Annotated in this window: 45 protein-coding genes and 1 riboswitch (2 of these 46 running past the window's edge); of the genes, 40 read left to right on the top strand and 5 right to left on the bottom strand. The window is 38.1% G+C overall.

Annotated elements, in window-relative coordinates; all coding sequences use genetic code 11:
- The 24 genes from BM000_RS03345 to BM000_RS03230 all read left to right on the top strand — a co-directional run.
- Positions 1-19, top strand: partial view of a glycoside hydrolase family 88 protein gene (locus BM000_RS03345; protein ID WP_091494801.1) — the 3' end only. 1109 nt of this gene lie to the left of the window's left edge; 19 of the gene's 1128 nt are visible here — the last part of the coding sequence; the start codon falls outside the window, past its left edge; its stop codon occupies positions 17-19.
- A gap of 260 nt (positions 20-279) precedes the next feature.
- Positions 280-2787 carry a preprotein translocase subunit SecA gene (gene secA / locus BM000_RS03340; protein WP_091494799.1) on the top strand — a complete coding sequence of 836 codons (2508 nt, stop codon included), beginning with the start codon at positions 280-282 and terminating at the stop codon, positions 2785-2787.
- A 72-nt stretch (positions 2788-2859) separates the two neighbouring features.
- A protein-coding gene (gene prfB / locus BM000_RS03335) for a peptide chain release factor 2 (RefSeq protein WP_143063882.1) occupies positions 2860-3961 on the top strand; the annotation gives its coding sequence in 2 pieces (ribosomal slippage) (positions 2860-2931 and positions 2933-3961; 1101 coding nt in all).
- Positions 3962-4490: 529 nt separating this feature from the next.
- Positions 4491-5330 (top strand): YitT family protein, encoded by an 840-nt coding sequence (locus BM000_RS03330; RefSeq protein WP_091495043.1) that lies wholly within the window; start codon positions 4491-4493, stop codon positions 5328-5330.
- Between the two features lie 474 nt (positions 5331-5804).
- Complete coding sequence (gene ftsE / locus BM000_RS03325) at positions 5805-6491, top strand: cell division ATP-binding protein FtsE (protein WP_091494797.1); 687 nt, start codon at positions 5805-5807, stop codon at positions 6489-6491.
- Positions 6481-7371, top strand: a complete 891-nt coding sequence (gene ftsX, locus BM000_RS03320) for a permease-like cell division protein FtsX (protein WP_091494795.1) — start codon at positions 6481-6483, stop codon at positions 7369-7371. The genes ftsE and ftsX overlap by 11 nt, the downstream gene beginning before the upstream one ends.
- A gap of 82 nt (positions 7372-7453) precedes the next feature.
- Positions 7454-8926 carry a murein hydrolase activator EnvC family protein gene (locus tag BM000_RS03315; RefSeq protein ID WP_177178186.1) on the top strand — a complete coding sequence of 491 codons (1473 nt, stop codon included), beginning with the start codon at positions 7454-7456 and terminating at the stop codon, positions 8924-8926.
- A 107-nt stretch (positions 8927-9033) separates the two neighbouring features.
- Positions 9034-10506: a S41 family peptidase gene (locus tag BM000_RS03310; RefSeq protein ID WP_091494791.1), complete on the top strand. Its 1473-nt coding sequence runs from the start codon at positions 9034-9036 to the stop codon at positions 10504-10506.
- A 510-nt stretch (positions 10507-11016) separates the two neighbouring features.
- Complete coding sequence (locus tag BM000_RS03305; RefSeq protein WP_245751555.1) at positions 11017-14592, top strand: endo-1,4-beta-xylanase; 3576 nt, start codon at positions 11017-11019, stop codon at positions 14590-14592.
- 177 nt (positions 14593-14769) lie between these two features.
- A riboswitch (TPP riboswitch) is annotated at positions 14770-14879 on the top strand.
- A gap of 109 nt (positions 14880-14988) precedes the next feature.
- Entirely contained in the window at positions 14989-15963 is a 975-nt protein-coding gene (locus tag BM000_RS03300; protein WP_091494787.1) for an ABC transporter substrate-binding protein, read from the top strand.
- Positions 15964-15982: 19 nt separating this feature from the next.
- Positions 15983-16747: an ABC transporter permease gene (locus BM000_RS03295; RefSeq protein WP_091494785.1), complete on the top strand. Its 765-nt coding sequence runs from the start codon at positions 15983-15985 to the stop codon at positions 16745-16747.
- On the top strand, positions 16747-17481 hold the full coding sequence (locus BM000_RS03290) for an ABC transporter ATP-binding protein (protein WP_091494783.1): 735 nt from the start codon (positions 16747-16749) through the stop codon (positions 17479-17481). The genes BM000_RS03295 and BM000_RS03290 overlap by 1 nt, the downstream gene beginning before the upstream one ends.
- A 483-nt stretch (positions 17482-17964) precedes the next feature.
- A complete protein-coding gene (locus BM000_RS03285; RefSeq protein ID WP_091494781.1) occupies positions 17965-18453 on the top strand; it encodes a sigma-70 family RNA polymerase sigma factor in 489 nt (162 codons plus the stop codon).
- 90 nt (positions 18454-18543) lie between these two features.
- Entirely contained in the window at positions 18544-18810 is a 267-nt protein-coding gene (locus BM000_RS03280; protein WP_091494779.1) for a hypothetical protein, read from the top strand.
- Positions 18797-18997, top strand: a complete 201-nt coding sequence (locus BM000_RS03275) for a hypothetical protein (protein ID WP_091494777.1) — start codon at positions 18797-18799, stop codon at positions 18995-18997. The genes BM000_RS03280 and BM000_RS03275 overlap by 14 nt, the downstream gene beginning before the upstream one ends.
- Positions 18998-19009: 12 nt before the next feature.
- Entirely contained in the window at positions 19010-19465 is a 456-nt protein-coding gene (locus BM000_RS03270) for a hypothetical protein (RefSeq protein ID WP_091494775.1), read from the top strand.
- A gap of 689 nt (positions 19466-20154) precedes the next feature.
- Positions 20155-20361, top strand: a complete 207-nt coding sequence (locus tag BM000_RS03265) for a helix-turn-helix transcriptional regulator (RefSeq protein WP_091494773.1) — start codon at positions 20155-20157, stop codon at positions 20359-20361.
- Position 20362: 1 nt separating this feature from the next.
- Positions 20363-21115 (top strand): DUF3169 family protein, encoded by a 753-nt coding sequence (locus tag BM000_RS03260; protein WP_177178185.1) that lies wholly within the window; start codon positions 20363-20365, stop codon positions 21113-21115.
- Between the two features lie 41 nt (positions 21116-21156).
- Positions 21157-22770, top strand: coding sequence for a gamma-glutamyltransferase (ggt, locus tag BM000_RS03255; RefSeq protein ID WP_091494769.1), 1614 nt, complete (start codon positions 21157-21159; stop codon positions 22768-22770).
- Positions 22771-23085: 315 nt separating this feature from the next.
- Positions 23086-24309: an aminotransferase-like domain-containing protein gene (locus tag BM000_RS03250; protein WP_091494767.1), complete on the top strand. Its 1224-nt coding sequence runs from the start codon at positions 23086-23088 to the stop codon at positions 24307-24309.
- Positions 24310-24504: 195 nt separating this feature from the next.
- Positions 24505-25674 (top strand): cation:proton antiporter domain-containing protein, encoded by a 1170-nt coding sequence (locus tag BM000_RS03245; protein ID WP_091494765.1) that lies wholly within the window; start codon positions 24505-24507, stop codon positions 25672-25674.
- 87 nt (positions 25675-25761) lie between these two features.
- Entirely contained in the window at positions 25762-26322 is a 561-nt protein-coding gene (locus BM000_RS03240; RefSeq protein WP_091494763.1) for a GNAT family N-acetyltransferase, read from the top strand.
- A 20-nt stretch (positions 26323-26342) separates the two neighbouring features.
- Positions 26343-27209, top strand: a complete 867-nt coding sequence (locus BM000_RS03235; RefSeq protein ID WP_091494761.1) for an RluA family pseudouridine synthase — start codon at positions 26343-26345, stop codon at positions 27207-27209.
- 32 nt (positions 27210-27241) lie between these two features.
- Complete coding sequence (locus BM000_RS03230) at positions 27242-27472, top strand: helix-turn-helix domain-containing protein (RefSeq protein WP_091494759.1); 231 nt, start codon at positions 27242-27244, stop codon at positions 27470-27472.
- A 107-nt stretch (positions 27473-27579) separates the two neighbouring features.
- Here BM000_RS03230 and BM000_RS03225 read toward each other — a convergent pair whose 3' ends face one another.
- Positions 27580-29634 carry a cation:proton antiporter gene (locus tag BM000_RS03225; RefSeq protein ID WP_091494757.1) on the bottom strand — a complete coding sequence of 685 codons (2055 nt, stop codon included), beginning with the start codon at positions 29632-29634 and terminating at the stop codon, positions 27580-27582.
- A 345-nt stretch (positions 29635-29979) separates the two neighbouring features.
- On the opposite strand from BM000_RS03225, the gene BM000_RS03220 reads away from it, so the two are divergent.
- Both BM000_RS03220 and BM000_RS03215 read left to right on the top strand, forming a co-directional pair.
- On the top strand, positions 29980-30975 hold the full coding sequence (locus BM000_RS03220) for an ABC transporter ATP-binding protein (protein WP_091494755.1): 996 nt from the start codon (positions 29980-29982) through the stop codon (positions 30973-30975).
- Complete coding sequence (locus BM000_RS03215) at positions 30938-31711, top strand: ABC transporter (protein ID WP_091494753.1); 774 nt, start codon at positions 30938-30940, stop codon at positions 31709-31711. Before BM000_RS03220 ends, BM000_RS03215 begins: the two co-directional genes overlap by 38 nt.
- On the opposite strand, the gene BM000_RS03210 is transcribed toward BM000_RS03215, so the two are convergent.
- On the bottom strand, positions 31708-32097 hold the full coding sequence (locus BM000_RS03210) for an SLAP domain-containing protein (protein WP_091494751.1): 390 nt from the start codon (positions 32095-32097) through the stop codon (positions 31708-31710). The genes BM000_RS03215 and BM000_RS03210 overlap by 4 nt on opposite strands.
- A 96-nt stretch (positions 32098-32193) precedes the next feature.
- Here BM000_RS03210 and BM000_RS03205 point away from each other — a divergent pair, with 96 nt between their 5' ends.
- The 11 genes from BM000_RS03205 (at position 32194) to BM000_RS03150 (ending at position 43730) form a co-directional block, all read left to right on the top strand.
- Positions 32194-33234 carry a M42 family metallopeptidase gene (locus BM000_RS03205; protein ID WP_091494749.1) on the top strand — a complete coding sequence of 347 codons (1041 nt, stop codon included), beginning with the start codon at positions 32194-32196 and terminating at the stop codon, positions 33232-33234.
- 1618 nt (positions 33235-34852) lie between these two features.
- Positions 34853-35437: a hypothetical protein gene (locus tag BM000_RS03195; protein ID WP_091494745.1), complete on the top strand. Its 585-nt coding sequence runs from the start codon at positions 34853-34855 to the stop codon at positions 35435-35437.
- 76 nt (positions 35438-35513) lie between these two features.
- Complete coding sequence (locus tag BM000_RS03190; protein ID WP_177178184.1) at positions 35514-35840, top strand: PadR family transcriptional regulator; 327 nt, start codon at positions 35514-35516, stop codon at positions 35838-35840.
- 24 nt (positions 35841-35864) lie between these two features.
- Entirely contained in the window at positions 35865-36836 is a 972-nt protein-coding gene (locus BM000_RS03185) for a permease prefix domain 1-containing protein (protein ID WP_143063880.1), read from the top strand.
- 328 nt (positions 36837-37164) lie between these two features.
- Positions 37165-37968, top strand: coding sequence for a metallophosphoesterase (locus BM000_RS03180; protein WP_177178183.1), 804 nt, complete (start codon positions 37165-37167; stop codon positions 37966-37968).
- A 183-nt stretch (positions 37969-38151) separates the two neighbouring features.
- A complete protein-coding gene (locus BM000_RS03175; RefSeq protein WP_177178182.1) occupies positions 38152-39852 on the top strand; it encodes a methyl-accepting chemotaxis protein in 1701 nt (566 codons plus the stop codon).
- 297 nt (positions 39853-40149) lie between these two features.
- Positions 40150-40743 carry a flavin reductase family protein gene (locus BM000_RS03170; protein ID WP_091494737.1) on the top strand — a complete coding sequence of 198 codons (594 nt, stop codon included), beginning with the start codon at positions 40150-40152 and terminating at the stop codon, positions 40741-40743.
- A 144-nt stretch (positions 40744-40887) separates the two neighbouring features.
- The gene (locus BM000_RS03165; protein ID WP_245751554.1) at positions 40888-41607 is read left to right on the top strand and encodes a YkgJ family cysteine cluster protein; all 720 of its coding nucleotides are present in this window, start codon (positions 40888-40890) and stop codon (positions 41605-41607) included.
- A gap of 101 nt (positions 41608-41708) precedes the next feature.
- Positions 41709-42761, top strand: coding sequence for an MBL fold metallo-hydrolase (locus tag BM000_RS03160; RefSeq protein WP_091494735.1), 1053 nt, complete (start codon positions 41709-41711; stop codon positions 42759-42761).
- Positions 42762-42765: 4 nt separating this feature from the next.
- The gene (locus tag BM000_RS03155) at positions 42766-43038 is read left to right on the top strand and encodes a DUF3006 family protein (RefSeq protein WP_091494733.1); all 273 of its coding nucleotides are present in this window, start codon (positions 42766-42768) and stop codon (positions 43036-43038) included.
- Between the two features lie 20 nt (positions 43039-43058).
- Positions 43059-43730 (top strand): CPBP family intramembrane glutamic endopeptidase, encoded by a 672-nt coding sequence (locus BM000_RS03150; RefSeq protein ID WP_091494731.1) that lies wholly within the window; start codon positions 43059-43061, stop codon positions 43728-43730.
- Positions 43731-43782: 52 nt separating this feature from the next.
- Here the strand turns inward: BM000_RS03150 and guaC are convergent, their stop codons facing one another.
- From guaC to BM000_RS03135, 3 genes are all read right to left on the bottom strand, one after another.
- On the bottom strand, positions 43783-44766 hold the full coding sequence (gene guaC, locus BM000_RS03145) for a GMP reductase (RefSeq protein ID WP_091494729.1): 984 nt from the start codon (positions 44764-44766) through the stop codon (positions 43783-43785).
- Positions 44767-45536: 770 nt separating this feature from the next.
- A complete protein-coding gene (locus BM000_RS17065) occupies positions 45537-49343 on the bottom strand; it encodes a S8 family serine peptidase (protein WP_091494727.1) in 3807 nt (1268 codons plus the stop codon).
- Between the two features lie 744 nt (positions 49344-50087).
- Positions 50088-50909, bottom strand: coding sequence for a Cof-type HAD-IIB family hydrolase (locus tag BM000_RS03135; protein ID WP_091494725.1), 822 nt, complete (start codon positions 50907-50909; stop codon positions 50088-50090).
- Between the two features lie 285 nt (positions 50910-51194).
- Between BM000_RS03135 and BM000_RS03130 the strand changes: the two genes are divergently transcribed.
- The 3 genes from BM000_RS03130 to BM000_RS03120 all read left to right on the top strand — a co-directional run.
- Positions 51195-52457 (top strand): metallophosphoesterase family protein, encoded by a 1263-nt coding sequence (locus BM000_RS03130; RefSeq protein WP_091494723.1) that lies wholly within the window; start codon positions 51195-51197, stop codon positions 52455-52457.
- 4 nt (positions 52458-52461) lie between these two features.
- Entirely contained in the window at positions 52462-56001 is a 3540-nt protein-coding gene (locus BM000_RS03125) for a YhaN family protein (RefSeq protein ID WP_177178181.1), read from the top strand.
- Positions 56002-56298: 297 nt separating this feature from the next.
- A protein-coding gene (locus tag BM000_RS03120; protein WP_091494718.1) for a hypothetical protein crosses the window boundary here: on the top strand, positions 56299-57671 show its 5' portion. The gene runs 166 nt beyond the window's last position; 1373 of the gene's 1539 nt are visible here — the first part of the coding sequence; its start codon is at positions 56299-56301; its stop codon lies off the right edge, out of view.

Raw genomic sequence — 57671 nt, 5'->3', positions numbered from 1 at the left:
CTTTTGGTATGAGAAGTGATTGGTAATGAGGAATAAGAGAGTGACGAAAGCATTGACTAGAGATGCAGCGCATCCTATAAACGTTTTCGTTGCTTTTTACTTTAAATAGATGTAATAGCTACAAGTATATGGTATTTTTGTCCGTTTTTTGTTATTTTACTAATAGCTACTAGGATAACTGGATATGTTTCTTGTATTTGAAAATGGCAAGTGTTATCATTATGGTTAGAGTTTTAGGCTTTTACAAGCTATTTTTTATGTAATAGAGGAGCGTATAATATGCGTGGATTATTAAAGAAAATCTTCGACGGAAATCATCGTCAATTAAAACAGATTCAAACAACAGTCGATCAAATTGAAGCTCTAGAGTCCGAATATGAGAAACTATCGGATGACGAACTACGAGCAAAGACAGAAGACTTCAAACAACGCTACCAAAATGGAACGTCTTTGGATGATCTTTTAGTTGAAGCCTATGCTGTTGTTAGAGAAGGCTCTAAGCGTGTGCTTAGTATGCGACCATTCCCTGTTCAACTAGTAGGAGCAGTTGTCTTACATGGTGGCGATATTGCCGAAATGAAAACGGGTGAAGGAAAGACCTTGGCCTCTACATTACCAGCATATTTAAATGCTTTATCTGGTAAAGGCGTGCATATCATTACTGTCAACGAGTATTTAGCGGATCGTGATGCACGTGAAATGGGTGAATTATTTAAGTTTCTTGGTTTAACAGTTGGATTGAACGCAAATAGTCTCTCTAAGGAAGAAAAGCGTGAAGCGTATCAAGCAGATATTACTTATGGAACAAATAATGAATTTGGGTTTGATTACTTACGTGATAATATGGTGCTTTACAAAGAGCAAATGGTTCAACGTCCACTTAACTTTGCCATTATTGATGAGGTTGATTCAATTTTAATTGATGAGGCACGAACGCCTTTAATCATTTCTGGCTCAGCACGTAAATCAGCAGCTTTGTACCAACAGGCTAATTCATTCGTCCGAACGTTAAATAAGGAAGCCGATTTCTCTTACGATGTCAAAACGAAAGGGGTCCAGCTTACTGAAGACGGGATTACCAAAGCTGAAAAGTTTTTTGGAGTTGATAACTTATTTGATTTATCCCACGTTACCTTGACTCACCATATTAATCAAGCATTAAAAGCTCACGCATCAATGCATCGTGATACGGATTATGTGGTAGAAGAAGGTGAAGTGGTTATTGTCGATCAATTCACTGGTCGTCTTATGAAGGGACGGCGCTACAGTGATGGCTTGCACCAAGCGATTGAAGCAAAAGAAGGTTTGCAAATTCAAAATGAAAGCATGACCCTAGCTTCCATCACATTCCAAAACCTGTTCCGCATGTATCAGAAGTTAGCTGGGATGACTGGTACCGCAAAGACTGAGGAAGAAGAGTTTAGAAATATTTACAACATGGATGTTCTTGCAATTCCAACAAATCAACCGATTACACGTGATGATAAGCCAGATCTTATTTTTAAAACGATGAAGGGTAAGTTTAGTGCTGTTGTAAATGAAATTAAGGAACGGCACCAAACAGGTCAGCCAGTGTTAGTTGGTACAGTTGCGGTGGAGACCTCAGAATTAATTTCCCAATTATTGAAAAAGGCTGGGGTACGCCACAATGTTCTAAATGCGAAAAATCACTACCGAGAAGCTGAGATCATTGAGGATGCTGGTCAACGGGGTTCAGTTACTATTGCTACCAATATGGCTGGTCGTGGTACAGATATTAAGCTAGGAGAAGGTGTTAAGGAACTTGGTGGACTAGCAGTTATTGGTACAGAGCGCCATGAATCACGCCGGATTGATAATCAGTTACGTGGTCGATCTGGTCGTCAAGGTGATCCAGGCGTGACCCAGTTTTATTTATCAATGGAAGACGAATTAATGCGACGTTTTGGCTCTGATAATATGAAAGCAATGATGGACCGCTTCAACATGGACGATGCTCAACCAATTGAAAGCAGAATGATTTCAAGAGCAGTCGAGTCAGCGCAAAAACGAGTAGAAGGCAATAACTTTGATGCACGTAAGAATGTTTTGTCATACGATGATGTTTTGCGTGAGCAACGCGAGATTATTTATCAGCAGCGCTATGATGTAATTGTTTCAGATAATTTAAAGGATATTGTCGTAAAAATGATTGAGACAGTTGTAAACGAGACAGTCAATGCCCATACTCAGGACGAAGATCAAGCTAGTTGGGACTTACATGCACTGACTGAGTATGTCCACGCCAATTTAGTTGAGGACAATTATTTAATTGAACAAGATTTAGCTAATAAAAAGCCAGATGAAATTAAAGCGTTGATCTTGGAAAAGGTGACTGAGAAATATAGCAAGAAAGAAGAAGAACTTGGCCACGATCAAATGCGTGAATTCGAAAAAGTTATTCTGCTTAGAACGGTTGATACCAAATGGATGGATCACATAGATCAAATGGACCAGCTTCGTCAAGGTATTCATTTACGGGCCTACGGTCAAAATGATCCGTTAGGTGAATACCAAATGGAAGGTTTTGCAATGTTTGAAGCAATGGTCGCTGCGATTAACGAAGATGTTTCACGTTATGTAATGAAGGCTCAAGTTAGAGAGAATCTTCAGCGCCAAGAAGTAGCTAAGAATGCTACTGCTGTTTCGGGTGATCAAGGTAAGAAGGAAAAGAAAAAACAGCCAATTATAAAGAAGGAAACGGTTGGCAGAAATGACGCTTGCCCATGTGGAAGTGGAAAAAAATATAAAAATTGTCATGGTCGCTAAGACAACTTTTTTGAATGGACATCTATCAATAGGTGTCCATTCGATTGATTATAAATCTTAGAGGTGAAGTAAATGGAACTAGTAGAGGTAAAGCAAGAGCTTGAAAAAATGACTAACCGTATTGCGGATTTTAGGGGGTCTCTTTGACTTAGATGAGAGACGCACACGAATAGCAGAGCTTGAAGCAGAGATGACCGATCCAGAGTTTTGGAATAATCAACAAGCTGCACAAAAGGTAATTAATGAAGCGAATGGCTTAAAAGATCTTGTCCAAACCTTTGATCAACATGTCGAATCACTAGATGATTTAGAGGTAAGCTATGAGCTGGTTAAAGAAGAAGCTGATGACGACTTGCAAGCAGAGCTTGAAGATCAGCTAATTGAACTTGGGAAAAAGCTAAATGAGTTTGAATTATTTATTTTGTTAAGTGAACCTTATGATAAAAGTAATGCTATTTTAGAGCTTCATCCCGGTGCGGGTGGAACAGAATCACAGGATTGGGCAAGTATGCTGTTAAGAATGTATACCCGTTGGGCAGATAAAAAGAATTTCAAGGTTGAGACACTTGATTACCTACCAGGAGATGAAGCCGGTGTAAAAAGTGTAACCTTACTTATAAAAGGTCATAATGCTTATGGCTATTTAAAGGCTGAAAAAGGCGTTCATCGCCTTGTGCGCATTTCGCCATTTGACTCATCAGGCCGACGTCATACTTCTTTTGTTTCATGTGATGTTATGCCTGAAATGGATGATGATATTGACATTGCTATTAGTACTGAGGATCTCAAAATTGATACTTACCGAGCCAGTGGTGCCGGTGGGCAGCACGTGAATACAACCGATTCAGCAGTTCGTATTACCCACGTGCCAACAAATACGGTTGTTACTTGCCAATCAGAACGCTCGCAAATTAAAAATAGAGATCAAGCAATGAAGATGTTAAAGGCTAAGCTTTATCAATTAGAGATTGACAGACAACAAGCTGAAATCAATGAATTGCGTGGCGAGCAAAAGGAAATTGGCTGGGGCAGTCAGATTCGTTCTTACGTCTTTCATCCCTATTCAATGGTCAAGGATCATCGCACAACTGTAGAAGTCGGCAATACGCAAGCCGTTATGGACGGTGATCTTGATAGCTTTATTGATGCATATTTAAGACAACAAATGCAATAGTAGAAATGAAATAGCAGGTGCAGGAGAAGGGTAAATTGCCTTTCCTGCATTTTTTCGTATACTCGAAGATCTTCTCGCTCTCTAATATTTTACAAAAAATTCTAGTTATCAAAAAAAATATGAAGGTCACAGCGATAAGTGTTGCGTTAATGTGGAGATAGGGAAGTGTGCTTAGCTTAACACAAAGTGAGTTTTCGTTAATGTGGAGATCGGAAAGTGAGCTCAGGTTAACGCAAGCGCACATTCCGTTAATATGGAGATTGAAATGGATGTTCAGGTTAATGCAAATCGCAATTTTATGTTTGCACCATTAGAAAAACTCACCACTTGTGTTTAGTGATAGTCTTATGTCAATCGTTCTTAATTAACACGGCCTATAATCACACCACTTCTTTGCTTATAAGCTAGTAACGATACAAGTACTAAAAAGACATTGTCCCCTTCGCCCTAACGTGGTATACTCCTTAAAGTTAGCTTTATGAAGAGGTAGAGGTGAGTAGTAGTGAAGCGAAGAACTCGCAGAGATACAATGGCAAGCCATTGGGTCCTTTTTTTTGAATATATGTCTGTCATATTAGGGACGTTTTTTATCGCAACTGGCTTTAATTTATTTTTGCTTCCAAATCAAATTGCCCCAGGTGGTGTAGCTGGGATTAGTACTATTTTATTACACCTATTTGGTTGGGAACCATACATTGTGCAATGGGCAATTAATATTCCATTATTTATGCTAGGCACGCTTATACTTGGACGGAAATTCGGTTTAAAGACACTAGTAGGTACGATCTTTGTTCCGCTATTTGTTTCGTTAACAAATGGTATTAGCCCTGCAACATCTGAACCATTACTTGGTGCCATATTTGGTTGTATGGCATGTGGATTAGGAATAGGGATTGTATTTCGTGGCAAAGGTTCTACTGGTGGAATGGATTTAGCTGCCCAGATTCTGCACAAGTTTACACATATTCCTTTTAATCTTTGTATACCTTTATTAGATGGAGTAATCGTGTTAACCGCAATGCTGGTCTTTTCAATTGAGCAAGGACTGTATGCCTTGATTGGTCTTTTCGTAACAAGTCGGACCATTGATCTTGTTCAGGTGGGTTTTAATAGCTCAAAGAACATTATGGTAATTACGGAGTATGTTGAAGAGGTTAGGACTGCGTTACTTAGTGAAGTTGATCGAGGTGTAACGGTATGGCATGCAGAAGGCGGCTATACGAAGCAAGTAAAGAAAATGGTTATGTGTGTCGTTAACCAAAGAGAGTTTGCCCGAGCACGGCAATTAATTAAGCGAATTGATCCAAATGCCTTTATTGTTGTTATGAATGCTAGTGAAGTAATAGGCGAAGGATTTAAACGCGCATGATTTTTATTCACTTATGCTAAAATTTTTTTAAAAACCTCTGTCAGGAGGTTTTTTTCTTGCCAAAAGTACTTTTTTTCTGCGTTACTAAATGCACTATACTGAATTATTTTTTTTCAAGGGAAAGCTAGTAAATACTTTTTCTGTTTGTAATTTATGGCACGTGATAATAGTCCTTCTATTTTCTTCGCAATAACAAATAAAGGTCTTTAGACCTAGTTTGAAACAAAAATGTAATAAAAAAAACAGTAAAAAAAGTCGATATTGATGTTATAATGTAGTAGATTGAATGCAACCTGCGTAGCAATGTGATTTTACAGCTAAATATACGTTGTTTAGGTGAAATAAATGATTGAAAATAGCACATTATTAAAGAAAAAGGTAATTTTATAGGTTATTAGTATAATAAAAAAGTCGATTTTTGTTAAAGTAGATTAAAGCATGGTTAATAATTTTGATATAAAGGTGAATGATTATATGATTGAAATGCAAAATGTAAAAAAAACTTATCCAAATGGTGTTACTGCATTAAATGGTATAGACATAAATATTGACGCAGGTGAATTTGTTTACCTCGTTGGACAAAGTGGTGCTGGGAAATCAACTTTTACTAAATTGATTTTTAGAGAAGAAGTGGCATCTAGCGGTGAGATCCGTGTTAATGGTGAGGATCTAATAAAGATGAAATGGCGACAAGTTCCGTTCTTACGCCGATCAATTGGCGTTGTTTATCAAGACTTTAAGCTCCTTCCTAAAATGACAGTATTTGAAAATGTTGCATTTGCCCTCGAGGTTGTAGAAGAGTCGCCAAAGCATATTAGAAAACGTGTTATGGATGTACTTGATCAAGTCGGCTTGAAAAATAAGGCGCGTTTTATTCCTGATGAATTGTCTGGCGGAGAGCAACAGCGTGTGGCGATTGCAAGGGCAATTGCCAATTATCCGAAACTCCTTATTGCTGATGAACCGACTGGAAACCTTGACCCAGATACATCGTGGGGTATTATGAAATTATTAGAAGAGATTAATGCAACAGGAACGACGATTATTATGGCGACTCACAGCAAAGAAATTGTTAACACCGTTAGACGACGCGTTATTGCAATAGAGGGTGGATTAGTCGTACGTGACCAGCAAAGAGGGGAGTATGGCTATGAGGCTTAGAACCGTTAAGCGACATTTTCGTGAAGGATTAAAAAACAGTTGGCGTAATAGTTGGATGACATTGGCTTCGATTGCAGCAGTTACGACCACACTTATTTTAGTTGGTACGTTTATCGCATTGTTAATGAATATTAATCATATTGCCCAATCAATTGAAGAGGATGTCGAAATTAAAGTCTATATCGACCTAACAGCTACAGAAGAAAGTATTGATGAATTAGGTGAGCGAATCTCTACAATTACTAATGTGCAAAATGTGACCTTCTCATCTCGGGATGATGAATTGCAGAACCTGATTTCAAGTATGGGAGAACAAGGCAGTGTTTGGGATACCTTCATGCAGGACAACCCATTGCTCGATGCATATGTTGTTGAAGCAATTAATCCTCAGGATACGATGGAAATTGCGGCTGAAATTGAAGATTTTAATGGTGTTGATTATGTTAACTATGGACAAGAGGTTGTTGAAGCACTGTTTGCATTTAACAATTTCGCCCGGAACATTGGTCTTATTTTAATAGCAGCATTGCTGTTTACGGCGATCTTCTTAATATCAAATACGATTAAGATTACTATTTTCGCCCGTCGTAAGGAAATTGAAATTATGAAATTAGTTGGTGCAACAAACTGGTTTATTCGGTGGCCATTCTTTGTCGAAGGTTTACTGTTAGGTGTGTTAGGGAGTATTATTCCAATTGCTCTTTTAGCAGCAATTTATAACTTCTTAATTGGTAGTGCAGCGATTAATCAATTTGATTTCATTCAGATTCTACCTTTCAATCCATTTATTTGGCAGTTAGGTGGCTTAATTCTTCTTATCGGGGCTGGAATTGGCGTATGGGGAAGTGTTATGAGCGTTCGGAAATTTCTTAAAGTGTAAGTCTCTTAAGCTAAGAGACTTCCACTTCTTTATACATAGAAGTATGACAACAATTAACAAAGCAGGGATGGAGGAATTAATTATGATGAAGAGAATGTTAGCATACATAATTATACTTGGTGCAGTCTTAGGAACCTTTGTATTTACTGCTGATTCTGTATCAGCCCAGAGCATTGAGGATTTGCAGGCTGAACTAGAAAAGTTAGAGCTTGAGCGAAAGAGTATTGACTCAGATGCAAGTGATGCTGAGGCGGAGATAGCAGCAAATGAGGAAAGACAAGCAGAAGTCAATCAAAAAATTACTGAAATTGATGGTGAATTAGCAACTACTGCAGCAAATTTAGAAACAAAACAAAATGAAATAAATCAAACAACGCAAGAGATTACCAGAATCGAAGGCTCAATTGCCGAAACAGAAGCAGAAATTGAGCAAACAGAGTTAGACATTGAGCAGTTAGGTGAAGAGATTGAAGATTTAACAGAGCGAATTGCAGAGCGTGATATTCTGTTGAAAAATCGCCTTCGTTCCATTCAACAAAATGGTGGCGATATTAACTATTTAGAGGTTCTTTTAGGCTCACAAAGCTTTGGTGATTTCCTTAATCGGATTACAGCTGTGAATAAGATCATGGATTCCGATAAAAGTATTATGGATGCTCAGCAAGCTGATAAGGAGCAATTAGAAGAAAACAAGGTTTTAGTAGAAGAAAAACAAGAGCAACTTATTGCAGATAAAGCAAAATTAGATCAAGAGCAAACAGAGCTAGAGAATCAACGTGGTGTCCTAGTTGCGCAACAACAAGAGTTGACAAATCTCCAAGCTCAGTTAAATGAGCAGCGTTCTGATCAAGCAAATTATATGGTTCAGCTTGAAGGTGAGCATGAGGAATTAGAGGAATATACAGTTACTTTGGCTGATCAGCAAGATATTAAACGTAAAGAAGCAGCAGCCCTTGAGCGTGCGATTCAAATTGCCGAGGAGGAAGCGGCAAAGAGAGCTGAAGAGGCACGATTAGCTCAATTGGCACAGGAACAAGAAGAGGGTAGCTCAGGCAACCAAGGTGGATCAAGCACGCCACCAGCTTCCGGAGGTAATAGTGGCGGTGGTGGTACCATACTCGGATGGCCAGCATCGACTAGAAGAACGACTTCATCATTTGGCTACCGTACTCACCCTATTACAGGACAGCAAATGTCCTTTCACCGTGGTTTAGATATTGCTGAGAGTGGTAACCAAGATATATATGCCGCTGAAGCTGGTGTTGTCGCAGCAGTTTATACTGAAAATGGTCCGGGCATGCGAGGATATGGGGACGCAATCTTGATTACCCATTATCTAAACATTAATGGAACAAATCGACAGGTTACGACACTCTATGCTCATTTACGGGCAGGTACAACGCAAGTTAGTGTTGGTGACACAGTGTCAAGAGGTCAGAAAATAGCGATGATGGGCAATACTGGGAATTCGACAGGGCAGCATCTTCATTTTGAAGTGCACTTAGGTGGCTGGAGCCCTTCAAATGCAGTCAACCCAGCCAACTATTTATACTAGGTCTGTACAATAAAAATATTAAGACATCACAAACCATCTTGTGATGTCTTTTTTTAATACTTTTATGGTACACTATATAAACAAGAATTTTTATTGAGGTGAAACATGTGCAGATAAAAAAAGGTATTCTAGCGCTCCTAATCATATTTTCCTTTGCAATTGGAGGCTTTGGAACATACGCTGTTATAAGTGGACTTACCAATGATTTAACCGAGGGTGGAGTAGAGCAAGGAAATCAACAATTAACTGAGGAAGAATATGAGGAATTGCTAGCAGGTTTATCAGAACAGGTGGACATGCCTAAAATTGCTCAAGCGTTTAGCTTAATACAGGAAAATTATATTAATGAAGTGACGGATACAGAACTAATTGAGGGTGCGGTCCGAGGGATGCTCGAGACGTTAAATGATCCATATAGTGAATACATGGATCAAGAAACGATGGCTCAATTTAATGAACAGCTTGAATCGTCATTTGAGGGCATTGGTGCTGAAGTAAGTATGATTGATGGTCGTGTTACCATTGTTGCACCAATCAAAGATTCTCCAGCAGAAAAAGCTGGGCTTAGACCAAATGATCAAGTACTAGCAGTTGATGATGAGACCTTAGATGGACTTGATTTATTGGAAGCAGTAGCAAAAATTAGGGGAGAGAAAGGCTCAGAAGTGACGCTTGAGATTCAACGCCCAGGTGTTAACAACACATTAGATTTCATTCTAACTCGTGATACCATTCCGCTTGAAACAGTTTACGCAGAGACAGCTGAGCATAATGGTCAGTTGGCCGGTATTATCAAGCTGACTTCTTTTTCTGAACAAACGGCAAATCGATTTATTGAGGAGCTTGATCAGTTGGAAGAAGAGGGGATTGATGGTCTCGTTATTGATGTTCGAGGGAATCCGGGCGGCTTATTGCCGGTAATTGAAGACATTCTTAAACACTTCGTAACGAGTGATCAGCCGTACATGCAAATTGCTGATGGAAATGATAATAAAGAACGTTATTTTTCCAATTTGGATCAACCTAAGCCTTACCCAGTTACCGTTTTAATTGATGAAGGTAGTGCATCTGCTTCAGAGATTCTAGCCATTTCTTTACAAGAAACAATTGGTGCGGAAATTGTTGGGCAAAACAGTTTTGGTAAAGGTACAGTTCAAAGTACATTAAATATGGGTGATGGTAGCTCAATAAAGCTAACTATTCTTAAATGGTTATCACCAGAAGGTAATTCTATTCATGAGGTCGGCGTTGCACCTACCATTGAAGTTGCCCAACCCGATTATTATTATACAGCCCCAATTCAGCTTGAAGAAACATTAGTTGTTGATAATAGCGATGATAATATTGCTTTTGCGCAAACGATGCTCAAAGGATTAGGGTATGAAATTGATCGAGAAGATGGCTATTTTAATGAAGTAACAGAGCAAGCAGTCGCTAGATTTCAAATAGATCAGGACCTACCTGAAACAGGAGAGCTTGATCAAAATACAGCCGACTTATTGCAACTGCAAATAGTTGAACGGATTCGAGCAAATGAAGATGATCTTCAAGAACAGGCTGCAATTGAAGCGTTATTTTAATATGACCTCCATTATCTAGCGATTTAGGGACTAACAGCTAATTAAGATATTCTTATTGACTACATCTTAGTTGACGTTGGTGAAGCAAATCCGCAATTTTTTCCTGATTATAAAAAATTGCGGATTGCTATTCACTGGCGTCTTTTCTATTTATATAGTCAATAAGTGTGCTTGTTAATTAAAATAAAGGTATCTGACAACCTTCTGACCATCGTTGTGTTACTTGCTTGCCTCTTCTTCAACTGATCTCAAGGTTTTTGGTGATATAATGCAAATTCACTTCACCACTAAATCTTAATGTCCACCTGATCTAAGGTAGAGGAAGGTTGCATATTAAAGAAAATCAAAACAGAGTTGGAAGCTTTTTTGTTATATTTTTTTAGATATTATCTAAGTAATTTAGGGTTAACTAAAATGAAAGCGTTTTATAAAATGAAGTTGTATATATTTTTTTGAAAGGAGTGTAACTTGATCGTACAGGAAAATTAAAAATCTATAGGAGGTCTTATCGTGCTAAGGAATAAGACAAAGCCCTCACTCATTTATTTGCTGATTGTCCTACTTGTACTACCTAACGGATTGAAGCCACTCTTAAAATTACAGGCACAGGATCAAACTTCGCAATTCACGACCATCTTTCAAGAGGATTTTGCAACTGAACTAGAAAGTGTTAGTCATTCAGGTGAAGCTAATTTGGAACGAGTCAAAAGAGAGGATAATAGCGGTTCGGAACAATATGCCCTCCATGTCTCTAATCGCTCAGCTAATTGGCATGGTGTTGATCTGCGCTTCTCATCAATTGGACTAGAGGATGGAGCAACGTATAAAATTACGGTTAACGGCTTTATTGATGCTGATGAGCATACCGATCCAGGTGCGTTAGTTTTGGTACAAAATATTGAAAGTTATCAGGGGCTTTATTTAAATGCACCCATGGAGCAAGGCAAGCCTTTTACGCTGACAGGTACGTATCAAGCTGACTTTAGTAAAGATGAAGCGATTCGTATTCAATCAAACGATGTTGGTCGGGAGGTCTCTTTTAATCTTACTGAAATTGTTATTGAGCAAGACAACTCAGTTGATAACGAGACTGAAAATCCAGTTGATCAACACCCTCCGGCTGAATCATTTAAAATAATTGATTTTGAAGATGGTGAATTACAGGGATTTGAGCCGCGTGGATCTTCTGAACATTTAACGGTAACAGATGAAGCCAATTATACTGAAGATGGCCAATATGCTTTAAAGGTTGAAGGCAGATCAAATACTTGGCATGGACCTTCGCTTAGGGTTGAGCCATTTATCAATCTAGGTAAAGAATATCAGATTTCTGCATGGATTAAGCTTATCTCACCAGAAAGTAGTCAATTGCAATTATCCACTCAGATAGGTAGTGGTGATGGTGCAAGCTATAACACGATTGATAGCAAAGTAATAACTTCTGAGGATGGCTGGGTTAAATTTGCAGGAACTTATCGCTATAATAGTATTGGTAATGAATATGTGACAATTTACATTGAAAGTGCAAACAATAGTCAAGCTTCTTTTTACATTGATGACATTGTTTTTACAGAGACAGATGCTGATGAAATTGAACTTGAAACAGATTTGCAGCCACTTAAAGAGGTGTATGCTGATTATTTTTTAATTGGTAATGCGGTGTCAATTTCTGATTTAGTTGGACAGCGCTTGGATTTATTAAACATGCATCATAATCTCGTGACCGCTGAAAATGCAATGAAGCCTAGCTATGCTTACAATACAGCTAGACAGTTTGATTTTCAGGCACAGGATGAGTTGGTCAACTTAATTCAGCAACAAGATTTAGCCTTGCACGGTCATGTGCTCATTTGGCATCAACAAACCGCTGAATGGCTTCATACAAGTGATGATGGGCTAGTACTATCGCGAGAAGAGGCACTAGCTAATTTGCGTAAGCATGTTAAAACAACAGTGGAGCATTTTGGGGAACAGGTTATTTCTTGGGATGTTGTTAACGAAGCAATGAACGATAATCCCGCTAATCCAGCAGATTGGCGCGCATCATTAAGACAATCGGGCTGGTATCAGGCGATTGGAGCAGACTACATTAAAGAAGCATTCATTGCTGCACAAGAAGTCATTAATGAAAATAATTGGGATATTTCTTTGTACTACAATGATTACAACGACGATAATCAAAATAAGGCGGAAGCCATCTATCAAATGGTAAAGGAAATTAATCAAGAATATGCTAAAGAACACAATGGTGAACAACTAATTGATGGTATTGGTATGCAAGGGCATTATAACTTAAATACTAATCCAGAAAATGTTAGACTTTCTTTGGAAAAGTTTATTTCATTAGGAGTTGAAGTGGGCGTCACTGAGCTCGATGTAACAGCTGGGGGGGAGCATGCACCAACGGAGCGAGAATTACAGGCTCAAGCCTATCTATACGCTAGGTTATTCCAACTTTATCGTGAACATGCTGCCCATATTTCGCGGGTGACATTTTGGGGCTTAAATGATGCAACTAGCTGGCGATCTGCACAAAATCCGTTATTATTTGATCGTAATTTACAGGCCAAGCCAGCATATTATGCTGTTATTGACCCAGATCGCTTTATTGAAGAGCACGAAGCAGATGAACAAGAAGCCAATTTGGACTATGCGCTGTATGGAACGCCGAAGTTTGGCGCTGAACTTGATTCTGTTTGGTTTGATGCACCTGTTTTACCAATAAATCGCTATCAAATGGCGTGGCAAGGCGCTAGTGGTACAGCAAGGGTATTATGGGATGAAGCCTATTTATATGTATTGTTCCAAGTCAGTGATTCTGAGCTTGATGCCTCAAGTGAGAATGCTTGGGAGCATGACTCAGTTGAGGTCTTTGTTGATGAGAATAATGAAAAAACCTCTTTTTATCAAGCTGATGACGGGCAATACCGTGTTAATTTCTTGAATGAAGCGACTTTTAATCCAGCTGAGCTTGAAGCTAGCTTTGAATCGTTAACACATGTTAACGAAGATGGTAATGGTTACACAGTACAAATGAAAATGCCGTTTCGGACAATTGAACCTGTTGCAGATCAAATTATTGGCTTTGATCTACAAATTAATGATGGACATAATGGCTCACGACAAAGTATTGCGACCTGGAATGATTTAAGTGGTCAAGGCTTCCAAGATACTTCTGTATTTGGTCATTTAAAATTACTACAGGATAGTGAAAATCAGGATTTATATGTAACAATTAATGAAAATGAGCAAACCCCAGTGTTTCCCAGTCAAACGATTACTGTTAGGGGCTATCATTTTACTCTGGCTCTGCCAGCAGATTTACCACCTCATACGACAATTACAATAAATGTGCTGGATCAACTTGATAATCCGATATCAGCACAGGGTCTTCCACTAATAAAACGAGGTGATGTTATTGACGTTAAGCTCGAGCTTCCTACAGGCTATGAAGCCTATCAAGGTGAATTTATCCTTACATTAGATATTGATTCACTAGCGAAAAGTCCAGTAATATATTACCTAAATGAACAAATGAACCAGTGGCAGTTCAAGGGTGGCGTGATCGATCCAACTTCTGATACTATTTCTTTAGAAGTACCTAGCTTCTCAAGCTATGGGGTATTTGAGCTTAATGTCGATCAAATAGTTGCCGATCTTGAAACACGTCTTGAACAATTAATTAAGCTAGTAGCTCAATTTGAACGCCATGGTGGCGCTATAACCGAGCTTAGTCAGCAAATCGAAGAATTCAAACAAGAAGTCAATCAATTAATTGAACAAGATGAACAGTTAAGTCATTTGTTAGCTACACTATTGAACCAAGTAGCGAACTTAGAGGAACGCCTAACTGAAGAGCTGAATAAAGTCACACCAGTAGATCCGAATGAAGCTCAACGTGATGAATTAGAAACGTCAACACCTAAGTCAACGGATAGCGTTGTTGCTGGGCAAGACGGTGAGAGGCTACCCGATACAGCTACGACATTGTACAATTGGCTCTTTCTCGGAAGTGCTATTATGCTATTAGGTATTGCAAGCTATCGCTATCAATCTAAAAAAAGTAAACGTGTAGAAATTGAGTAGCTTGAGGAGCTTTTTATTAAAAGCTAAATGGTTAGTACTGGTGAAAATCAGTGATAAAATGATGGCCAGCTAATTGTTGTATGCAGATTAAAAAGTCTAATGTCTTAACTCGTCATGATTAGAAAAGGGTTGAAAAAAATTCATTATTGATGCACAATAGAGAAGTAAAATAAAATAATGACAATGTAGGGGGACTGGTTTGGCCAGTTGAGATTGTATCCGCAAGATACTGACCCTTTGAACCTGATCTGGTTTGGACCAGCGTAGGGAACATATGTTAGCACAATGACGATGTGATAATTTATGCGCCTAGGCTTTGCTTAGGCGCATTTTTATATATCACCATTAGTGTTTTATCATGATGTTCCTCCCTACTCATTAAGGAGGATTTTTTTTATGAAGAAAATAGCTATGGCACTGCTAGGCGTAGTTCTTGTACTTTTAGGTTGTAACCAAACGACAACAAACTCTAGTGGCGACGAATTATCAATTATTTTAGATTGGACACCAAACACCAATCATACTGGTATTTATGTGGCACAAGAAAAAGGTTACTTTGAAGATGAAAATCTTAAAGTGGAAATTCTTTTACCCGGACAAACAAGTGCAGACCAAGTTGTTGCAGCAGGACAAGCGGATATTGGGATTGGCTCTCAGGAAATGGTCACCAGAGCACGTGTGCAAGATGTCCCAATTATTTCAATCGCGGCTATCATTCAACACAATACATCAGGGTTTGCCTCTCCCATTGATCGTAATATTATCTCTCCAAGTGATTTTTCAGGAATGACCTATGGTGGCTTTGGTGATCCAATTGAAGAAGCGCTTTTAGATGCACTTATGACAAGTGAGAACGCAAGCGTTGAAGACGTTGACATGATTAATATTGGTCATGCCGATTTTTTCACTTCGGTACAAAGGGATATTGACTTCTCTTGGATATATTATGGCTGGACAGGTATTGAGGCAGAAATACGTGATGTTGAGCTTAATGTTCAATATTTAACGGATTATGCTGATGAGCTGGATTACTATACGCCAGTTTTATTTACCAATGAAGATTTAATTGCAACGAAACCTGAGTTACTGAGGCGCTTTGTTGCTGCTGTGTCTAAAGGTTATCAGGATGCGATTAATAATCCAACAGATACTGCGAAAATTTTGCTAGAAGCTGTGCCTGATTTAAATGAAGAGCTTGTTTATGCAAGCCAAGCATGGTTAGCCGACTGGTATCAGGCAGATGCTGAGCAATGGGGCGTACAAGAATTACCAGTGTGGGAGCGTTATGCAACTTGGCTTCATCGTAATCATTTAATTGAAGCAGTTCCAAACTTTGAAGAGGCTTTTACTAATCAATTCTTACCAGAATAAGAAAGTGAGACGATTATTCATGTGGTTATGGAAAAAAAGCTGGTTAGCACCAACTCTTGTGATAATAGGTATGTTAATTGTTTGGGAAAGTGCTACTATGATTTTAGCAATGCCAACTTGGCTGTTACCTGCACCGACCATTATTGCCCGAGAAATAATTACAAGCTGGTCGGCCTTTCAACAACATTTTTGGGCAACAACAAGCCTTGCGGTAATAGGTTTTATTGTAGGAGTAAGCATAGGATTATTATTAGCATTGGTCTTACATCTATGTCCGCGAATTAGGCAATCTATTTATCCGATACTTATTATGTCACAGAATATACCAATTATTGTCTTAGCTCCCTTATTAGTAATTTGGTTTGGTTTTGGGCTTTTTCCAAAGATAATTGTGATAACTCTTGTTTGCTTCTTTCCAATTGTTATTGCGACTCTAGCTGGCTTAGGGCAAACAAATGATGATTTACTCCATTATCTACGCATGTCTGGTGCTTCAAAGAAGCAAATTTTTTTAAAGCTTGAACTGCCCCATTCAGTGCCCAGTATTCTTTCTGGTCTAAAAATCTCTGCCACCTATAGCGTGATGGGTGCTGTTATTTCAGAATGGCTTGGTGCAAACCGAGGAATAGGGCTCTATATGACTTTAGCGCAATCATCGTTTCGAACCGATCGTGTCTTTGTCGCCATCTTTTTTATTATGCTGGTGTGTATGTGTTTCTTTGGCACCATTTTATTTTTGGAACATCGTGTGCTGAAAGGTTTTCAGAAGAGAGGGCGGTCGTAATGGCAGAATTAGCTGTCAAGCAACTAACTAAAGGATTTGGTAATAAGTGTGTACTTGAAGACTTAACCTTTTCAATTGATAAGGGTGAGTTTGTTTCTATTCTTGGACCTTCGGGGAGTGGTAAAAGCACGCTTTTTCATCTCATTGGCGGGCTCCTTCAGCCTGATGCTGGCGAGATTAGCATAAATAAACAACAAATTAATGGTATGACTGGTCAAATAGGCTATATGCCGCAAAATCCATCATTATTTCCATGGCGAACGGTGCTGGATAATGTCGTGCTTGGACAAGAACTTCATGGAAAACCCAATCTTGCTTTAGCCATGGAGATGATTAATAAGGCTGGCTTGAGCGAAATGGAAACTACTTATCCTGATGAGTTATCTGGCGGGATGAAACAGCGGGTTGCTTTTATTCGAGCATTATTAAGTCCACAACAATTGTTGTGTTTGGATGAACCTTTTTCTGCCCTTGATGAATTTACCAGACAGGATATGCAGAATTGGTTGTTAACGGTGTGGCAAGCTTATCGTAAATCGATACTTTTTATTACACATAGTATTGATGAAGCCCTTTATTTGTCTGATCGAATTATTGTCTTGAGTACAAATCCAGCACGAATCAAGGCGATTTTTCAGCCTAGTTTCCCCCATCCAAGACAACAACGTTTACTGTTGTCAGATGAGTTTTTGAGTTGGAAACGTAAGGTAACAAAGGCGGTAAGACAAGCTTAATTTATGCACGACTAGACAAATCAAAAGAAGTAACAGAGATAACAAATGATTCTTGTAACATTTTAGAGAATCATTTGTTTTTTTAGGTATTCAACTTTCGTAGCCTGATAAAAAAACTGTTTGCCTCAATTCTTGCAACTAAGCACGCTTGATGACTCTTTAGTCAACTTAGCTGAAATTTACTATATCGATGTGATAGTTGAGTAAGCAATAATACTAACGAGTAGAGAAGATGTGCGCTGTTAGTTAAAATCGTTATTAGTCTGTTCTCTCCATCGTAGCATTATATTTAAAATATGCATAAAATTTAAAACCTGCTAAATATCTGACAAATTGGTAATAATTAGTCTGGATAATAAAAAAGAAATATACGGAAATTTCACCATTTTCGTATTTAACTGAATCGTGCATAAGCAAGTATTTTAGCTTAGGCTTAAGGGACCGCGGAATAATTGTGTGGGTACCCATTAATGGAGCCTAGTTATGGAGAACAAATTTAATCAAATTATTTCTCAATACGAACCAATGATTTACCATATGTTAAAAAAATATCAGGTGAGAGATCGAGGTGGCGATTATCATCAAGAATTACTAATCGTCTTATGGGAAGCAACGGTTAACTATCGACCGGGAAAGATGAAATTCTCAACCTATTTGTACACCCGAATTAGGTTTAAACTCATTGATTTAATTAGGAAGAACAGCAGAATAAGTGAGAAAGAGCACTTCAGCGATGTGGAACTCATGCACACGTATTGCTTAGAATCTGCATATGATTGGGATTTCATCCTAATCAATCAAATTGAGCAAGTTCTGACAAAGCGGGAGTGGCAATGGTTTGTCGAGCACATTTTTTATGGGAAAACCCTCGTAGAAATTGCTGATCTTTACCATGTTAGTACAAATGCAGTCCGCCATTGGAAACGCAAGGCAATTCCCAAAATTAGACCATTACTCCGAAACCTTGATTAAGAGTATAGATGTGAGGTATGGTAGAATAGTAAGAGGTTGTTAACTTAAACCAAATAAATGAAGCGAGCCAATTGAAAAGGATGAAGCTAAGTGTTTTTACTTAATAAAATTTGGCAGGGCGTTAAAACAAATGCCTATTATATTTACTTAGTAGTAGCGATTCTTTTAACCGGAGCTGCAGCCTATGTCTTGTTAGAACCGGAGTTACGTTTACACGAAGAAGGCTATGAATCAATTACACAGTTATTTTATATTTACATCACAGTTGCCTTAGTGAATTATGGCTACTTCTTTTTCTATAGCAGAAAAAGAGCGAAACGAGAACAGATGCAAGGAGGTCAAAATGAGCAAAACTAAGCAGAATTGGCGGCTAATGCATGGACTAATGATCAGCTTTTACTTGTTAGGGCTCTTAGCTTTTGTAGTTATTGGCGACTTGTCTGCTCCAGTGAATCGCGTTTTATTTACTGTTTTTCTAATCATTATTATCCAAGAAATTTTTAAATATGTGCAAAGATTGCGAAGGGATCTAAATAAGCTTTGAAAGGAGAGTAAGGTGAAGCAGCTTTCGAGATTATGGGTACTATTATTTGGGTGTCTTTTCCTAGTGCTTGGTTGTAACGAGCAAGCAGACGGCATTCAGTTTTATGGTGAAGGTGAGCATTGGAAAGCAACCTTAGCTTATTATGGAAATATCGCCAGTGGTGGGTCAGAACAGCATGTCGACTCCAACGAGGAGTATAATTTTCAATTAACAATTATTTACCAAGGTAAGCTTGCTGAAGCTGACTGGTTAACCGAAATGCGCTACCAATTAGACTTGGGGGCGCTAGGGACAATTGATCAAACTAAACGTTTCGATGAACCACACGAAATAAGTGCTTTTTATATTACTGGTTTTGTAGAGAGCGAAGAGCCTTTATTGCTTAACGAAAAAATTAATTTAGCTATTGAATGGGATGAACAAAGTGAGCAGATACCGCTTACTTTTGTAGAACAAGAACAAGAATGAGCTTGAGGCTGGGACATAACTAAATATTGAGACAGGGTATCCGAACATTATGATTAAGCGTAGGTAAAATACGTAGACTCCTGTGGGACCAGCACGAGCTGAGGATCCACTGTGTGAAGTGTTTTTCTTCACACAGTGGGGATGTTAGACTAAGTGCGCGACGTCGTGTCGCAACACCTAACTGACTCACATCCTGTGAGCCCGAAGATGTCACGTTTGTGCCCTTGGGTGCTAGCGTGACACTGAATATGGAATGTTAGGCTAAGTGCGCGACGTCGTGTCGCAACGCCTAACTGACCCACATCCTGTGAGCCCAAGCGCTATACGCTTTCAGACATAATGTTCGGATTTTCCTTATTTAATTACGCTTTTGTCCCAGTCACAAGTTTTAATTGGTCGTTGATCAGAATTGCTGTCATCTCTTAGATAAAGATTTTTTGACTTGATTTTAAAAGTGCTTAAGAAAAATGCCAACCTCAATGTCTTGGTGTCCGTATCACTCTGGCAAAACGCTTCACTTTCATCAACTTATAAAATGTGAATTTCCTTCATCCCAGCTAATTTAATAGAATTAGGTAAGTCAATTCATGCTGTATTGACAAATTTAGTTGTCAATAGATATAATATCTATGACAACTAAAATTGTCATTATGACTATAATTATTGTCGATAGATATAGGAGGAGTTTTATGCCATTATTTAATTCGTTAAAGGTTTATCGAGCAAAACTGGGCATAAATCAAGCAGAGCTGGGCAAGCGTGTTGGCGTATCAAGGCAGACCATTAGTTTAATTGAAAGAGGTGACTATTCGCCATCAGTAACACTTGCTTTAAAGCTTGCTGCTGTCTGTGCTGTTAATGTTGAAGATATATTTTATTATCAGGAGGATGATTAGTGTGAAAAGATTTATGATTAAATTACTATTAATGATGCTAGCGGGTTTTACAGTGGGCTTTGGCATGGGGTTATTCTCAGACCAGATTGCCAATCTTTCATTTAGCTTTGATCCCGTTACGATGTTCATATATGAACAGATTCTTTATATTCAGTTAACACTCTTTACCCTCATGCTCGTACCGCTATATATATCCTTATTTAAAGCCAATTCAACAATCAAGAAAATCAATACTAACCTAGACATTGAAAATGACCAGGCGGAAAAACGATTTCAGAAACTATATACAGCTGGTGCTGTGTTAAATCGGATTATGCTCGTCAGCAATTTCATCTTAATGGCATTTGCCAGCAATGATGGTAACCAGTATATTCTTATCACATCGATCATTTTTATTGTCATCTTCTTTTTAGCAAGTGTAAATGAAGTGCTAACCTTAAAGATGTATCAATTATATGATCCTAGTAAAAAAGGAGATCCTTATGCTACTAACTTCCCAAAGAAATTATTTGCTGGCTATGATGAGGCTGAAAAACTAGAGGTCTATCAAGCAGCCTACTCAACTTTTCGAGTAATGGAGCAATTGTTGCTTTGGCTACTGCTTGTTGGACTAATCGGGCGGGTGATGTTTGATTTAAGTACGAGTATAATAGTATTGATTGGTTTAATTTGGTTAGCGCACTCTTTAACTTATTATTATTTTGGGACTAAACAAACTAAAAACCAAATCATTTATAGCGATATACAAGATTGATAAAATTGATTAATAGATACCCCTATAAAGGAGCTGGAAAAATGTTAAAAACTGATTTTCTAAATCATCCCCATCAGGTTTCTAGAGTAACGACATTTGCAAAAAACGGCATGGTTGCGGCAAGTCAGCCACTGGCTGCACAGGTAGGTCTTGATATGCTAAAACGCGGTGGTAATGCAATTGATGCCGCTATTGCGACTGCCGCAGCATTAACGGTACTTGAGCCAACCTCAAATGGCATTGGTAGTGATGCCTTTGCTCTTGTCTGGGTTAAGGATCGCTTATATGGCTTAAATGCTAGTGGACGATCGCCAGCTACTATTTCTGTTGAAGCAGTTAAAGCGATGGGTTTTGACAACATGCCAACGTTTGGCTGGACACCGGTAACTGTACCAGGAGCTCCAGGAGCATGGGCAGCATTATCTAAGCGCTTTGGTCGTCTTGCCTTTAAGGATTTATTAGCACCTGCAATTAACTATGCAGCTGAGGGATACCCAATTAGTCCAGTACTTGGCGATATGTGGAACCGAAGTTTTCAGCGCTTCAAACAGGAGCTAACCGACCAGCAGTTTGAAAATTGGTTTACGACCTTTGCACCAAACGGGAAACCACCACAAATTGGTGAGCTTTGGCGTTCACCAGATCATGCGAAAACATTAAAAGAAATTGCCGAAACTGATGCAGAAAGCTTTTATCGTGGAAATATTGCCAATCAAATCGCCCAACAATCGGCAGCAAATGATGGCTTTTTAACAAAGGCAGATTTAGCCGCATTTACACCTGAATGGGTCGAGCCAATCTCAATTAATTATCATGGCTATGATGTTTGGGAGATGCCACCTAATGGTCAAGGTATTATTGCACTGATAGCACTTAACCTACTTAAAAATGAGGATGTTAAGCAACTTAGTGTTGTTGATCGCTATCATAAGCAGATTGAAGCAATTAAGCTAGGCTTTGCTGATGGACAAGCTTATGTAACAGATCCAGTGAAGATGCAAGTACAGTCGATGGACCTGCTTAGTGATCGTTATGCTGATCAACGTCGTCAGTTGATTCAAGACCAAGCTTCATTACCAGAACCAGGCACATTACCACGAGGTGGGACGGTTTACTTAGCAACAGCAGATAGTGAGGGTAATATGGTTTCATTTATTCAAAGTAATTATATGGGCTTTGGCTCGGGAATTGTCGTGAAGGACACTGGAATCGCTTTGCAAAATCGTGGTGCTGATTTTTCCCTTGATCCAAGCCATGATAATGTGTTAGAAGGTGGAAAGAGAACGTACCATACGATTATTCCGGGCTTCTTAACAAAAGATAATCAGCCAATTGGACCATTTGGGGTAATGGGAGGCTACATGCAGCCACAGGGTCATCTGCAAGTGATCATGAATGCGATTGATTTTGGCCTTCACCCACAAGCCGCATTAGATGCACCGAGGTGGCAGTGGCTTGAAGCGAAGCAGGTGCTGGTAGAACCGAGCTTTCCAACTGATGTTGCGCAAGCTTTGGCGCGGAAAGGTCACCAGATTCAAGTTGCGCTTGAATCTGTCAGTTTTGGTCGTGGCCAGATTATTTGGCGCGACCCGAAAACGGGTATTCTTCAGGGGGGAACTGAATCACGTACAGATGGAGCTATTGCTGCTTGGTAAAAAGGTAGAGTACGCACATGCCTTATTTATACACTTAATCTCGTTTATTATGGTACTTTTTTTAACACGCGTGCTTGTCAATTAGCATATAATGAAATAGATTGTTAGATAGTTTAACAGTCAGATTGCAACATTCTTAAAACAGTTTATAGTGGAATTGAGATCAATCTTTCTCATCCCAAAAAAAGATTTTTGTGTCTAGCCTCAAGCATGATGAACATGTTTGAGGCTTATTTTTAAAGATTTATCAATTGTAAGAGTAATGAACGGTGTTTATTTTAAAAAAAGTTTAATTATATAGAGGGGGATTTGGCAGTGCATCATTTAAAACCATTTCAATTATCAAACCGTTTTTCTGATTCAATCAAGGCGGTAGGCTCAGCATTTGCAAAGAAAAATAGGGATTTGATCTCATTAGCCTATGGTTTCCCTGCACCTGAGACCTTTCCAATCTCAGCACTTGTGCAAGCAAGTGCAACAGCTTTGCAAGAAGAAGGGACAAGTGCCTTACAATATACCGGAGGTCCTGGCCGTCACTATTTGCCAACCTGGGTCACTGAGCGAGCTAAACTCCGTCAGATTGAGGCTACTCCTGAACAAGTCCTGATTACTAATGGTTCAATGCATGCAATTGAATTAGCCATACGTACACTAACAAGTGAGGGCGACCAAGTATGGATTGAAGCACCGTCGTTCTTTGGCGCAGTGCGAATGATTGAATTAGCAGGCGTTAGTATTCGAGAATTTCCAGTAGATCAACATGGTTTAGATGTAGATTTAATCGAGCAAGCCTTACTTCAAGCTATTAATCAGCAGAAACCATTGCCAAAGGTATTATATATCATACCGAACTATCATAATCCAACTGGTGTAACATTATCACTGGAAAGACGAAAGCGCTTAGCAGAACTTGCTTACCGTTATAATTTCTTTATTGTGGAGGATGATGCTTATGTTGATTTAAGCTTTGATCAGGCATACCTGCCTGCAGTTTATAAATTTGCGCCAGAACGAACCATTTATGTTAGTACCTTTTCAAAAATTATTGCACCGGGTGTCAGATTAGGCTGGGCAATTGGTAATCAAGAGGTTATTCAATATATGGGAATTTCAAAATCAGACGGTGCAACAAATGTGCTTAGTCAAGAGATCGTTGCTAACTTCTTGCAGAACTTGGACCTTGACCAGCATTTGGGGCAAATCACTACCCTTTATCAACAACGGTGCCAAACCATGATTCAAGCGATTAATTTTCATTTTGGTTCAGAGGTAAGTTACACCATTCCATCAGGCGGGTTCTTTATTTGGTTGACCTTCCCTAAGTCTATTGATACGAAGCAATTACAGCTAGCATGTTTAGAGCAAGGTGTTTCCTTTTTGGCAGGAGAAGATTTTTATTACCAAGCTCGAGAGCACAATCATGTAAGGCTTTGTTTTACCTTTTCTAATGAAGCACTCATTAAACAAGCGATTAAAATAATTGCAGATGTCTACCATGAAAGGAGACACCACCTTTCCTTATTAGAAGAAGTAAGATAAAGAAGGGTATTGCTAGAGTATGGTTGAAGAAATTTATTAGCCTATGGTATAATTAGGTTTGAATAAGGTGGAGAGGCTCACCTAAGGTAACCTTAAACTGTACAGAACGTGCCAATAGCTTCTACAAATGACAGTGTATGCTGTTTTTTGTAGTGGCTATTTTTTGTGATTAAAACTCTAAAGGAGGAGATTAGCGTGTTATTAAGCATAGGTTTACTGGGGTTGTTTGGTTATTTAGCAGCAAAGTTAACTGAAAAAATGAAGTTGCCGGGTTTAGTCGGGCTGCTTGTTATCGGCAGTTTGCTTGGTCCATATTTTTTCAATGTACTTCAGCCTGACTTGCTAAGCATTTCTCAAGATCTGCGTACATGCGTGTTAATTCTATTATTATTGCAAGCCGGGTTAGGGCTTAAAAAAGAGAACTTAAAGAAAATCGGCTTTTTAGCTATTAAAATGAGTAGCATTCCCTGTATTTTTGAGGGGATATTTATTCTAGGAGCAGCTTATTATTTATTAGATTTCAATATCGCTGAGGCTGGTATGCTTGGTTTTATTATTGCAGCGGTTTCCCCTGCTATCCTTGTACCAAGCATGCTTGAGCTTATAAAAGAAAGGCTTGGTGAAGATAAGCAAATTCCTGCTCTGTTATTGGCTGGTGCATCAATTGATGACGTGTTTGCAATTACTTTGTTTTCGGTATTCCTAGGTCTAGGTACAACTGAACGTGTTAATATCGTCTATGAGCTTGGCCAAATTCCCATTAGTATTATTGTATCTATATTAGCCGGAGCTATCCTTGCTTGTGTGTTAATTTGGTTGTTTAAGATCACAGATTTTTTTAACCAACATACTGATCAGTTGGTTGTCTTGCTCGCCTCGGCATTACTATTTTATGTCATTGGTGAAGGGATAGGAATCGCTGGCTTACTGGGAATTCTTGCAGTGGGGTTTGTCCTTCGCAAATACGAGCCAGAAATCTCAGATGCGTTTTCTAATAAACTAGCACAGATTTGGGTCTTTGCTCAAATTATTTTATTTACTTTGGTCGGTGCTGAAGTGGATGTGGCTGTTGCTTTACAAGCTGGATTAGTTGGACTTATGATAATTATGCTCGGCCTAATTGGTCGGAGTCTCGGGGTTTGGATAGCAACAGCTAGAACAGCTCTAAATAATAAGGAACGCCTATTTTGTATTATTGCTTATCTACCGAAAGCAACTGTTCAGGCTGCAATTGGTTCACTGCCATTAGCAGCTGGGGTCAGTGGCGGAAGTAAAATCCTTGCAATTGCTATTTTGTCGATTGTCGTAACGGCACCGTTGGGCGCGATTGGAATTAAGGTCTTTGCACGAAGATTATTGGTGTAATCATTAGCTAGCGTGTAAGAACAGCTTTATCTTGAACTCTGAAATGGTATAATGCTCTATATAGGTTTTTACAGGGAGGTTTTAAGAATGTTCCGATTTGAAATTGAAGCTGGATTAGCGTTAAAGCCACTTGAGTTAAAGGATGGTAATAAGCTTTATCAGCTTATTACAGAATCACGTCAGCATTTACGTACGTACTTACCATTTGTTGACCAGACAGCTAAACCAGAGGATACGCTTGAATTTGTTAAAGCAACAGTAATCAGTAATGCTGAACAAAAGTCATTTGTTACCGTTGTGTTAGTGGAAGAGCAGATTGCTGGTTTAGTTGGCTTTAATCAGATTAGCTGGCCAAACAAAAAGGCGGAGGTAGGGTATTGGCTAGCTGAGCCATTTATTAAACGAGGGATAACAACGAAGGCCGTTCGCGCAATTATTAATTATGCTTTCAAAACACTAGAGCTAAACCGGATTACTATTCGTGCTGCCTTCTTTAACAAAGCAAGCCAGGGTGTAGCAAAGAAGTTAGGTTTTCAACAGGAAGGTGTTATCAGAGAGGCAGAATGGGTCAATGATCAGTTTGTTGATCATGTTGTCTATGGCATGTTAAAAAGGGATTGGGTGCCTGAACCGCGCAGTCAGGATTAACTTAAGGAAGTAGGCATAAAATGAAAAAACAAAGTTTTACCGTATCAGATCAGGCAGAGCTGTTGGAATTTCTCTTAACAAACATGAGTAGAGGACGTAATTTTGTTAAGAACTTGTTGGCACGAGGGCAAGTATCTGTTGATGGAAAAAAGGAAACACGCTATAACGTCCAGCTTACCACTGGTCAAATTGTTTCTATTCAAGCAAAAAAAACGCATGAAAGCAGCCTTAAAGGTGTAAAAATCTTGCATGAGGATAAGGATATTATTGTTATTAACAAGGATTCTGGTCTATTAACGATTGCATCAAAGCCAAATGATTCTCAAACGACTGCTCATCGGGAGCTAATGACTTATGTAAAACAAAAAAATTACAAAGATCGTATTTTTATTGTGCATCGTTTGGACCGTGATACATCAGGCGTACTTATTTTTGCCAAAAATGAGCAAGCAAAGCTTATCCTTCAGAATAACTGGAAGGAGCAAGTTAAAGAAAGAACCTATCTTGCTTTAGTAGAGGGCCAAGTTAAGCTAAAGCAGAATACCATTACCTCATGGTTGAAGGAATCTGAAACACATCAAATGTACGTGAGTAAGAGTTCGCGTGATGCCAAAAAAGCGGTATTGCATTATCAAGTTCTAAAGCAAAGTCGTGACTTTTCACTACTCAAGGTTAATCTTGATACAGGGAGGAAAAACCAAATACGTATTCAATTAGCCTCCATTGGTCATCCGATCGTGGGTGATAAAAAGTATCGAGCTAACGGTAATCCAATTAAGCGCCTGGGCCTACATGCAGCTGTTATTTGCTTTATTCACCCTACTTCAAAAAAGAAAATGCGCTTTGAAGTGCCAGCGCCTAAAGTATTCAATACATGTTGTGGCTAGTATAGTGATTTATCTGAAGGTGAGGGGTTGTTATGTATATTACCATTGCTGAGGCTGCTGATTATCTTGATTTATCAGAGAAGGAAGTGCGTCAGCTTGTTTTTACCCAAAAGATTAAAGCTGTTTATGATGGTAAGCAATATTTAGTAAATAAAGGGCAGTTTGACGCACACTTACGAGAAATGGAAAAGTATCGTGCTGTGATGCAAGAGATCTTAAATGAACCTATTCCTGAGAGTGCCTTTGTTAGAGATGAGGATTAATGGGATTACGCTCACCCAAATTATTGGGGCTGTTAGCGTAACACACATGTTTTTCGGTAAATAAAGCGAACGGCCATTGATGCCGTTCGCTGTTTATTTGTCTCTTTTTAGTTGTGTACCTTTATATTAGGTAAGCTGGTACCTCGAGCACCTCGGACATCAATTTCGGTATTTTCATAAGGGTAGAAAATAATAAAGTTTTGTTTAACATTTTCTGAAAGTTTTTGTGGTAAAGCCTCAAGATTAGGATTCCACGCTACTGTTCCTTTTCTTGCACTAATAGCCATAATAAGGTCATCCTTACCAAGTTTTGCACAATAACGATCAAGCATGTCCCAATCTGGTAAATGGGTAAAGGTCGCCCCGTTTGTAGGCTTAATTGGTCGGATGAAATCTTGAACCTGCTCAAAGTCTTCATCCATTACCAAATATCTCATTTTGCAGCTAATTTGCTTAACAATTTTTTTAATAATCTGTAAAGCATCTAAAAACCCTGGTTTAGCCGCTATCCCCTCTGGTAAGACGACAATCATCCGCTCAGTTGTTTGGATGGGTTGTACCTGCTTTACAATCAGGGCACGAATATAAGTATGGTCTAGAACATTATCAATAATTCCCCCAAAAACCCTTTCAGTACTTGATTTAGCACCATTCCAACCGGTAACAATTGTCGTAATCCGTTCCTCAGTAGCTGCACGTTCAATGCCCCAACCAATACTATTATCAACGCGTGTTAACGGTCTGACTGGAACTTCTGCACCAGCTGCATAGAAGATAGCATGACCAAGCATTTTTTCCGTAGTAGCCACATCTGCTTCTGCTTCTTTTGCATTTTTATTAATGACCTTCAATGGATAAATAGGTTGCTCTGACTTAGTCGCAGTACGTACTAGAAAACCCAAGTCCATTAGTGATTCCATAGTATTAGGATTGGCAATTGGAATAAGAATGCGCTCTGGTCTATCTTCGTTTAATTCAGCTGCTGTTGGCTGTGCTTGATTAATAGCTAGCTTTCTAGCAAATTTCTCAGTTAAAAAGGTTCCCGCAATACAGGTAACTAAGATCATGATAATAATTGCGTTAACCGTTGCTTGATTTAGTAAACCTAGATCAAAACCAACAAGTGTAGCGGCTAATGTTCCGGCTGCTTGCGGTAAGGATAGGCCAAAGATTAACATTTGTTCATCTCTATTATAGTGATAGATTCTGGTAACAATAATACTAGCAATATATTTTCCAGTAATTAAGGCAAGGACAATACAGATTGTTAGTAATAAATTTCCCCAGCTTGAGAATAAAGCCGATAAGTCCATTAACATCCCAACTGAAAGTAAGAAGAATGGAACAAAAAGTGCATTAGCAGAGAATTTAATTCGATTCATAAGTGAGCCGTGTTGATAGATATATTTGTTTAAAGCTAATCCGGCAAGAAACGCTCCAATAATTGGTTGTAAGCCAGCAAATAAAGCTAACCAACCTGAAATAAACAAAATGGCAACAACAAAGTTAAACTCGTTCGCGCCATCTAATCCAGATATCTTAAAAAACCACTTGGATAGATAGGGTACGCCAAATAGGATGACTGAAGTATAAGTCCCAATTGCTAATATTAGTTGAATCCAGAATTGAGCATTTACATCTCCAACAGCTAAGCCAGCGATAATTGCTAACAGGATCATCGCCATTGATTCCGAGATGAAGGTACCTCCAATTGTAGCAATGACAGATTTATTGCGATTTACGCCCATTCTGCTTGCAATTGGGTAGGCAAGTAATGTGTGTGAGCCCAAAATCATTCCAAGTAGAAAGGCTGCGATCGGGGAGAAACCAAAGATAAAACCGATTGTCATCGCAATAGAAAATGGCAGTATAAAGGTAATAACACCAAACGCAAGACTTCTATTTCGATACTTTTTAAAACCGTCAATATCTAACTCTAAGCCAGCAATAAAAACAATAAATAAAAGCCCAACTGTACCTAACAATTCGATGGTGCTGTCTCTTGCAAGTACATTAAAACCATAGGGACCTAGAATAACGCCAGCTAGAATCGGTCCGACAATACCAGGCATACGTAATCTTGTCATAATAAATGGACTTACTAAGAAAATAATGACTGCAATAGCAAAGATTATTACAGGTTCTTGAACTGGTTGCCCCATTTTAAAAAAATCCCTCCAAACAAGAATCATAATGATAAGCTTGCTCTATATTTATTTACATGATGAGAAAAATTATAGCGGATTCTGAAACAAAAGTATATAGAAAGAGATTTGTCTTTCTAAACAATATCTGTTAAATTTTGATCTTTATAAACATCATTTGATTTGATCAGATGTCTTTTGGTACTTCCTGATTCATACAAAAGAATAGATGTCAAAGTATGAATCGGGGATGCAGTCGTTAGTCAGCCCTAAGTCTTATTTTAAATAAGCCTTAAGATTGTTTGCGTTAGTAGAAAATTTTATTATGATAAATTTAACAATTTAGAAAAGGGTGAGGGCAAGATGAACATTATTGAGGTTTCGGGGTTATCAAAGACTTATGTAAAGCGCAAAACAAAGGAACCGGTAAAGGCAGTTAACGATATTTCGTTTTCAGTTAGAAAGGGTGAAATTCTTGGCCTATTAGGACCTAATGGCGCAGGTAAAACAACGACAATAAAAATGCTTTGTGGACTGTTAAAGCCGGATCAAGGATCAATTCTAATTAACGGTGTTAACAACGCTAAGCAGCGCTTGCAAGCATTGCATCATATTAGTGCAGTTTTAGAAGGGAATCGAAATTTATACTGGCGCTTAACAGTCAGAGAGAATCTTGAATATTTTGCTGGTAACAGGGGTTTTTCCAGAAAGCAAGTTGCACATCGAATAGATACCTTACTCGTGTTATTTAATTTAAAGGAAAAAGAAAACGAACTAGTAAATCGTTTATCTAGAGGGATGCAACAGAAGCTGGCTATTGCCGTCGCTATGTTGGCGGAAACTGAAGTTATTTTACTTGATGAGCCAACTCTAGGTCTAGATGTGGAAACCAGCTATGAGGTAAGAGCTATTCTCAAGGAAATTGTTAAGGATGAGGATCGAACAATTATTATTACATCGCATGACATGGCTGTTATTCAAGAGGTTTGTCAACGGACCATTATTATTAATCATGGCAAGGTAGTGGCAGATGAAGAGATTTCAAATTTAATGCGTCTGTTTGATGTTCGTGCCTATACAGTAACACTAGGGGCTGAGCTAACCCCAGCACAACAAGCCCTATTAGAAAGTGAGTTTATTACCTATGACTATCAAGCGGATCTTATCCAACCACTTCTATCAATTGAATTAACTCACGCAGAACAATTATATCAGCTCTTTGATATTTTGAAGCGGAATGAAACCCCAGTTGAACAGATAGATCGGCGTACGATTAACTTTGAAGAGGTATTTATTAAAATTGTAAAGGGGGAAGCAGTTGATGAAACTAGTCTATCAATTTCAAGCGAACTTGCGTAAGCAGGCCATTCAAATGAAACGTTATGCACCAAATACGATTGCGATGGTGTTGACCGTCTATATTATTTTTATCTCAATCTTTGCAGGTATTCAACTAATTGGTAATCCTGAGACGCAAGCTGTAACGATTCAATATACGATTATCAATTATATCTTTTGGTATTTAGCAATGATGCTTGTGAATGGGATTGGCTATCAAATCATGTCAGAAACCTCAGAAGGTACGTTTGAACAGCTAGGAATGACGCCAAGCGGAATTTGGCGAATTCTTTCTATGCGCTTACTAGGTGAGTGGGTTCTCCATTCTATTATGGTTGTCCTTCTTCTTTTTCTATCCATGTTAACAACTGGCCAGTGGTTGAACATTGATATAATTGCTATCTTACCTATTTTTTTAATAACCAGTTTAAGTATGTACGGGTTATCATTTGTTATCGCCGGACTTACGATTGTATTTAAGCAGATCCAAGCTTTATTGCAGATCTTTCAGTTTGTTTTAGCAGGCTTAGCCTTTGTCAGTCTATCATCTATTTATTATCAGCTGTTCCTGCCAATTACAAAAGGGATTGCCATGATTAGAGCGATTATGATTGACGGTTATCAGATAACTGATTTTAGTACAATGGATTTTACCTTACTAATCGGAAATGCGCTGATTTATATTATTATTGGCCTTAGCATGTATCTGTGTTGTGAAAGCTATGCCATGAAAAAGGGCTTACTTGCCCACTATTAGTCAATTTTAATTAGCAAAAACCGATCTTTTTCATGAAATGCGTGTTTGGAATAAATAAAGGTCCACACAACTGCTGAGTTAGGTAAGATCACGAAGTTAGGAATTGTTGCGATTGTCGTTACTCTTGAAAAGCCTTGCTCATAGTAGCTAATGTTACTATTAAGTAGGGAGAGCGATTGATTACTTTTATTGCATACAAATGCAGTAATTAATAGTTCATTTTTATAATTGAGCGCACGATAGACAGGTACAATATCTAATTGCTCAGGACCAACCATCTCTGCCTGTGAAGATGAAGCATACTGAAATAGATGCTCTAAGTCATTGCGATCTTTCATGCTTATTGTTTTCGCCCATTTTGGATGCCAGTTTAGTTGGCCATTCATTGAAACACATCCTTATCAAAGAAGTTAATCTAGTATAGCATGGGTTGTGTTTAGATGCGAATATCGTTAGAATATTAAGAGAAATGAGGGATTAATATGACAACCGAACAGTTAGATTTAATTAAGCAATTAGTATCTATTCCTAGTCCATCTGGACACACGAAAAAAGTTATTCAATTTGTGGAGCAATACTTTAATGAACTAGGTGTGTCCACTCAGCACAATCGTAAAGGGGGCTTAATTGCGACCTTGAAGGGCGTGAACGACGAAGAGCAGAGGATGTTAACCGCCCATGTTGATACATTGGGAGCAATGGTTAAGGAAATTAAACCAAATGGTCGTTTGAAACTCGATTTAATTGGTGGTTTTCGGTATAACGCAATTGAAGGAGAGTACTGTCAAATTGAAACAGCTACTGGAGCTGTTATTACTGGCACTATCTTAATGCACCAAACCTCCGTACATGTTTACAAGGATGCCGGTTCAGCAGAACGCAATCAAGCCAATATGGAGGTAAGGATTGATGCCAAGGTACATAATGAAACAGAGGTACGTGCTTTAGGAATAGAGGTAGGTGACTTTGTTTCGTTTGATCCGAGAGTGGAAGCGACAGCTAATGGCTTCATTAAATCACGCCATTTGGATGACAAAGCAAGTGTAGCTATTTTAATGACTGTTGTTAAACGATTAATTGCTGAAAAAATAACCTTACCTTACACAACCCATTTCTTAATTTCTAATAATGAAGAGATTGGTTATGGTGGTAATTCCAATATTACCCCAGAAACGGTTGAATACCTAGCAGTTGATATGGGGGCGATGGGTGATGGACAGTCGACTGATGAGTATTCAGTCTCGATTTGTGTCAAGGATGCATCAGGTCCTTATCACTATGAATTAAGAAAACACTTAGTTAATTTAGCTGAACAAAACAACATTGACTATCAGTTAGATATTTATCCTTTTTATGGATCTGATGCATCGGCAGCTATTCGTTCTGGACATGATATTATTCATGGATTAATTGGACCAGGAATTGATTCTTCACATGCATATGAACGTACACACATGGAGTCTTTAGTTAAAACAGGAGAACTTGTTTATCATTATCTGTTATCAAAACTAATTAATTATTAAGCTAATAATATTTGCTTAGAACAGGTTGTTTTAAAAAAAATCAAATTTGATTAGGGTTATTTAGCACCAAAAATACAGGATAGCTCTTCGGACACGGTTATGCTTGACCAGCTCTGAAGAGGAAACCTGTATTTTTGGTGCTTATTTTTATTTCAACAGAAATTCAGCCGATAGCTGGTTTGTTTACACTGTGTTTCAGTAAGGTTAACGCCACTTTAGCATCAATATATTAACTTTCAGCTGAGCACGGTGAGGGGTGGACTCTCTCACCGTGAGGACTTTAAAAATCTGAGTAAAATAGCTTTTCAATTCGTCGGCATTATTTTCACTTCTAATCCTGATTTTGCACAATTGGACTGATTCATTCATGATGAACACCCAACTAAGTGGAGATAAGCAACGGGTGAGACTTCTGCGCCAATAGGATAAGCTGAAGACCCACTTTTGTGGCGTATCTTTCTTCACAAAGTGGGGGGATCTTAGACTAAATCCGTCACGTCCTGGGACTGGGATTACTCGTCCACCAAAAACATTTGTGACAACATCTAACTAACTTACATCCTGTAGGCTCGAATCCAGACTCGTTAAAAGCGGAGCCATTGCTTTTGGAACGACATAGCTTGCCAACCTGATAAGAAAGTTAACATGGGTATTGCATACCCACTCTCCCGAACACGTTCAAGGCTGAATGACTATATTCAATGTGTGAAAGATGAATAATTAAGGATAACAGTATTAAAATGGTGTTGACTAGCTTGAAGTATAGAATATATGCACACTTGAATCAGGAATTGTCGATATTACTAACAATAGTTTGGTTTTTTAAAATTATAGTGGAAGTTTTTGATCTTATTAAGAACACATATTGGAATAGGACTAAAGTAATTTTAAAAAGTAAAAAAAAGATAGTTAAAGAGGATTGAAAGAGGGAATAAATAAAGAAGATAGAAAATCTTACATTTTATTCAATTAAATTATAAGATATTATCTTCTTAAGTGTTATAATTTTAGTATAACTATTAATATATACCTAGTCCTTTAGTCAGTTTTTTTGTTATTTAACACGATCGTTCGTGCTTAGTTAATTCAAATGATAGTAAGTGGGGAAAGTTAATAGTTGAGTTTAAGAAGTAAGGTGGTGATTGGGCAAAAAGGGGTTCGTGCGTGTCATTTTATATTGTAGCATTGGAATTAACTGCTGTCGAAAGTTAACGGCAAGGAATTGCATGGTATGACTAACATGTTTTTTAAAAAATACATAGAGCTATTTCAACAAAAATATAAGTGAATTATTTAAACATTAAATACTTATACATGACTAAATAACTAGTTTGCTTTGTTACATTAATTCAATTGAATTAGCTAATGGGATGTCGGTTAGATTGCCCATATTATTAATTGATCTTATGGAGAGTTATTATCCTGCTAGTAGCGGTCAAAGTGTAAGTGGAAATTGTATCATTTGGTATCAAGAGTATGAAGAGTAAAACTTTGAAAGAAGGTTATTAAGATTTTAAGCAAAGCTACTTAAATAATACGGGGTAATCCTGGTTATTCAGTAGCTTTTTTTAGATGATAAAACAAGTCTGAACAATTAAAGAAAGCTAGGTGTTTAATGATGAGAAAAGATTTACTAGATGATTTAGAGGATTATTTTTCAGTTACTATTTCTGAGTTAGACCAACATTATGAAGTCATTTCGTTTTTAGCAATAAGTCCAGCCCAAGGTATACATACCCTTGATTACTATTTAGATGAAGATATCACTGAAGTAACAATGCTTAATTCACAGGAAGATGCTTTATATTATTTTATTAATCAACTATCAAGTGCAAAAGAGACCTATATTAGTCCGACCCCAGTTCATTCTAAAGTTAATCGCACTTATTTATACAGACTTGAACAACCTGTCAATGTAAAATATTCAGTGAGTTGTGGACTGGGTATAGTAAGAGAACGTTTTAAGCAGCGTAATTATTTTCTATACTCAATTAATCCCTCATATCGAAATGAACCAGAACGGGTTGAAGAATTAATTCCTGATTTTTTACGGTTAAAATTGTATTGCCAGCTGGTCAATGGTCATATGCAGATTGACAAGCGTTTAAGGAAACAATGGAGAGAAAATAAGCAACTACTCATATCTTTTTTATTTGCTAATCATGAGGAGGTTATTGCTGAGTTAGAAGATATTTTTAAATAAATTACTTTACCTGTCGTAGTAATTTAGGTATAATTAAATTACTACGACAGATGTAGTATGGTGTGGAGGTGTTTTTTTGTTATCAAGTGATATCATGCGTGGCTACAACGATACGATTATTCTTTCGCTATTATTAACTGGCCCCTCATATGGCTATGAGATTTCCAAGCAAATAAAGCATAGGTCTGGTGAGAAGTATATTATGAAAGAAACAACGTTATATTCTGCCTTTACTCGATTAGAGAAGAACGCGCTTGTTGCTTCATTTCAGTTAGATGAGAAAACGGAGGGGAGACGACGAACGTATTATCAAATTACTGAAAAAGGAAAAGAATTTCTTGCGCAAAGGCGTGCGGAATGGACAGTTACTAAAGAGGTTGTTAATCAATTTCTTAATCCCTAAACAACATGGAAAGGTGTGAATGACGTGGAGACCATTTTAATGTATCTTGACAGCATGTTTGAAAAGTTACCCAACACAGAGCAGGTTATCGAGGTCAAGCAAGAGCTTAAGATCAGCATGCAGGATAAGTATGAAGCCTTAAAGCATGAGGGAAAGTCGGAGAACGAAGCGATCGGGACAGTGATAGCTGAATTTGGTAATATTGATGAAATTATTGAAGCGCTAAATGTTACGATTGAGGAAACTAACGACGATGCAGATTATAGCAGTGTAAGTGATCAGGAAATTAATCATTTTATCGAGGTGAACAATCAATCTGCGCATCGAATTGGGATTGGTGTAGCAATTATTATAGCTGGTGTCGCTACCTTCTTGCTATTCAATCGTTTTGTGCAAGACTTTACTCAGTGGAATAACAGTTTTTTTAATTGGACAATAGTAGGACTTGTATTCTTGTTTCTGGCTATTGCAGTGGGAACAGGACTGTTTATTTATGATTCAAGTCAAACAAATCAGTTTGAAGCATTTGGGAAGTCGATAGTGCTAACACCAGAACAACAAATGAACATTAAAGATAAACTACATCATTACTCTCCAAGCTACGTGAAAGGTATTATTATCGGTGTTTCGCTATGTATATTCGCTCCATTACAGCTCATTGTTGTTGTGAGCTTCAACAGTAATTATGCAGAATATGCAACTGCTGTACTTCTAGTAATTGTTGCTATAGCTGTCTATTTGTTTGTTTATTTCGGTGTGAAAAAGGAAGGGTATAATCGTCTCTTGTTAGCAGAAGAATACGATGCAAAAAAGAATAAGGAGCATGACAAGGTTATTGGGGCAGTTGCTGCTTTTGTCTGGCCACTTGCAATCGCTATTTTTCTTTTTACTGGGTTAGCTTTAAACCAATGGCATATAAATTGGATTATATTCCCTATTACAGGGCTTTTATTCGGTGGTTTTGCCGGTATGTATGGTGCTTTAAAGGGAGAATAAAGTTAAAAAGACTTGCATCATTCCTATAACCATGATATATTCGTTATGCGATGAGCTGATTTGCATAAGACGCGCACATCAAACGTTGAATGTGGCAACGGTGACGCGCCGCAAATATGATTACTTGTTCCAGGATCAAGTAATATAAGGCCGGTTCCTTCTTATGAAGGAGCCGGTTTTTATATGGTTTGAAACCGCCTTGTTCTACGAGGGTTTAGGCTGATTATATTCTTTAAAATTGATAGAAAATTGAACTCAATCTTTTCTAGTAAGAGCCGATAATAAAAAAGACCCAGCCAAGCTATGTGGAATGAAAGGGGATAGGTATTTGAAGGTAAGCAAGCTAATAAAACTTGTTGCAACTCTTTTGGTTATGCTGACGACAATCGCTATTTTCGACACAAATACTTATAAAGTTCATGAAGTTCAGTTAAGGACAGCTAAATTAAAGCCAACAAACCGGATAAAGCTGTTACAAATCTCTGATTTACATAACCGAGATTTATCTGGGAAATTCGAACAAATTCTTCAGCTAACTCCTGATTTAATAGTTCTAACCGGTGACTTAATTGATAAAAAAACCAAAAATCTTTCAACTATTAAAATTTTTCTTGATCATCTGTCTGAAATGGACAAACCAATCTACTATGTTTCAGGTAATCACGAGGTAAACCATCAACTATATAGTGAACTAACAGTGCTACTAGAAGAGGCGAATGTGCAGATACTTGATAACAGTTCACAGGTGATAGAGCATAATGAAGGTAAGTTTGCATTAGCAGGGGTTGCGAATGCTTCTACTGGACATGCCAATATAGACAAAGCTTTAACGGAAATTGATGAAAGTATGTTAACTATATTGTTATCGCACACCCCGTTAACCGAAGCCGAACCAGTTGATCTTATTGTGAGCGGCCATACGCATGGTGGTCAAGTTAGATTGCCCTTTATAGGTGGGTTAATTGCGCCTGATCAAGGATTATTTCCGAAATATGATAAAGGTCTCTATTCTTTAGATCACCAGACTAGCTTGTATATTGATAGTGGGATAGGGACAAGTGTACTGCCAATCAGGCTTTTTAATCGTGCTCAAGTATCAGTCATAACGATTGAGGGTGTTGAAGTTAATTAAAGTATGCTGTTCTAAGTTATTTGCTAATGATCACAATTAACTAACCGATGTAAAAAGAGTGAGTCATTTGATCTAATTTTTAGATTGAAAAAAAAGGTGATTCTGTTATAATTTTTAACCATAATATAGTGCTAGATTAGTATGTTATGTTGAATAAGATAATTTATGAAGGGGTGTTTTCAAGTGAAGCTTACTATTAGAAAAAAAATGAGTGCAGCATTTGCTTCGGTTTTACTGTTGATCTTAATTATTGGCGGTTTATCCTTTGTGGGGATGCGTTCAATTAATTCCGAATTAAATGATATGTACGCCCATCATGTTCAAGGAATTAATTTAATTAAAGAAGCTGAAGTGCAACTTTTGTCAATTGAAAGAGCGAGGAATAATTTATTAATTACTAATCATCAGGATCAACGGGAGATCTTTGCTAATCAATTGACTGAGTCTCATGACCTATTTGTTGAAGCAATTGATCAATCAGAACCATTAATGTTCACTAACACAGGACTTGAACATATTAATAATATCCGCACATTGCTAGAAGATTTGGTCGAGAGCGAAGCGGTTATTGTCGACTATGCACTTAATGGCAATGCGAACCAAGCAGGTGCATTCAGAAACATAAGTGCTAACTTAATTAGTCAAATTGAATCTGAAGTAGATGAAATTGTTAACATAAAAAACGAGCTTGCGCAAGAAGCAGAAACACGTTCCACCGGTATTTTTAGTTCGACAATGGCTATTTTCATTATTGTGCTAATCCTTGCTGTCGTTATTGTATTAGTTGTATTATTCATTATTGATCGCACAATAACCAAGCCAATTAATCAAGTGAATGGCATGGCCAAACAACTAGCTGAGGGTAATTTCAATATCGAACCACTACAAGTTAAATCTAAAGATGAGTTACGAACTTTGGCCGAATCAGTTAACACGATGCTTAAAAATATTCGGCATTTATTACAAGCCATACATACGAGTGCAGAAGAGGTCGCAAGCTCTTCAGAACAATTAACAGCTATCTCTCAGCAGTCAGCTTCGATTTCAGGTGAGGTAGCACATACAATGGAATCATTAGCAGAGGGAGCTAATGCCCAAGCGACTGATACTGAGGAAGCAACAAAGCATGTGGCTGATATCGGTAGACTACTAGAAAAGAACAATCACGCTATTACTACTGTTATTACAGCATCTCAATCAATTAATGAGAAGAAATCAACTGGCTCCAAGATTGTTGAACAACTAGTAGGACAAACGAAGAAGAATACTAAAGAAACAGATCTTGTGTATCAAAACATTATGGAGAATAATCAAAGCGCAGCTAAAATAGAAGCGGCTAGTGAAATGATTCAAGGGATTGCAGATCAGACGGGCTTACTTGCATTAAATGCAGCTATAGAGGCTGCCCGGGCTGGAGAACAAGGAAAAGGTTTTGCGGTTGTGGCTGATGAGATTCGCAAGTTGGCTGATCAATCCAATCAATTTACCCAAGATATCTTGTCTGTTATCAGCGAGTTAAGGAATAAATCAAATGAATCTGTTGATAAAATGAAAACGATGAAGGAGATGATGAATAGTCAGGCTAGCTACGTTTCAAATACGTCTAATATTTTTCATCAAATATCTGATGCGATTACAGAGACCGATCAAGCTGTTAAGCAATTAAATCAGGTGGCGGCGTCTTTAGATCGGAATAAAGAGTCAACGCTGGGAGTGGTAGAAAACTTAGCCGCGATAGCAGAAGAGAATGCAGCTTCGACAGAACAGGTTGCTTCTGCTGTTGATGAACAAGAAGCAAGCTCTAAGGAAATTTCATCATCAAGTGAAAATTTATCAAAAATATCAAATGAGTTAAATGAGCTTGTTCAAAAGTTTAAATTATAGTAAATTTTAAACTGCACTTCAATTTCAAGAAATTCATCAAATTTAAAAACACGCAATTGGCTAATGAATGAGTCAGTTGCGTGTTTTTATGGGTGTAGATCCATGTAACGTTGGTGAGACACTTTCGCAGATTTGACTGAAGTCATTTGCACATTTAATTAACCAACGCCATTTGCTGAAGAGCCTTTTTTTGCAATAGGTACGCTTGCTAACTCACTTAATCAAAATAATTTCCATTCAGTACTAATTTAGCGTATTATTTAAATTATCCAGGTAACAGAAGATAGGAGTGAGTATGTGCATTCAATTAATCCCAAGCATTTAAATGAACAGGATAATTATAAGCTCTTAATTGGCAGTATTTTACCACGACCAATTGCACTTGTGACATCGCTTGCTGTTGACGAAACCTTAAATGGGGCACCCTTTAGTTTCTTTAATGTTGTGAGCTCACAGCCGCCAATTGTTGCTATTGCTGTACAGCGACAGAATGGTCAACAAAAGCATACGGCGCAAAATATCTTAACACAAAAAGAGTTTGTCATTCATATTGTTGATAGTAACATGGTTGAACAAGTTAATATAACGGCAGCCGCAATGCCGGTAAATCAGAGTGAGATAAGTACAGCAGCATTGACGCCGGTAGCAAGTCAAATAATTAAAACACCTGGTGTAAAAGAAGCACAAATCAGGTTTGAGTGTAACTTGTATCAGCATGTTGCATTACCCAATTCCGATTTAATGCTTGGCGAGGTGGTTTGTTATCATATTGCTGATCCTATTTACCAGCATGGTAAAATAGATTATGACCAGCTTAAGCCAGTTAGTCGTCTTGCTGGTAATTCTTACGCAAGAATTGGTGAGGTTTTTTCAATTGATCGCCCACAATAAAGTGAAGCTTTAATTGGTGGGGGGGTTTGCAGTCAGTTAATCTGCTGAAACATAATTAAAACCAAGATGTAAATTTAATAAGAAAGCTGTCACACATAACCCGGTTATGAGTATTTTTTTGAAAATTAGTAAGGAGGGCAAGGCTTGAAATATCCAAGTAGTCAGGAAGTACAAAAGCGTTGTGCTGAGTTGACGGAACAATATGAAATAGATGACTCTATGTTTGATCAAATTATTGCACACTGGGATGAAAAGCAGGGAACTGTCGAAGAAAGGCTAACAAGTTGTTTTCAGGCTTTATTAAAGCAAGTAAGTGAAGAGATGGCTAAAATGGATAATCATATGTCAATGGCACCCTCGTGTCAGCTGGGTTGTGCTTTTTGTTGCTACTTCCCCATTATTGTAACAGAGCTCGAGGCTAAGCTAATTATTCATTCTATTCAACAGCTCTCACCGAAGCGAAGTGAGGCAATTAAGACACAGTTACAGAATTACCAAACTCTGCACAGAGACAAGCTTGATACAGCACGTCAAATAGATTTTAAAGAGGACGAACAATTCAAACTTAAATACCGCCAGCTTAATTTACCATGCCCATTACTAAATTTAGAGACAAATACATGTATGGCCTATGAAGTTCGTCCAACTCCATGTCGGACGTATATTAATTATATGGACCCTAAACTTTGTGCCAATCAGCCAATGCCAAAAGAAACGGTCAGCTTTGAGTTCCTTTACCTGCCTTATTTCGAAGCTCTAAATGAATTTCTACAATGGCTATACGAAGATGAGGATACGAGCTTTATTAACTATCCTGATGATTTGTTTACCGAAGATTACTTAATCAATTGGTTACCAGATTAAATAGGAGAATCTAATTTTTTTATAAAGGATAGAAACGAACGCTTGTTCTTTTCTTTACTCTATGCTAAATTAAGATATGGCTTGAGAAGGAGGGATCAGCATTGAAAAAGAATTTCCTAATGATTGTGCTGTTGTTAATGTTTGTTGGCTGTGAGCAGCCAGATCAAGAAGTTATATCAGATACCGTAGGAGAACTAGTTGTTCATTTTATCGATGCGGGTCAAGCTGACGCGACCCTTATCCAAACGAATGAGCATATTATATTATTTGATGCTGGTGATTGGAATAAAACAGATGTCATCGATTACTTAAATACACTTCCGATTGACAAAATTGATTTAGTGATTGGATCGCATCCAGATGCTGATCATATTGGGCAACTTCCATTAGTTTTGAATCAATATTCAGTAGATGAGGTATGGTTGTCTGGCGTGAATTCAACCTCTGGTACTTATGAACGAACATTGGATGCAATTTTAGAAAAGCAGCTAAATTACCACGAGCCTAGAGCGGGAGAAAGCTATCAACTTGGAGAATTAGAAATTGAAGTGCTCTCACCACAAGCTTTATCAGGGGATGCAAATGAAGATTCTATCGCAATAAAAGTCATATATGGAGAGACAGGAATGATTTTGACTGGTGATGCTGGTCTCAAAGCTGAGGAGCAAATGATTGCTTTTTCCGACAATTTAGCAGTTGATATTTTACACCTTGGTCATCACGGATCACAGACCTCAACAGGGGAAGCATTTCTAACTGCTACAAAACCAAGCTATGCCATTATTTCAGCCAGTAAAAATAATAGCTATGGTCACCCGCATCCTGACGTGCTTACGCGTTTGCAGGATCATAATATTGATATTTACGCAACCTATGAACAGGGAACGATACTTTTTTACTCAGATGGCCATACATTTCTGAGTAATTCTAACGCCAACGATTTACTGTCAAGCATAGAAGATCAGTCCTGTATTAATTTAAACGAAGCTAAAAAAGAGGAACTTACTGAAATTATCCATATTGGTATACAGCGGGCTGAACAAATTATTTTATTAAGGCCGCTAGGCAGTATTGAAGCATTACTTAATATTGATGGAATTGGACAAGGGCGACTAGATGAAATTATTATTGAAAATAAAGCATGTGTGAGGTGATTGTTTGCAAGTACAGGGCGTTATTGATCGTTTTGAAGATCAACATAAAGCTGTTATTATTGTTGAAAAGATAGGACAGCAATTTGTTGTTGATCAGAAGTCATTACCATTGGATGTTAGTAAAGGTGATATATTAAACTTAACCATTGTTAAGGGAGAGATCACAGCAATGGTTAAAAATCTCGAGTATACAAATTTCAAAAAAAATCAGCTTGACCAGAAGCGGGAGCAATTAAAAAAAAGAGCAAAAGGAAGCTTGTTTAAAGAGCGTAATTAGATGAGAGTGGTGACTAGGTCATGAGTAGAAAAGCTTGGTTTATTATAACGATTATTTTAATGGGGAGCGGGATGATGGCAATTGTGGATATGGTCATTTCCCCGAATTATTGGATAAAGTCAATACTTAAGCTAAGCATCTTTATTGGTATACCGCTCTTACTTAATTTACGTTTCAACTATATACCTTTTAAAAAAGTTTTTTTCTTTCAGCGTCACCAGTTGCGCATACCGATGCTGTTGGCGGTAGGCGTTTATGTAGTTATTGTCACAACATATCTTTTTATTGGTGAGTTGTTTGATTTCTCGAATGTGACAAGGGCATTAGAGACAGATGTGGGCGTGACAAAAGCCAACTTTATTTTTGTTGCCATATATATTTCGTTAATTAATGCACTTGTGGAGGAGTTCTTCTTCCGGGGAATAGCATTTATTTCGCTTAAAAATGAATCGCAGCGACACATTGCATATAGCTTTAGTTCCATTGCTTTCTCACTTTATCATGTGGGCATAATGTACAATTGGTTTGAAGTTAGTTTTTTTCTACTGTTAATGTTCGCACTTATCTGCGCAGGGTTACTGTTTAATTGGTTAAATGATCATTTTAACAGTTTATATCCTTCATGGCTTGTACATGCGTGTGCTAATTTAGCGATTAACACAATCGGTTTACTATTGTTTAGTTCAACTTAAAAAAGAAGGACCTCACTCAGACAATGAGTCAGGTCCTTCTTTGGTGGAAAAATTAATAAACTTTATCGCCATTAAAAATCGAGTTCTTTACAACAACATAATCAACATTTCTGATTGCCTGAATATGACGTCCACCAGCATAAGAAATTGAAGATTGTAAATCCTGTTCCATTTCCGTTAACGTATCCTGAAGTCGTCCCCGGTATTTAACATGCATTTTCTTACCTTCAACATTTCGCTTTTCACCTTTTTGAAATTCTGAAGCCGAGCCAAAGTATTCTTTAAAGAGCTCACCATTATGCTCAACTGTTTCTCCTGGAGATTCCTCATGGCCTGCAAACAGTGATCCGATCATTACCATTGTGGCACCAAATCGAATTGATTTTGCAATATCACCATGGGTACGAATACCACCATCAGCAATAATCGGTTTACTAGCAGCCTTTGCGCACCATCTTAGAGCAGCTAGCTGCCAGCCACCTGTACCAAAGCCTGTTTTAATTTTGGTAATACAAACCTTACCAGGTCCAATACCAACCTTAGTAGCATCTGCTCCGGCATGCTCTAGCTCACGAACCGCCTCAGGAGTCCCAACATTACCAGCAATGACAAAGCTTTTCGGAAGCTTCTCTTTAATAAATTTAATCATATTGATAACAGCATTAGAATGTCCATGTGCAATATCAATTGTGATAAATTCAGGCACTAATTGCTGGTTTGCTAGTTGTTCAATAAACGTGTATTCCTCGTTCTTAACACCAACACTTATTGACGCAATTAAGCCGTCTGCTTGCATAGCTTTAATAAATGCTATTCTTGTGTTAGGCTCAAAACGGTGCATCACATAAAAGTAATCTTGCTCTGCTAAATAACGTGCAATCTTCTCATCAATTATTGTTTGCATATTTGCAGGTACCACGGGTAATTTAAACTGATGCCCGCCTAGCGTTACTGATGTATTGCACTCTGAGCGACTGTTCACAATGCATTTTGCAGGAATAAGCTGAATATCTTCGTAATCAAATACATTTTCCATATAAAACACCTCTAAAAACGAATATTTTTAATAATTTTTAATAATATTGTTCGACCATTACGTAATATACAGGAAAATATCCAAGATGTCAAAAAAATTGTTTAAGCTGTGCTTTTTCTAAATTAATCGGAGCAAAAACGATGTTGGGATTGCTTGTAATAAAGAATAATGGTTTATATTATTATAGGAAATGGTTAACGTGGAAATGCAATTGCTAAGAAATTATTAAATTTGTTATCTATGAGGAGGGTGCAGTAATGTTTGTTATTTCTAGCAACCTTTAAGTAGGGCTTGATTAGAAATGGCAATTGTTCATTAGTTTTGAGTAATGAAGAAAGAGCCTGGGACAAAAGAGTAATGGTTCTTCATCAAATAGCGTTTGTAAGCAAATTTTTGTATGATTTCAGCAAAAAAGAGCCGCTTTCACCACTGGTACAAACGTGACATCTTCAGGCTCACAGGATGTGAGTCAGTTAGGCGTTGCGACACGACGTCGCGCACTTAGTCTAACATTCCATATTCAGTGTCACGTTTTCACCCAAGGGCACGGCTTCGGGCCTATAGGACGTAGGTCAGTTAGACGTTGTCAAAGGACGTGGCGAGTTTAGTCTAACATCACCCACTGTGTGAAGAAATACACTTCACACAGTGGGTCCTCAGCTCGTGCGGTTCCTCTGAAGTTTACGTATTTTACCTGTACTTAGTCAGAATGTTCTGATACCCAGTTTCAATATTTAGTTATGTCCCAAGCTCTTTCAACTTACCTATTTTTAAGGGCGGAAGAAGCGCCAGATACTTGTGAAAATACGCTTTAAAATTAACCCAAGTGAAAATGTTGGTGCTTCAACCTTTGGTGGATCATCTCTTGATAGAGTTAGCTCTTCTTCAACTGTGTTACCTGCTACGTCAACAAGTTCAAAGTACAGGTCAGTGTCACCATCCTCCAACTGAACGGTTAGCTCAAGATGATCTTCAAAATCAGATTCGCCATACGGGGCTTGTAATGACTTTTCATACTCATGGCTATCGTTAACGTAAAGTGATAAAGCATTGAAGTTATCTGCTACTGTAACCGTCAGTGTAACTTCTGTTGCATCATGAGCAATAGATTCAGGTATGTCAATTGCTAAAGTAGGTGGAGTTGTATCAATTAATACTTGTCTTTTAATGGCGTTGCTATTTCCTCTTACGTCCGTTGCTTCAAAGAAGATATCGGGCGCTCCATCTTGATCAAAGCTTGTTTCAGTGTCAAAATTATATTGGTCACCTTCTTCATTATAAGTAAACGAGATGACTTGCTCATTTACAGTCAAAGTATCAAGCTCGAAATGTGATTCAACGTAACCTTTAACTTGAATCGTATGACTGTCATGAGCACTTAATACGCCTGGTCCAGTAATATAAATATAGGGAACAGATTCGCTGTTAACCTCATTAACTGTTTCTTTTGCACCATTTGCAGCCCGATCATGTGCTCTAACTTCCACGGTTGAATCTGCTGGTAAGTCCGACACATCGATAATTCCTGTCTGCTCAATGCGATTTGTCGAGAGGTCTATCTGATCAATCTCCTCTCCATTGGCGTAAATGCTTATTTCAGCTAGACCAGAACCATGGTCAACAACCGTCCAGTCAATACTGCTATCTTGTGGGTTATAAGCTAGACTAATCTCAGGTGCTGTGGTGTCGACAAGCACTGGGAAGGTAAAGCTTTGCCACTCGGCGCTATCAAAATCAATAACTGTCTTTACTTCATAATAGTACAGACCGTCAGCAACGAATCTCCGATTTGCAGTCCCATCCCATGCACGATCACTTCGATAAGTGTAACCTGGTGTATCATAAGTTTTTCTAACGTCATTTTCCCGTTTAATTGTTCTTAACGACGCACCATCTTCGGAGAGGATATTATATTGAACTTGCTTGGCATTTCTTAAGAATGATAAAACAGGAACAATCTGATCAATTTGACCATCTGCATTAGGTGAAAAAGCAAGAATGTTTGTTTCACCATGTAGTTCCTCTAAGTCATTAAGAGGAGCTAAATAGTAACCAGCCTCATCAACTAATCCAGTGTGTGGAAGGAATGCGCCATCTTCATAGCGTTTTTGGTCAAGAATGGGCGCTTGATCCCATTGCCCATAAAAACCCACATATGGAATCGATAGCGTAGGAAATGCTTCATTACTCAATGTTATAAATCCTTCAATAAACGAACCATTTGGTGAATGTGTAGCTAAAGGCTGCTCGTAAAACCAATCAATTGTATTTGCTAGATCAACAGTAACAGTGAATTCAACTGTTTCTCCAGCAGGAATGTTCAGTTCATTAGTTGAAAATGTAATGGGATATTCACCTAACCAAGGTGCAGTTGAAGCAATCGTCCCAGCTTTGAAAATCCCTTGCGCTTCAACTAAATTACGTCCAGATACAATTAAGTCGGTCTGTACATTACCATTTAAGGCATATGAAACGTCATTGTCACTAAAGTTAGTTGCTTGTAACGTAAAGCTAAAGCTGTCATCGACCTCTTGCAAACTCACCTTTGCTTCACCAGTCGATGGTTCGGTGACAATGACGGGTGTTTCTAAAGCAGCATGTAAATCCATAATTCCTGCCCCCTGTCGTCTTGGGGAGTAGGGATTGCCAAGCTGATAGTGATTGTTATAAAGACTCTTATCATCAACAATTGTTGACGTGTTTAGTAATAAGTTCTTTGCGAATATAGCTCTTTCGTAGCCTTCAAGTTGGAAATCCTGATCAATTTTTTCAAGGATTAGTGCAGCACCACCAGCCACATGGGGGGCTGCCATTGAGGTCCCACTTTTAAGGCCATAGCTATCTCCTTGAATGGTAGATAGGATGTTTCCACCTGGGGCAGTGAGCTCAGGTTTGAAGTCCAGATTTGGTGTTAAGCCCCACGATGTAAAGGAAGAAAGAGCACCTGCCTCTGGATTTGCTTCAATAACAGGATCGCCAGCAAATGTGAGCTCGACTAACTCATCATTTTCAAGTAATTGAACGAAATTTAAACCATCTGTTCTTGAAATAAATAACTGTGGTATAGTAATTCTGTTGTCTGTTGCCATGCTAATATAACCAGCCGAGTGATTGTAAACGATCACACCACTGCCTCCTGCTTGTTGAACAGCCAAGGCTTTATCAATAAAATTAAGACCGCGTTGTAGCAGAACAAATTTGCCATCAACATCTGCTTCGGCTAATCGTGTTTCAAGAGTAGACAGATCATTTCCATGCTCAATATGAATGATCTCTATGGGCTCTGTAATAGATTTGTGGTAATCATTGGATGCTAAGAAAGCAGCTGATCCTTGTCCAGAATCTGAGCGCCATTCAAATCCTTCCATTTCAATAAATGTATTTTCTAATGAAGCAATTCCAATCGAATCCGCAGATACACTCGGAGAACCAGTCAATCCAATATCCGGATTCGCAGCTAGTGGGTGATTGCTTGTTATGGCACTTGAAAAATGTGCAGAATTACCAGCTGAGATTGATGCAATAATGCCATTATCAACAACTCTTCTAATTGCTTCTTGCTCTGGATCAGTTGGTCTTACAAAGCCAGCAACTGAACCTAAGCTTAAATTAACGGCATCCGCTCCAAGGATAATGGCATCATCAATGGCTTTTACATAAATGTCACCATAAGTAGATTGGAATAGCGGATCATCACCAAAGACACGTAAAGCTAGTAGCTGTGCGTCAGGGGCAACACCTGTGATTTCACCATTTGCAGCAACTGTACCAGCGACGTGCATACCATGACTGCTTATGGAAGGGCCTTGCTCAACTATTTGTGTATTCTTATCCATGTAATTATAACCATACGGTATTTTGTTAGAGAAGTAGACGCCATCAAGCTGATGCTCTGTCTGTAATTGTTGAATTTTTTCTTCTGATAGGGTAAAAACGGCATCTTCACTAAGTGCCATATCTGGATGATTAGGATCAATACCACTATCAATGACGCCAATAATCATGCCTTCACCAGTGTAACCGTAATCTTGCCAGACTTGGGCAGCTTTGATAATGTCAATGCTGTAATTCATGTCAGGTTGTTGTTCTTCTGGCAGTTGATATTCGTTAGAAATATAAACATTTTCAACACCATTAATCGTTTTAATTAGATCGTACTCTTTGTAGGTAACCTCTGTACTAAATCCGTTTACGACTGTGGTAAACTGGTGCTCTACGTCAAACTGCACACCTGTATTTTGGATGCTTGCCATAACGATTTCTTGTTGGTCAAGTAATTCTTGTTGCAGCTCTTCTTGAACTTGCTCATTTAATTCCTTGAATAATACACCTTGTTCAGTTGCATACGAGATGGCGGGCTCTTCTTCTAATTCTACGATAATACGAACAATATCATTAGGTTGATAAAGATCATCATATGTCTCTTCGTTAACTGATTCTTCTAAAGATTCTGAAATTTCCTCCGGTAGTTCTAGTAATTTTTCATTTGTTGCATTTGCAGTAACAAAATGACTGGAATTTGGAAATTGTAAAAAGACTACAGTAAGCAATATAAGCCAAGTTATCGGCCGCTTCATTAGACAATCCTCCCCAAAATAGAATGATATCTTAATAAATACAAGTTCCTTTAAACGTTTAAAGTGTAAAGCATAGATTATTTCATACTATCTATTGGCCATATAGATAATATAAAGTCTAGTATATTTAAGTTGGAAAAATGTTGCAATAGTACCAATGAAGTAATTTAACGACAAAATTGGACTTAATTCTATAAAAATGGGTTGAATTGTATAGGTAGATTAGCTGAACCTAAATATATTGATGCGTAAGTTGAGTATTTTACTAGATTCAATTTCACCACTCAATAATCTTTTTAAAAAAACGGACGTTTCTATTTTTTTTGGTGTTACGTGTTAGAGCGTTATTAGTAATCAATATGTGTTAGTCAGGGAAATTTCTTCACTTTCACGCGCTGAACCGAAACTGTCTTCTAACTTTTTACTTTCTATAGTTAAACATTGTATTATTAAGCTGATTGATAGAAAAAAGGGGCTGGGACAAAAGAGTAATTAGATAAGAAAAATCCGAACATTATGTCTGAAAGTGTATAGCGCTTCGGTAAAACACTTCGCTTTCCGTGGGCACGGCTTCGGCTAACTGTGTGAAGAAAGACACTTCACACAGTGGATCCTCAGCTCGTGCTGTTCCCACAGGAGTCTACGTATTTTACCTACGCTTAATCAGAATGTTCGGATATCCTGTTTCAATATTTAGTTATGTCCCAGCCTCTACATATTTCACTGTTTATATTTGCTTAACAGCTAACCAATAAGTGATTCATTAAGAACATACTCTTCAATTACTTTTGCTACACCATCATTCATATTTGTATCTGTAACAAAGTTTGCCTTATCTTTAATAGCAACAGGGGCATTGCCCATTGCAACGCCAAGTCCAGCAAATTCAATCATCTCAAGATCGTTATAGCTATCGCCAATTGCAATGACCTCTTCTTGCTTAATATCACAAGCTTTAATTAACTGAGCTAAGCTTGTCCCCTTGGTAACCCCTTGTTCAGTAAATTCTAAGAAGTACGGTTTTGATCTCATAATACTAAATTGGTCTGAAAGCTCATTTGCTAAGGTTTTCTCGACTTTGACAAGCTTATCTGGATCTTCAACCATTAGTACCTTTACAGGTGGACTGGTTACTTTATCAATGAAACTATTAACAATGGTTAGCGTTAGACCTGTAATTTCACTTTCAATTCTAGAATATTTATTGTCTTTTTCTGTAATAATTTCATCACCAACATATGTGTGAATAAAGACATCTTCTCGTTTACTTAGTTCATAAAGTGATTTGACAGCCTGAAACGTAAGGGTACTACTAAAAAGCTCCTCATTTGTACGACAATTAATGATCTTGCCCCCATTAAATGACAGGATATAGCTGTCATGATCAGCTAGCTTCAACTGCTTTGCTATTGCTTGCATGCCAAATGTCGGTCGACCAGAAGCAAGAACAACTTTTACGCCTTGTTCCTGTGCTAACATTAATGCATTTAATGTTCTTGGCGATATTGTATGATCGTCCCGTAACAAGGTATCATCAAGATCAAGTACAATCATTTTATAGTTCATATTGGTTAAGTTCCTTTCTAAAATAACTCACAATGTCCTTATTCTACTAAACTTTTTTAGATAACGCTAGTTAAGGAATGGAATTAGCTTATTTTGTGTCCAGCAAGGTATGAACTGGTTTCAATTATATGGATAAACTAAATTGACAGAGCCCGTGCTTTGCTTCAAAATAATAAAAAGAGCTTGTTAACGTTTTGAATCGGTATTCAAGCGATATTTTTTAAAAATCTAACGTTAGCTTACTATTTTTAAGTAGGCTCATAACTAAGAGAGAAGGGGAAGGTTATGGATTATTCTTTTATTCATGTAGCCGACATCCATTTAGATAGCCCACTTAAGGGCTTGGAAAAATATGAAGGTGCTCCAGTTGATCAAATACGCTTGGCTACTCGAGAAGCATTTAAAGCACTTGTTGGTCTTGCCATAGAGAAACGGGTAGCTTTTATACTTATTTCTGGCGATTTATATGACGGGGACTGGAAAGATTATAATACTGGACTGTTTTTTATTAACCAAATGTTGCGCCTTAAATCAGCAGCAATCGATGTCTATTTAATTAGAGGGAATCACGATGCGCAAAATGTGATGACTAAAGCATTAGTCTTGCCTAGTAATGTATATGAATTTCCTGTCGACCTCCCACAAACAGTAATTAATGAAGATTTAAAAGTAGCTATTCACGGACAAGGATTCGAGACAAGAGCGGTAACCAAAAATTTAGCTGTGGAATATCCCAACCCAGTTACGGACTATTTTAACATAGGTATTTTACATACAAGTTTAACTGGTAGAGAGGATCATGAGCATTACGCACCTTGTTCATTAGATGAGCTCATTGCAAAGGGTTACCATTATTGGGCATTAGGTCATGTGCATCAACGAGAGATTGTTCATGAACAAGAGCCGGTTGTTTTATTCCCCGGAAATATTCAGGGCCGTCATATTCGAGAACAAGGTGAAAAAGGTTGTACGATTGTCGAAGTGATCGGTGGACAAGTATCATCTTATTATCATCGTTCCCTAGATGTATTAAGGTGGACCACTTGTAAAATTGATCTGGCTGAGGTCACGGATATGGACGAGGTTATTCATCTTGCTCGTGAGCATATTGAGCATCTTCGCCTCCCGCTTGATGGTCGTCTTTTAGCTGTCCGGTTACATTTTGTTGGTGCTAGCCAGATTCATCAACGGCTAATTGTTGAGAAAACGCACCTTATTAATCAGTTACGGTCATTGTCATTGGAATTTGGTGATGTTTGGATTGAAAAGGTCGAAATTAAGACAACAAGGTGGACTGCTTTGGAGGAATTAGCAGAAAGTCACACCCCGATTGCCGTCATTTTAGAATACATTAGAAGTATTACTGCAAACGAGGATGAACAGCAAGCTTTGTTAGCGGAGTTTAAAGATATTGCCAATGCATTACCTTATGAGTTAAAGAACAAATCCGATCAGTTTAATTTTAACTCAACTAAATTAATTGCAGCACGTTTAACTGATGCTGAAGAACTAATTCTTAATGCAATCCAAATGCAAGAAGGGAGTTAATTTGATGCGCTTTGAGTCTATTAATCTGGAAGCATATGGCCATTTCACTGACTTTAGTTTAGATTTTAATCAGCATCATGGATTTCATATTTTATATGGTCCGAATGAAGCAGGAAAGAGCACCATTCTCCGTTCCATTACTAATCTGTTATATGGATTTCCACAACAAACACAAGATGCTTTTCAATATACTAATCAACAGCTTAGAGTAGGAGGTGTACTTAGAAATAGTCGAAATGAATCGTTGGCTTTTGTACGAAGAAAAGGGTTGAAAAACACAGTGCTTAATCTCGAAAGTCAACCGATCGATGATCACTTCATTCACAACTTCTTAGCAGGCTTATCAAAAGCACAGTTTTTAAATATGTTTGCTCTTGATCATGAACGGTTACGCGAGGGGGGGGAGAGCTTACTTTTAAGTGAAGACAATGCTAATGAGAACTTGTTCTCAGCAGCTTCAGGGATAAGTACACTACGTCAAGTGTTAACTGGTTTGGATGATCAAATGCGAGAACTATACTTAAAAGGTGGATCTAAGCCTGAGATTAATCATGCACTTAAGGAAGAGAAAGAAATTAATCAGCTCATAAAAAACAATCAATTAAATCAACGTGATTGGATAGCAATTGAGCAAACATATCTTAATGCCCAAACGCAACTTAGTCAACTTAAAGATGCGCTTAAATCACTCAAAATTAAAGAACTTAAGTTTAAGCGTCTGGAGCAAACTCTGCCCAAAGTTGCCGAGCGCCAAAAATTGATTGCAAAATTAAGTGGCATGGAAGCTGTGCCACTGCTACCGATTGATACGCCTAGACAAAGAGTAGAATATACGAAGCTTAAACAAGAAGCAGTAAATCAGCTGGATAATTGTGAGATCGAGTTAAAGCAGATTGAAGCTGAAATAATGAGAATTGACATTCCAGAAGCTATTATTAAGCACACAGTATTGATTGAGGAACTTAATAGGGAGCTAAAAACATATCAGGGTCAAAAGAAAGAATATCCTATTTTAATAAATAAGTTAACTGACATAGAACAACACCTTTATACACTTCTAAAAGCACTTGATCCGACTCAAAAAACACTGACAGCTATTGAGAATTACCGTATTCCAGTCGAGGATGAGCGAATGATTCGATCACTCAGTCACACTTTCCCTCAGGTTAATCAAGCGTTGGAGCAAGCTAATAAACAAGTGAAAATACTTGACGCTGAGCTGAAGAAACAGGAAAATGTTTTAGCACAACTAGGAGCTGTAGCTGATTTTAGCGCACTGGAGCGGAATCTTAAACAAGCAAGGGAGGAAGGTAAGCTTGAGCAATTAATTAGCCAAGCTAAATTAGACTTAGAGCAGCTTGAAGGGGAGATTGCTAATAAAATTGGACAGCTTTCATTATGGAGCGGAACAGAAGAACAGCTAAGCAAGCTAAACATTCCTAATTTGCCAACTACGATTAAAAAATATGAAGAAAGAATATTAGCGCTTCAGCAAAGACAGCATAATAATAAACTGGCAATCGAGTCAGTAGAGCAAGATATTGCAATGCGGACAACTCGAATTAGGGAAATTGAAGCAGCGGTAAGTATTCCAACTGAGCAAGAGCTGTTTTCCTTAAGACAGTACCGTGACCAAAGTTGGTTACTGATTAAAAAACAACTTAATCACCAAGTCGTGTCTGACGCTGAGCTGCAACAATTTTCTCATGCTGAAAGTCTTGAGACCATATTCGAAGCAAGCATGAATAAGGCAGATCAATCTGCCGACACAATGAGACAGGAAGCTGAAAGACTTGGGGAACGAAACAAACTAACGATCGATATTCAAGCAGGTACAGACAAATTAGCTCAACTTAAACAAAAGGATCAGCAGTATACTAACGAACTTCAAGCTTGTGAACACGATTGGAAGACAGAATGGGCAGAGGCTGAGATTGAACCATTAACGCCTACGGAAATGTTTGATTGGTTAAAGCGCTATGATAAGATTGTTGAGCTCACCTTTGAAAAGCATAATAAAATTAAAAAGCTACATCATTTAGAGCAGCTTAATGAAACGCTTCAGACAATGTTAAAGCAAGAGCTATCAAGATTTATTGAAGTGCCAAATGCTACATCGTTAAGTCATTTAATGGATGAGGCCGATCGAATCATTAAGGATTTGTTAGCAAAAGTGTCTGATCGTAAACATGTGTTTAGTCGTATTAATAGTATTAATGAGGAGCAGGATCAAGCTTTATTTGAACAGCAAGCGGCTAAAAAAAAGCTTGAGGAGTGGTACGAGAATTGGTCAGTCAGCCTGACAAAGGCTAATCTCGATCAAAGCGTGTCTCCCCTTATTATTACTGAATTGTTAGAGCACTATCGCCACTGTGTTAACAAGTATGACGAGATGAGACAAACACGAGTACAAGCAACAGAGCTAAAAAAACAACTGACTAATTTTAAAAAAAGGGCGGAACCTTTAATAACCATTGCAAACGTCCATGGTGAGTTATCAGGAGCCGATCTGATGGTAGATTACTGCTATCAAAAATTAAATTCAGCAAAAAAAGATCAGGAACAGTTAGCGGTTTTAAAAAAACAACGGGAAATGATTATTTACAATGAAGAGAGCACAAATCAAACAATTGATAAAGCTGAGCAGGGGCTGAACCAATTAATGACGCAAGCCGGTTGTTCCACTATAGAAGAGCTAGAAGCTATTGAGCTAAAATCAAGACAAAAGATGCAGTTACATGAGGAATTGGTGCTAATTGAAAAACAGCTAGTAGAGTGGGGCAATGGCCTGTCACTAGATGAGATTCTTGCGGAAGCAGGACGAACGACCTATGAAGAAGCACACTCTGAATTAACAACAATTGATTTCGAGATTAATCGATTGGACAATGAACGTTCAACTTTAGAACAGAATTATGGCGCAATTAAACGGGACTATAATGACAAGGTAACAGGTACTAATGTAGAAGCATTGAAAGCTACTGAAGAGAAACAAGCACTTCTTGCTAAAATTGAACAGCTAACCGACCAATATATTCGTTATCGGCTAGCGGTGGTCTTATTAAAGCGGGGAATTGAGCATTACCGTGAGCAAAATCAAAACCCGATTATTAGTCGGGCAAGCATGCTTTTTCAGCGCCTTACACTCGGTTCTTTTAATAGTATTACAATTGATTTCGATGAGAAGGACCAACCCATACTACAAGGTGTTCGAGATAACGGTGGAAGGGTTATGCTATCAGGGATGAGTGATGGGACATTAGACCAGCTTTATTTAGCCCTCCGTATTGCCAGTATCGAGAAATATGTCAACGAAAATGAACCAATCCCATTTATAGTGGACGATATTTTGGTCCACTTTGATGATCAGCGTTCAAAGGAGACTTTGAAGATTTTATTTGAACTTTCAAAGCAAACACAGGTTATCTTCTTCACACACCATACTAGAATGCTTGCATTAATGGGGGATAGTGTTGATCAACAAGCTTATCAAGAAATTGAACTACGGCAACCGCTTTATTCATTAAAACGAGAAGACAAGTAAAAAGAGCTTAAGGCATAATTAGATAGAGAAATTGAGTAGCCGGGCATTTTGACCAAAGCACAGTATCTTTTAAATGCTATCTGCTTTGAGCGATTAATGTTCGGTACTTGCCTAACTTCTGTATAGCTAATTTTTGCTTAGGGGATGTGGGCTTAAGCTAGCTGAGATCCGATTTTTTTAAGTAGTAATCTGGTATTTTTTTATACGAGACCTTTTTACACAGAATGGTTTACAAATGATTCTTTTTAACGTATGCTATCATTGGAAACAGTTACATAAATTTTTAGGAGGTATGATATGGAATTAATAATTGACCAGTTTGCTAGTTTAAATCTGCTCAATCAATTTTGGATTACATTGTTTTTAATTATTCCAATGGTATTAATAGCAAGAACAGTTGTTGCTGGAACGAGGTATTCACCAATATTAATTATTGTCATTTTTGGGTTGGCAATGGGCTTCATCTTAGTTCAAACAGGCGTGGCAGATCCAGGAATAACAATTTTTCCAATGATTAACATGATCGCATCTTCAACAATTATTGCTCTCGTTGTTACCTTTTTTGTTGGGGGTCAAGAGCTGCGGAAATTGTTCTCTAACCGGCTTGAAGAGAATGAGGAGATGGTGGTGCCTTCTGCGCAAGAAGCAGTTCTTGGTACAACACGCACCCAAATAATTATGATTATCAGAGCATTCTTCCTTCTAATCGGGATTGAAAGTGCTGCCCGCTCATGGATTGGCGTCAGCTTAAGTGAGTTAAATGATGTCTATCCTCTTGTTGCTTACATTGGTATTGTAGGATCAATTATCTTTATTGATAATCGGGCAACGATTACGAACAAACCCTTATACATACGTAAAGGAATTATTGAAATACTTGCAATTATCCTTGTTTTATATTTATCATTTCAGATTGCAGACTGGATTAAGCCAGTCATTGCACTACCACAAATTTTCTTCGCTATGATTATCTCAGCAAGCGTAGGTGCTATTCTTCATCGTTGGTCGTTAGGTCCAACAATAAAGGCATTATTATTTGCCGGAATCCCAGTTGTGCTTGCCGGTAATTTTATGGTTGGTGGCTCAAGAATGGGCGAGGCATTTAATATTGGTGGGATGAATGCGGTCTTAACTTTTAGCTTTTTCGGGCAGTTATTTTTTATGTTTACCGGAATGGCCTTATTAATCTACTTTGCTAAAACTAACCATGTTCGTAATTTGGGCCCAGGTATGGCTGGATCATTATCGCATTCAGGTCTTACAGGAGCCTGTACAGCAGGAGATTTAGGTCAAGAAGCAGCGAGTCGTGCCCCAATTATGATTAACATTCCATTTTTTGGGCATGTATTTGTTTTCAGTGTGTTAGCGATTAGTGCTGAAAGAGGAGATTTATGGTTATGGCCTTCTTTAGCAATTCTAGCAACCGGACTTACTCTAACTGCATTTTCATTAAAAAATTTACGAAAGGCTAACGAAAGTGAGTCATTGGAGATCAAAGCTCTCATGCAATTTTCATTTGGTTGGCAACTCGTTGCAGTCTTTGGTGGATTATTATTGTTGAGTTTAAGCGCAATGCCATTTAATTTTACGGGGGTGGCACAGGCATCAGCTATTTCACATTTTGGCTTATTTGCGGCAACACAGGAAGGCATGTTTGGTCCCGAGGCAGC

This window comes from Amphibacillus marinus (genome assembly GCF_900110345.1).
Lineage (GTDB): Bacteria > Bacillota > Bacilli > Bacillales > Amphibacillaceae > Amphibacillus_D > Amphibacillus_D marinus.
Note: the sequence above shows the minus strand (reverse complement) of the source record. Positions and strands in the feature narration are given on the sequence as shown.

Excerpts from the sequence above, each read along its gene's own strand:
- secA (WP_091494799.1), top strand. The coding sequence starts at position 280 with ATGCGTGGATTATTAAAGAAAATCTTCGACGGAAATCATCGTCAATTA.
- BM000_RS03330 (WP_091495043.1), top strand. The coding sequence starts at position 4,491 with ATGGCAAGCCATTGGGTCCTTTTTTTTGAATATATGTCTGTCATATTA.
- ftsE (WP_091494797.1), top strand. The coding sequence starts at position 5,805 with ATGATTGAAATGCAAAATGTAAAAAAAACTTATCCAAATGGTGTTACT.
- ftsX (WP_091494795.1), top strand. The coding sequence starts at position 6,481 with ATGAGGCTTAGAACCGTTAAGCGACATTTTCGTGAAGGATTAAAAAAC.
- BM000_RS03315 (WP_177178186.1), top strand. The coding sequence starts at position 7,454 with ATGATGAAGAGAATGTTAGCATACATAATTATACTTGGTGCAGTCTTA.
- BM000_RS03300 (WP_091494787.1), top strand. The coding sequence starts at position 14,989 with ATGAAGAAAATAGCTATGGCACTGCTAGGCGTAGTTCTTGTACTTTTA.
- BM000_RS03295 (WP_091494785.1), top strand. The coding sequence starts at position 15,983 with ATGTGGTTATGGAAAAAAAGCTGGTTAGCACCAACTCTTGTGATAATA.
- BM000_RS03290 (WP_091494783.1), top strand. The coding sequence starts at position 16,747 with ATGGCAGAATTAGCTGTCAAGCAACTAACTAAAGGATTTGGTAATAAG.
- BM000_RS03285 (WP_091494781.1), top strand. The coding sequence starts at position 17,965 with ATGGAGAACAAATTTAATCAAATTATTTCTCAATACGAACCAATGATT.
- BM000_RS03275 (WP_091494777.1), top strand. The coding sequence starts at position 18,797 with ATGAGCAAAACTAAGCAGAATTGGCGGCTAATGCATGGACTAATGATC.
- BM000_RS03265 (WP_091494773.1), top strand. The coding sequence starts at position 20,155 with ATGCCATTATTTAATTCGTTAAAGGTTTATCGAGCAAAACTGGGCATA.
- ggt (WP_091494769.1), top strand. The coding sequence starts at position 21,157 with ATGTTAAAAACTGATTTTCTAAATCATCCCCATCAGGTTTCTAGAGTA.
- BM000_RS03240 (WP_091494763.1), top strand. The coding sequence starts at position 25,762 with ATGTTCCGATTTGAAATTGAAGCTGGATTAGCGTTAAAGCCACTTGAG.
- BM000_RS03235 (WP_091494761.1), top strand. The coding sequence starts at position 26,343 with ATGAAAAAACAAAGTTTTACCGTATCAGATCAGGCAGAGCTGTTGGAA.
- BM000_RS03230 (WP_091494759.1), top strand. The coding sequence starts at position 27,242 with ATGTATATTACCATTGCTGAGGCTGCTGATTATCTTGATTTATCAGAG.
- BM000_RS03225 (WP_091494757.1), bottom strand. The coding sequence starts at position 29,634 with ATGGGGCAACCAGTTCAAGAACCTGTAATAATCTTTGCTATTGCAGTC.
- BM000_RS03220 (WP_091494755.1), top strand. The coding sequence starts at position 29,980 with ATGAACATTATTGAGGTTTCGGGGTTATCAAAGACTTATGTAAAGCGC.
- BM000_RS03215 (WP_091494753.1), top strand. The coding sequence starts at position 30,938 with ATGAAACTAGTCTATCAATTTCAAGCGAACTTGCGTAAGCAGGCCATT.
- BM000_RS03210 (WP_091494751.1), bottom strand. The coding sequence starts at position 32,097 with ATGAATGGCCAACTAAACTGGCATCCAAAATGGGCGAAAACAATAAGC.
- BM000_RS03205 (WP_091494749.1), top strand. The coding sequence starts at position 32,194 with ATGACAACCGAACAGTTAGATTTAATTAAGCAATTAGTATCTATTCCT.
- BM000_RS03195 (WP_091494745.1), top strand. The coding sequence starts at position 34,853 with ATGAGAAAAGATTTACTAGATGATTTAGAGGATTATTTTTCAGTTACT.
- BM000_RS03150 (WP_091494731.1), top strand. The coding sequence starts at position 43,059 with ATGAGTAGAAAAGCTTGGTTTATTATAACGATTATTTTAATGGGGAGC.
- guaC (WP_091494729.1), bottom strand. The coding sequence starts at position 44,766 with ATGGAAAATGTATTTGATTACGAAGATATTCAGCTTATTCCTGCAAAA.
- BM000_RS17065 (WP_091494727.1), bottom strand. The coding sequence starts at position 49,343 with ATGAAGCGGCCGATAACTTGGCTTATATTGCTTACTGTAGTCTTTTTA.
- BM000_RS03135 (WP_091494725.1), bottom strand. The coding sequence starts at position 50,909 with ATGAACTATAAAATGATTGTACTTGATCTTGATGATACCTTGTTACGG.
- BM000_RS03130 (WP_091494723.1), top strand. The coding sequence starts at position 51,195 with ATGGATTATTCTTTTATTCATGTAGCCGACATCCATTTAGATAGCCCA.
- BM000_RS03125 (WP_177178181.1), top strand. The coding sequence starts at position 52,462 with ATGCGCTTTGAGTCTATTAATCTGGAAGCATATGGCCATTTCACTGAC.